This window comes from Clavibacter michiganensis, assembly GCF_002151125.1.
Lineage (GTDB): Bacteria > Actinomycetota > Actinomycetes > Actinomycetales > Microbacteriaceae > Clavibacter > Clavibacter michiganensis_C.
Genome location: NZ_MDJZ01000011.1, coordinates 110374 through 165042, shown reverse-complemented (window position 1 = coordinate 165042; position 54669 = coordinate 110374). Strand labels below are relative to the sequence as shown.

Sequence of the window (54669 nt, the reverse complement as noted above, 5' to 3'; positions counted from 1 at the left end):
CGACGTCTGCCCGATCTTCCCCGGCAAGAGGTACGAGGACTGGGAGCTCACCGACCCCAAGGGCAAGGGCCTCGACGAGGTCCGCCCCATCCGCGACGACATCAAGGGCCGTGTGCAGCAGCTCCTCGCCGAGCTCCTGCCCGCGACCCGCTGACCCGCAGGCCACCCACGAAGGAGCAGCGGATGTCGATGACCCTCACCGTCCCGCCCCGCATGGACGAGCGGCGGCTCGCCGGGCTGCCCGTCGCGATCATCGGCGCGGGCCCCGTCGGGCTCGCGGCGGCCGCGCAGCTGCTCGAGCGGGGAATCGAGGTCCGCGTCTACGAAGCGGGCCGCACCGCCGGCGCCGCGGTCCGGGGGTGGGGCCACACCCGCCTGTTCTCCCCGTGGGAGCACCTCGTCGACGATGCCGCCGGACGACTCCTCGACGCCGCCGGCTGGGACGCACCCGCGGCGAAGCGCCTGCCGACCGGGCACGACCTCGTCGACGCCTACCTCGGCCCGCTCGCGGCGACGCCCGAGCTCGCCCCGCGGATCCGGTACGGGACGCGCGTGCGAGCGGTCAGCCGGCAGGGCATGGACCGCACCCGCTCCGCCCGGCGCGCATCCGCCCCGTTCCTCCTCCGCCTCGACACCGGCGCGGGGACCGAGGACGTCCTCGCCCGGGCCGTCATCGACACCTCCGGCACCTACGACTCCCCCAACCCCCTCACCTCCGACGGCCTCGCACCCGCGGTCCCGGCCGAGGTCGCGGACCGCATCAGCCACGCCCTGCCCGACGTCCAGGGCGCGGACTGGAACCGGTTCGCCGGCCGGCACGTGGTCGTGGTCGGCGCCGGCCACTCGGCCGCGAACACGCTCATCGAGCTCGCCGCCCTCGCCCGCGAGGAACGCGGCACCACCATCACCTGGGCGATCCGCTCCACCAGCCCCGTCCGCGTCTCCGGATCCGCAGGGGATGAGCTGCCCGAGCGCGGCGCGCTCGGCGGGATCGTCCACGACCTCGTCCGCCAGGGCGCCATCACCCTCGTCGACCGGTTCGAGATCGACCGGGTCGACGCCGCCGACGATGACCGGGTCGCGCTCATCGGGCGGCGGAGGAACGCCCCGCACCGGGTCGAGGCCGACGTCGTCGTCGCCGCGACCGGGTTCCGCCCGGACCTGGAGATGCTGCGCGAGATCCGGCTGTCGCTGGACGAGGTCGTCGAGGCGCCGCGCCTGCTCGCGCCGCTGATCGACCCGGCCCTGCACTCCTGCGGCACGGTGCCCGCCCACGGCGTCACGGAGCTCGCCCACCCGGAGCCCGGGTTCTTCATCGCCGGCATGAAGAGCTACGGCCGCGCACCCACGTTCCTGCTCGCCACCGGCTACGAGCAGGTGCGCTCCATCGCCGACGAGCTCGCCGGCGACCACGACGCCGCTCGGCGCGTGCACCTCGTCCTCCCCGAGACCGGGGTGTGCTCGACCGGCATCGGCACGGGATCCGACGGGTCGAGCTGCTGCGCGTGATCCGCGCGATGGCGCAGGGCGAGTACGGGTCAGTCGGCCCGTCGCTCCACCTTGATGCGCTTCTTCGCCGCGCGGACGGTGAGCACGGAGAGGTAGTCCTGCACGGTCGCATCCCGGAGGGTCGCCAGCTCCTCCTCCACGACCGCCCGCAGCTCCGCCTCCGGGCGGTCCGGGTACTTCGTGCGCAGCTGCTCGGTGGAGTCCCGGATGATCTGGTCGTAGTCGACGTCGGTTGCCATGGGAGCATCATCCCCCAGCGAGATGGCTGCGGCCGCGGTCAGGCGGATCAGGCGCCGAGGTCGAGCGCCGCCACGACCCGCGCGACCTGCGCGCGCCCGGCCGCATTGAGGCCCCGGACCGGCCGCGGCAGGCAGTCCGGCGCGACGAGGCCGAGGTGCTCGGCGATCGCGGCGACCACCCGGTAGCTGCCGCCGTGCTCGGCGAACAGGTCCCAGAGCGGCTGCAGCCGCGCCGACTCCGCCATCGCGGCGGCGGGATCCCCCGCCCGGGCCGCGCGGGTGATGGCCAGCGCGGCCTTCGGGAGGGTGCCGCCGATGACGGAGTACCAGGCATCGCAGCCGGCGACGAGTCCCGCCGCGGCCGAGCCGTCGCCGGACACCCCGACGGTCACCGACGCGGGGACGCGATCGCGGATTGCCCGAACGCGGGCGGCGGCCTCGGCCGGATCCGCGGGGACCCCGGGGATCTTGATCGACGCGACACGGGGCAGCCGGGCGATGCTCTCGTAGAGGTCGTCGGTGAAGGCCACGTGCGTGGTGCCGGGATTGTCGTAGACGACCAGCGGCACGGACAGCTCCGCGGTGACGTCCTCGAACAGGCCGTGCACCTCGTCGTCCGTGAGCGCCTGGTACGTCACCGGCGCCAGCAGGACCGCGCTCGCGCCCGCCTGCTGCGCGTCCTCCGCGAGGGCGAGGACCTGCGACGTGCGCAGCGCCCCGATGCCGACGATCACCGGGGTCTCCCCCGCGTGATCCACCGCGGCGGTCGCGACCCGGCGGCGCTCCTCGCGGTCGAGGTACATGTACGAGCCCGTCGACCCGAGCGCGGTGATCGAGTCGACGCCGGCGGCGGCGGCCCGCTCGACGAGGCCGGCGTACGCGGCCTCGTCGACGGTGCCGTCGCGCAGCGGCGTCAGGGGGAAGGCGCTGAGACCGGTGAGCAGGGGATCCTCCGATCCGGACAGGGGGACGACGCCGGGATCGCGCCGTCGCGGATCACTGTGCCAGACCCCCGGCGGACGCCCTGGCCGGCGCGCGGCCGCCTCAGGCGGGGCAGCGCACCTGCGTGCGCGCGCCGGACCGATCGATGTCGTGGTCCGGCATCGGCTTGCCGCACATCGGGCAGAGCCGCGACTGCGGCGCGGGCACCGGGTCGTCCGTGTACGGGCCCAGCGGCGGCGCGCCGAGGTACGGGCGCAGCCGCTCGTTGAACCGCTCGATGGCCGCCCCGAATCCGCGCTCGCGCGGCTGTCCGCCCTTGTCCCCAGTACCGCGTGTCATAGTATTTAGTGTACGCGGTAGATGCTCCCGGGTCCACGGCCGGGCGCCCGCACGGGAAGAAGGACATGAGATGAGCACGGATCCCCTCACCCTCGACGACCAGGTGTGCTTCGCCGCCGTCCTGGCAGCTCGGACCGTCGTGTCCCTGTACCGGCCGATCCTCGAGCCGCTGGGTCTCACGCATCCGCAGTACCTCGTGATGCTCGCGCTCTGGGAGCGCGACGGCAGGTCGATCTCCGACCTCGGCGGCTCCCTCCAGCTCGAGCCCGCGACGCTGACGCCCCTCCTCAAGCGCCTCGAGGCGGCCGGGCTGGTGCGACGGGCGCGCAGCGACGAGGACGAGCGCGTCGTGCGCGTGACCCTCACCGACACCGGGCGCGCGCTGCGGGAGCAGGCCGAGCACGTGCCCGGCCGGATCGCCGCCCGCACCGGGATGTCGATCGCCGAGCTCACGGGGCTCCGCGACACCCTGCGCGGCTTCGTCGACCGCGTCGGCGCCGCGCCCACCGGAGGCGTCGGGATCTAGCAGGGAGGTCCTCGCCTCCGCGCTCCACGTCGGGAACGCGCACGCGGACCCTCGAGATCGCCCCGGCCGCGCCCGCGCGAGCCGAGCACGCCGCACACTGATCGCATGCAGAAACCCGAGGCGACCGTGCGGGACCGACGCCCCGCCGCGCGCCCGCCCCTGCATCACCGGTCGCGGCCCCTCCGCTTCCTGTCCGCGACCGCGGCGCTCCTGGCGTGCGCGTCTCTGCTCGTCGCCTGCACCGCCGGCAGCCCCACCGTGATCGGCGAGCCCTACGCGGGCGCCGGCCCCGGGACCCTCGGCCCGGACGGCACGCATGACACGACCCCGACGCTGGGGTGGATCGAGCCCGGGGTGCGCTTCTTCGTCACGACCTACGGCTCCTCGACCTGCCCCTACGCCCCGACCGCCCTGGACGAGGACGGCGGCGCGCTCGAGATCGAGATGACGGCCACCGGCGGCGGGGCGTGCACGGCGGACTCCGGCCCCACGAGCTACGCCCTGGCCTTGCCCCCGGCGCTGCGCGCCACCGATCCGATCAGCGTCACCCTCCGGTTCGAGTCGGCACCGACGCAGGAGCTCACGCTGGAGCGCGAACGGTAGGCGACCCCGTCCCAGAGGACCCGGCGGCCGGCGATCCCTCCCCCTCCGGTCGCGTCTTCCCACCGCCGAGATGCTCCTCGCGGCCGACGACGGGGACGACGGCCGCTGCGATGCTGAGGTCATGGGACGTTCCGTTGCACATGCGCTCGGCTGGTGGCTCCTCGGAGCGGCCCTCGGACTCCTGCTCGGCGGTGCCACGTCGTTCGCGCAGCAGTACCTGCCGGATGCCCTGCGTTCGTTCGCCAACTCCAACAGCGGCTGGACGCTGCTGGCCTTCGCGGTGGTCGCCGCGTCGACCCGGCGGCGGAGCGCGCGCCGATGGTGGATCGCCGCGGGGTTGGGACTGGTGGTCTTCCACGCGCTGCTGCAGGGATACGCGCTCGTCTCGACGCTGCGCGGGTTCCCGGACTCGTACGGACCGGGCGACTTCTACTTCCTCGTGGCGACGCCCGCCGGCCCGGTCCTCGGAGTCGCCGGGCTGGCCTGGCACTCCGCGTCGGGCATCCGCCGGGCGGCGGGCGTCGCGGTCCTGGCGGCGGTCATGGTCGGCGACGGGATCTGGGGCTTGTCCCGCGTGGTCGAGACGACGGGGTGGCTCTACTGGGCCCTCAGCATCCTGATCGGCGTCGCCGTGCTCGCGTGTGTCGCCCTCCGGCGACTCGATCGGCTGCGGGACCGCGTGGTCGCGGTCGTGCTGAGCGCGCTGGGCGCCGCCGTCTACGCGCTGCTGTTCGCCGCGGTCCTGTGACGCCGCACGCCAGGACACCGCTCGGGACCGTCGTCGAGGTGGGTTCGGATCGAGTCCGGCACGAGCGAGGGCGGGCTCGACGCCGAGCGGCTGAGGCCCTCGACGACTGACGGCGAGGGCACGCACCGTGGGCCGACTCCCGTCGGCCCGCGGCGCCGAGCTCGCGTCAGGCGGCCACGCGTGCGGCGAGGTTCCGGCCGTGGTCCATGGCGCGCGTCTCCGCGAGGGACTTGAGCTCGCCGGCGATGTCCGTGAACTGGTCCAACGCGGGGTTCACCCCGACGAGGGTGAACTCGCGGGTGACGACCTCCACGTCGAGCTGCCAGACGTCCTCGAGGATGCGGCGCATCCAGGCGGTCGCGTGGTCCCAGCCCTCCCGCGGGGTCCCGGCGGCGTAGTTGCCGCCCTGGACGGTCACGAGGACGGCGGGCTTCCTTGCGATGGCGGAGGGCTGGCCGGGAGCCATGCGCGGATCGGTGACCACGAGGTCGACGTACGTCTTGAAGTGCTGGGAGACGCCGAAGTTGTAGAGCGGCACGGCGAAGAGCAGGGCATCCGCCGCCACGAGCTCGTCGGTCAGCGTCGCCGCCAGAGCTGCGGCCGCCTGCTGGTCGGGGGTGCGCGCGTCGGCGGGCGTCATGGATCCGGCGACCGCGTCGGACCAGGAGGTCGACGGGATCGGATCCGTGCCCAGGTGCCGGCGGGTGATCTCCGCATCCGGGTGGGCGGTCAGCCACTCGCGTTCGACGATGTCGCCGAGGGCGCGGCTCGTCGAGCCGTCGATGCGGATGCTGGCGTCGAGACGGAACAGGGTCATGCTTCTCCTTCAGGGTGCGATGGTTACGGTTGGTAACTCTGTACGCTGAGCTCCTGTTACCTCAAGCGAGCCCCCGTTACCCCGCAGTGACCCAAGGAGCACCGATGTCCCCCGACGCACGCGGCCAGGCACTGCAGGATCGGCTCGCGGAGTCCATGCCGCAGATGCGCGCGCTCTGCTCGGGCGAGAGCCCGGAGCTGTTCCGGTCGCTGATGTCGCGCATCGGGGACAAGTGGACGATGCTCGTCATCGGCGTCCTCGGGGCCGACCGCCAGCGCTTCACCGAGATCGCCGAGATGATCCCGGGCATCTCGCGCCGCATGCTGACCGTCACCCTGCGCGCCCTCGAACGCGACGGGCTCGTGACGCGCACCGTGTACGCCGAGGTCCCCCCTCGCGTCGAGTACCAGGTCACCGAGCTCGGGCACTCCCTGCAGAGCGTGGCCTTCACCGTCGGCGAATGGGTGGGCGAGCACCAGCACGTGATCGCCGACAACCGCCGCCGCTTCGACGCCGAGGCCCCGTCCGAGACCGGCTGAGCCCGGGACGTGGCGTCGCGTTCGAGGCGGGGCGATGCCCGATCGTCCCGTCCTCGGCCCAGTGCGATCCGCCTCAGTCGCCCCCTCCCCGGACCTTCCCGGCCGGGCCGCTCGTCGTGCTCACTCCCGTGACAGGCGTCAGGACTCGTCGCGGAAGTCGGTGATCGTGCGCTCCACGAGGCGTGCTTCGTCGAAGGTGACATCGCAGCCGTCGCTCTGGGGCGACTGGGCCTCGAACCCGACCTCGAGCGGCGTGTGGCCGTTCGGGAGCGAGAACGCTCGGATCAGCCTCCATCGCTTACCGTCCTCGGATGCGTGGAAGGCGAAGACCCTCCCCTTCCGAGACACGCGCAGGTGCACGTGATCGCCGTCGACCGTGAAGGCGTTGGCGTCGTCGGAGACGCGATCGTTGACGACGCTGACGATCATCCCCTGCCCCTGCGGGGAGCACTCGAAGCACAGCTTCGCCCACGTCTCACGGTCGTGGCGCAGGAACAGCACGCCGGCATCGAACGTGCCCGCGAAGCGCACGCGGACGCGCGCGCTGAGCTGGAAGTCGCCGGCGGGAGCGTCGGTCAGCAGCGTCGCGGCGTTGTGCAGCGTCGATGACGTGACCTGGCCGCCGTCATCGCCGCCCGGGTCGGTGAAGATGTCCGTGCCGGGGATGCTCGTGACGGTGATGCGTCCCGTGGTGGGGTCTACCTCCCAGCGGGCCTCGGGGAAGGGGCGGAAGGGCGTGCTGATGCCGGGATCTCGAGGGTCATGTGCTTCGTCCGTTCAGGTCGGCGGGGATGGGTAGAGGTGATCGGCGTGGGGCGATGCGGGGTGCGAGGAACACAGCCGCGGCGACGAGGACCAGCGGGACGATGAGCGCGCTGCGGAGCCCGTGCTCCTCGCCGAGGAACCCGAGCACGGGTGGGCCGACGAGGAACGCGACGTAGCCGAGCGTCGCCACGAACGACACGCGTGCGGCACTGTCGGCACCGGAGGCGCCTGCTGCGCTGAGCGCGACGGGGAAGCCGAGTGACGCGCCCAGTCCCCAGAGGACGACGGCGACTCCCGCAGCGATCTGGTCGTCGACGAAGATCACGACCGCGATCCCCAGGGCGCCGGCGATGGCGCTGGCGCAGAGGACGGCGGCGCGCCCGTAGCGCGCGATGAACCAGCCGCCGCAGAAGCGCCCGATGGTCATGGACGCCGCGAACACGGCGTAGACCGCGGATCCGAGGGCGGCGTCGAAGCCGTGGCCGTCGACCATGACCAGAGGCAGCCAGTCGTTGGCGGTGCCCTCCGCCATCGCCATCGCCAGGACCACAGCGCCGATGATCAGCAGTCGCCGGTCCTGCAGGAGCGATCGCAGCCCGGTCCCCGGCCCGGTGGCGTCGTCGGAGCCGACACGGCCGGCCTTGCCGACGCCGGGTGGGATGCGACGGATCGCGATCAGCAGGACGACGAGGGCGACCGTGCCGATGATGAGCAGATGGATCGCCACCGGGAAGTCCGTCGCGGTGAAGACGATGCCCGCGCTGGCGCCGATGACGGTGCCGAGGCTGAAGAATCCGTGGAGTGCCGGGAGGACGGGCTTGTCGAGGATCCGTTCGACGTCGGCGCCCTCGATGTTGAGGGCGACCTCGCTGCCGCCCATGCCGGCGCCGAAGAGGAAGAGCCCCGCGGTGACGACCACGCCGTCGCCGGTGGAGGCTCCGAGACCGATGGTGGGCATGCTCAGCATGGTCAGCGTGGTGCCCACCATCGCGATCGTCCGCGTGCCGAAGCGGGCGACGAGAGGACCGGAGCTCAGGATCCCGACCATCGAACCCACCGAGAGACCCAGCAGCACCAAGCCCACCTCCGCGGTCGAGGCTCCGAGGAGGTCGCGGATCGCGGGCGTCCTCGTCACCCACGACGAGATGCTCAGACCCGGGACGAAGAACAGGGCGAACAGGGCCGAGCGACGACGGAGAGCACTTCCAGCCACGACGCTTGTGCTCATCCGCAGAAATGTACACGCGCGATGGCGTGCGGCCTTGAGCACGACCGGGGTGACCCATGACGAGCAGACGGATGGTGAACGAGCCGGAACGACGGACCCCGTCGCTGAGGCTGCTCTCGCCGTCCCGCGCATCCCACGTGAGTCACGCGTCGATCGCCTTGCCGGATCCGATTCCGGTCGACATGACCACCCGTCGCGCCCTGTCGGGTGGATGTCGGGTCGTCGTCGGGTCGATGTCGTGGCCCGCGCGGATGCCCGTCCCTACCGTGGAGACATGAACGAGACACGGATCGTCGACCTCCGCACGCGACGCGGTTGGACCCAGGAACGACTCGCCGAGGCCAGCGGCATCACCGTCCGGACGGTGCAGCGCCTCGAAGCCGGCAACGACGCCAGCCTCGACACGCTCACCCGCGTCGCCGGCGCGCTCGAGGTCCCGGTGCGCGACCTGTTCGCCACCGTCGACGGGAGCGACTACGGACGCGCCGTCACCGCCCTCGACGCCCGCGCCGCACGACAGCAGGAACGCCGCGACACGATCACCGACGGACTCGAAGCGCTCTACTACGGCATCGGCGCCCTCTTCACGATCGCCGTCGTCGTCGGTGTCGCGTCGAACGCGTTCGCGAACCTCGCCATCTTCCTCATCCCGGCCTACTGGATCGCCGGATGGCTGCTCTCGCTCTTCCTGTTCCTCGTGGTCGTCAGCCCGCGCCTGGACCGCCGGTACCCGCTGTCGCGCGACCGGAAGGAGCGGACACGCGACGCTCGGACCTGATCCGGCGAGGACGGAGCTGGGAGCCGCAGCTGAGGTCGACGAGCCTCGGCGGGGTGGGGACGGTGGCCATCGTCCACCGCGCCCTGGGCCGCCTCGCCCGTCGACCGCGGCAGGGGTCGCGTCCGACTCGGTCCGTGCCCGATCATGACCACATGGATCGGAAGGACCTCTGGGGCGAGATCGACGCAGAGCGGCGAGCGCTCGTCGAGCAGCTGGAGCGCATCGAGGACACCGCATGGGAGACGCCCTCGCTCTGTGCCGGGCTGACGGTGCGGGAGGTCGTCGCGCACATGACCGTCAGCGGCGCCGTCTCCGGACCGCGCTGGTTCCTCGGGGTCCTCCGCGCGCGCTTCGACTTCGATCGACAGGTCGACGACCGCCTGCGGGAGCAACTCGGCGCGAGCGCCCGCGAGACGCTCGCACGGTTCCGCCGGACCATCGGCAGCAGGACCTCGCCTCCGTTGCCCCGGCTCGCGCTCCTCGGCGAGATGGTCGTCCACGGTGAGGATGTGCGCCGTCCCCTCGGGCTGACGCGGGCGCATCCACCGGCGACCCTCGACGCGGTGCTCCGCTACTACGCGGGCACGGATCAGATCGTCGTCGCGAAGAAGCGCGTCGCGGGCCTCAGGCTCGAGGCCACGGACACCGGCACGGCGCTCGGGGAGGGGCAGGTCGTGCGCGGCCCGAGCCTGGCTCTCATCATGGCGATGACCGGCCGCCTCGCATGCTGCGACGAGCTCACCGGGCCCGGTGCGCCCGCCCTGCGGGCCCGCTGCTCCTAGGAGGGGGATCCGCGGCGTCTCGGGTCACGCGTTCGAGGACGTGCACCCCTCCCTCACCGCCGACGTCCTTCCCGAGCTCCCTCGGAGCCCCGCGCCCATCGCGGGCATGCACCCCCGCCCGACCCGCCGTCATCACGTGCCTCCAGCGCCCCGACGGCAGCCCGTCCAGCGACGACATGGTGATCGAGGCGACGCGCGCCTGATGCCGCGGGAGCGCGCGACGGCCATGGCGGTCGCGCGCTCGCCGCGTCGGTAGCCTCAGGGCATGCGGATGGACAGGGTACGGCTCGAGGTCGCTCGCGCCTGGCAGGCGACCGTCTCCCCCGACCGCCTCCTCCTCGCCGCGAAGACCGCGCTCGCGGTCGGCATCGCCTGGGCCGTCGCGCCCTTCGTCCCGGGCGTCGCGAACGACTACCCCTACTACGCGCCGCTCGGCGCGCTCGTGAGCATGTACCCGACCCTCATGGGATCCGCTCGCACCGGCGTGCAGACGCTCCTCGGCCTCGCGGCGGGCATCGCGCTCGCGACCGCCGTGCTCCTGACCACCGGCCCCTCGTGGTGGTCCATCCCGGTGATCGTCGGGATCGGCGTGATCCTCTCCGGCTCCGGCTGGTTCGGCGCGGGACGCGAGTACGTGCCCATGGCGGCGCTGTTCGTGCTCATCATCGGCGGGCAGGACGCCGACCGGTACTCGCTCGGCTACCTCGTGCAGATGGCGGTCGGCGTGGTGACGGGTCTCGTCATCAACGTGCTCGTCGCGCCGCAGCTGTCGAGCGGCGCCGCGGGTGCGCGGATCAGCGCGTTCCAGCACGAGGTCGCGGAGCGGCTGCGCGATGTCGGCGACGCGGTCGAGGCCGACTCGCCGCCCGCGCACGTCGACTGGATCCGCTCCAGCGAGGACCTCGCGGGCACCGCGCGCGCCGTCCGGGCCGAGCTCACGCAGGCCGACGAGAGCCGCAAGGGCAACCCGCGCGCGCTCGTCAACAAGCGCGACGTGCGCATCGACCACGCCCGGCTCGAGGCGATGGACCAGATCGTGTTCCACGTGCGCGACGTGTCCGCCTCTCTCGCGGACACCATCTGGCACGAGCGCGGCGCACTCGGCCTCGACCACGAGGTCACCGGCCCCATCCGCGACGCGTGCCACGCCGTCGCGGGCGTGCTCGACCTGGACGACCCCGACTCCCCCGAGCGCCATCGCGCGATGGGCGAGGCCGCGCGGCGGGTGCGCCTGCTCGTGCAGGCGGTCGACCGGCGGTCGCAGGAGCTCGGCCAGGCGATGGGCCCGGGCGTGCTCACCGCCATGCACCTCAAGCGCGTGCTGCACCACCTCGAGCCGATCGACGCGGCCGAGTCACCGGCCCCGTAGCGCGGACCCGGGCTCCGCGCGCGGCGTCGCGGGCGGCCCGGCGGCGGGCTCCGCCCCGACCGGCAGCGCATCCGGCAGCGCCTCTGGCAGCGCGTCCGCCCGCGCGTCGAAGCGCACCGCGACGATGCCCGCGACGATCAGCACCCCGCCGACCAGCTGCAGCGCCGTCAGCTCCTCGCCGAGCAGGAGCCACGCCCAGGCGCCGGCCGCCGCCACCTCGAGCAGGCCCGTGAACGACGCGAGGCGGGATCCGAGCATGCCGCCCGCCGTGATCCCCGCGCCGTACGCGAGCGCCGTCGCGACGACGCCGACCACGAGCATCGGCACCCACCACGGCACGACGCTCCCCAGCATCACGACGTCGGCGACGGATCCGGTGAACGGCAGGATCCCGGTCGCGCCCACGAGCGCCAGCAGCACCGCCGCGACGAGCAGGCCCGCGGCCGCGAGCGCCACCGGCGGCAGGCCGTCCGCGCCGCGCGCCGCGATGGCGAAGTAGCCGGCGCAGCCGACCATCGCGCCGAGCGCGAAGAGGAGGCCGATCGGATCCAGCGCCCCGCCGCCCGACGGCGACACCACGAGCGCGAGCCCGCCCGCCGCCGCGACGGATCCGAGGAGCACGGGCACCGCGGGCCGCCGCCTGGTCATCGCCCACGCCACCGCCACGAGCAGCAGCGGCGCCATGAACTCGATGAGGATGGCCGTACCGACGGGGATCCGCTCGATGGCCGCGAAGTACATGACCTGCGCGCCCGCGACGCCGACGAGCGCCATGCCGAGCACTCGGCGCCACGCCCGCAGCACGGGCCGCAGGTCGCCGCGCAGCTGCACGCGCGCGATCGGCGCCAGCAGCAGCCCGCCGACGAGCGCGCGCAGCGCGACGGCCGCGACCGGGCTCCACCCGCCCTCGAGCAGCGGCTTCACGAACGCGCCCGACAGCCCGAAGGAGGCGGCGGCCACCACGGCGAGGACGAGTCCGGTGGTCAGGTGGCGTCGTTCCATGGTGCGCTCGTCTCGTCAGGGGCCATGCGGCCTACGGTCCTGACGTTAGACTAGTCGTGGATAAGGAGTCAACTTGCTTTTCACCCCTGACACGGAGGACGTGCTCACGTTCGACGCCGTGATCCTCAACACGGCCCCGCGCGCCACCCGCACGGGCGACGACCTGCTGGCGACCCCGGAGCAGCTCACCGACCTGATGACCCGCAGCGGCTTCTCCGGCCGCTTCGACCGCGACGAGCGCGAGCTCCGCGAGGTGCACCGCGCCCGCGCGCGCCTGCGAGAGCTCTGGGGCCTCGACCGCGACGCCATGGTGGATCCGGTCAACGAGCTGCTCGCGCGCCACCACGCGGCGCCCCGGCTCGTGCGGCACGACGCCCTCGACTGGCACCTGCACGCGACGCCCGAGGACGCGCCGCTCGCCGACCGGATCCTCGTGGAGGCCGCGATGGCCCTCGTCGACGTCGTGCGCTCCGACGCCACCGACCGCCTGCGCGCGTGCGCCGCCGACGACTGCGACGGCGTGCTCGTCGACCTCTCCCGCAACGGGTCGAAGCGGTTCTGCAGCGTGCGCTGCGGCAACCGGATGAACATGGTGGCGTTCCGCGAGCGCCGCGCGCAGGATCCGACGGGCTGAGCCCCCGGCCGGACTACCTCGCCTGCAGCGCCGCCTGGTACAGGTCGCGCTTGCCGAGGCCGGTCGCCTCCGCGATGGTGCCCGCGGCGTCCTTGAGGCGCGCGCCGTCGGCCACCAGCTCGAGCACCTGCGTCACGCCGGTCGCGAGGTCGACCTCGAGCGCCGCGGCGCCCTCCGCGACCACGACGATCTCGCCGCGCACGCCCTCGGCGGCCCAGGCGGCGAGCTCGGCCGCGGATCCGCGGCGCACCTCCTCGTAGAGCTTCGTGAGCTCGCGGCACACGACGAGCCGGCGATCCGGTCCCCACTCGACGACGACGTCCTCGAGCGACGCCTGCAGCCGGTTCGGCGACTCGAAGAACACCATCGTGCGGCGTTCGCGCACCAGCTCGCGGAGCACACGGCGCCGGTCGCCGCCCTTGCGCGGCAGGAAGCCCTCGAACGTGAAGCGGTCGGTGGGGAGGCCCGAGACGGCGAGCGCGCTGAGCACGGCGCTCGGTCCGGGGATCACCGTGACGCGCACGCCCGCCGCGGCCGCCGCCTCCACCAGGTGGAAGCCGGGGTCGGAGATCGCGGGCATGCCGGCGTCGGAGAGCACGAGCACGTCGGTCTCGCGCGCCAGCTCGACGAGGTCGGCGGAGCGCTCCTGCTCGTTGTGGTCGTGCAGCGCGATGAGGCGCGGCCGGTTCTCGACGCCGAGCGCCGTCAGCAACCGGATGGTCGTGCGGGTGTCCTCGGCGGCGATGACCGTGGCGGAGGTGAGCGCCTCCACGAGCCGCCGCGACGCGTCGCCCAGGTTGCCGATGGGGGTCGCGCCGAGGATGATCACCGGTCGATCATCCCATCCGGTCGGTGCACGGACGGGCCGGGTCGCTCCTGGTCGGCGCCATCCGTGTCGGCGCTGTCCGGGTCGGGCTCCGCTGCGTCGGGCAGGCCGGCGCGATCGCCGACGTGCTCGGGATCGTCGACCTCCTCCTCGCCCGGGTCGCTCCAGCCGCGGATCGCGTTCGCGACGCCCAGGCCGATCGCGAAGAGGCCCAGCGGCACGCCGAACAGGATGATGCTGGTGCCGCGCCCGGTCCGGAGCTCGCCGAAGACCCCCGTGAGACCGAGCACCGAGACCAGGCACAGGCCGAGCCCGAGGATCCAGAGACCCCAGGTCTCGCGGCCCCGCGACCGGCTCCGCAGGAACACGGTCAGCGTGCCTCGGGCGCCGCAGCGGGCGCGCCCGCGCCCACCGCCGCGAGCACCACGGGATCCACGCACCCGCGCGCGAACCCGTCGATGCGCCGGCCCATGTCGCGCTGCAGTACCCACGCGCCGATGCGCTCGGCGACGGGCGCCAGCCACGCGGGCCGGCACGCGAAGTTGTAGCGCCAGGTCGCGAGCGTCTGCCCGGGCTCGCCCTCGACGGGCGCGAACCGCCACCCGCCGCCCATGCGCGCGAAGAACCACGACCCCTGCGTCATCTTCATCCCCACGTTCGACGGCGGCTGGTGCGAGACGTACTCGCTCACCATGCTGAGGCCAAGGCGCGAGACGGTGAACGTGCGGACGCCCTTGGCCGGCTCGGTCGCGCCGCCCATCAGGTGCTGGTGCGCGATGAAGGGATCCCACCGCTTCCGGATCGCCCCCTGCGTCTGCGAGATCGCGAACGCGACCTCCGGCGAGACGGGGACGATGCGGCGGGACTCGACGACGGGCACGGATCCATGCTGGCACGCCGGGCGCGGGCGGTGGCCCGCACGCGCCCCCCGCCGGACCCCGCGGGATTTGACTCCCCGGGACGCCTCGCCCTACGTTGTTTGAGCGTTCAACGAACGAGCGCGGAGCGCCGCAGGGCATGACGCGGCCCGCTGATCGCACGGCGGTCCGGCCCGGGCCTCGGCCTCGTGCCGGCGGCGTCTCGAGCCCCGCCACCCCGTCCCGGGCGCTCTCGAGACCGCGCGCTCGCGACGCCCTGCGCGACATGGCCGATCGCGCCTCGCCGGGATCCGCGTCCCGATCTCGGCGGCCACCGCGCGCTCTCGCCCCGCAGCCCGAAGGTCCCCGCTCCCGCACATCCACCGGACACCACCGAACACGAGGAGAACCCCGCATGCGCACGCTGCTCCACCCCGCCCGCACGACGCCCGCCCTCCAGGACGCCGCCCTGCTCGTCGCCCGCGTCGCGATCGGCTTCATCCTGATCGCGCACGGGCTGCAGAAGTTCCTCGACTACACGCTCGACGGCACCGCCGCCTCCTTCACGCAGATGGGCATCCCGGTGCCGGCCGCGGCGGCGGTCTTCGCCGCGACGGTCGAGACAGTAGGCGGGGCCGCGCTGATCCTCGGCCTCCTGACGCCCGTGGTCGCGGCGCTGAACATCGTCAACCTGCTCGGAGCCCTCGTCATCGTGCACGCCGACAAGGGCGTCTTCGTCGACGGCGGCGGCTACGAGCTCGTGCTCGCCCTGATCGCCGGTCTGGTCGTGGTCGCGCTGCTCGGAGCGGGTCGCGTGAGCGTCGACGGGCTGCTCAGCCGGCGCGGGCGATCCGCCTGATCCGACGGCCGGCTACAGCCCCCGCCGCGCCATCCACCGGTACACGAAGATGCCGACGATGCCGAGCGCCATGAGGGCGGGCCCGGTGATGAGGAAGATCGAGCCCAGGTCCCCGGTCGCACCGCGGAACGTCGCGATCGCGCCGCCGATCACCGCGGCCCAGGCCGCCACGCGCCGCGGGAGGTCGAAGGGCTTCGGGCGTCGCGGAGCGCGCTCGCTCGCTCGCGTCGTCGCTCACGATCCGTCCGCGATCCGGGGCATCAGCTCGGCGAGGGCCGGGTGCGGCCGGGCGCCGTCCGGCGTCAGCGCCGCGAGCGGCTCGTAGGTCGTGAGGTAGGCCTGGAAGTTCGCGATCCCCAGCACCGCGAGGTCGTGGTCGTCCAGCGCCTCGCCGCGGTGGAGCCGGGCCAGGGCCGGGAGCGCGCGCGTCGCGTCCACGATGACGGCCAGGTCCACCGCCCCGTCCTCGTCGCCCGCGACCCAGGGGCGCAGCGGGTGGTCCGCCGGCCCCGGGTTCACGATCGTCCGTCCCGTCATCCCCATGCCGTCTCCCCTCGTCGGGACCGACGACCCCGCGATCCAGCATGCCGCTCCGGGGTCCTCCGCGACAGCCGCGGCCCGGCTGCCCGCGGCGCGCCCGGGCGCCCGGCGACCCCGCACGGCGCCGCCGCATCCTGCGTACGCTCGACACAGCGGCCCCGCGGGCCGACGCTGCCCGGATCGGGCACGAAGCACCACCCCACCACCCCGAGGAGCACCAGTGGACGACGCCATCGAGCAGAACGCGATCCCCGAGCCTGAGCCCACGGAGATCACGTACGACGAGGAGCGCTTCCCGGCCCGCCCCGCCCGTCTCCGCGCGCGTCCCCAGCTGCGCGCCAGCGGGATCCGCCGCTCGTCGAACGACCCGCGCGCCGCCGACGCGTCGAACCCCTCCTACGTGGAGTGGCTCCGCCGCCAGTCGATGCTCGGCGACGCCGACGTGCTGAGCCGCGGCCTCTCGGGATCGCCCAGCATGTGGTCGAACCCGTACGCGCGGCCGGACGCCCGCCGCGCCATCGACACCGCGTCGGTCTGGTTCACGGCCTACCCGATCTCGCTCATCACGAAGGACGGCGAGTCCTACCTCGGCGCGCTCGGCGACCCGCAGCTGTGGGAGATCTTCCAGTCCATCGGCATCGAGGCCGTGCACACCGGGCCCGTGAAGCTCGCCGGCGGCATCACCGAGTGGTCGCAGACCGCGAGCGTCGACGGCCACTTCGACCGCATCAGCACCCAGATCGACTCCGCGTTCGGCACGGAGGACGAGTTCCGCCGCCTCACCGAGGTCGCCGACCAGCACGGCGGCAGCGTCATCGACGACATCGTGCCCGGCCACACCGGCAAGGGCGCCGACTTCCGCCTCGCGGAGATGGGCTACAAGGACTTCCCCGGGATCTACCACATGGTCGAGATCCCCGAGGAGGACTGGGGCCTCCTCCCCGACGTGCTGCCGGGCCGCGACGCCGTGAACCTCGACGTGGCCGCCGAGCAGGCGCTCGCCGACCAGGGCTACATCATCGGCCGCCTGCAGCGCGTGATCTTCTACGCGCCCGGCGTCAAGGAGACCAACTGGAGCGCCACCGCGCCCGTGCTCGGCGTCGACGGCCGCACGCGCCGCTGGGTGTACCTGCACTACTTCAAGCAGGGCCAGCCTTCCATCAACTGGCTCGACCCCACGTTCGCCGGCATGCGCATGGTCATCGGCGACGCGCTGCACTCGCTCGGCGACCTCGGCGCGAGCGCGCTGCGGCTCGACGCGAACGGGTTCCTCGGTGTAGAGAAGAGCGTCGAGGGTCCCGCGTGGTCCGAGGGCCACCCGCTCTCGGAGGCGGCGAACCACCTCATCGCGAGCATGGTGCGCAAGGTCGGCGGGTTCTCCTTCCAGGAGCTGAACCTCACGATGGAGGACATCCGCGACACCGGCCGCGTCGGCGCCGACCTCTCCTACGACTTCATCAACCGGCCCGCGTACCAGCACGCGCTCGCGACCGGCGACACCGAGTTCCTGCGCCTCACGCTCCGCACCTCGCTCGAGGTCGGCGTCGAGCCCGTCACCCTCGTCCACGCGCTGCAGAACCACGACGAGCTCACCTACGAGCTCGTGCACTGGGCCACCGAGCACTGCGCCGACGTGTTCCCGTTCCGCGGCGACGAGATGACGGGGGCGGATCTCGCCGAGACGATCCGCGGCGACCTCCTCGAGGAGCTCACGGGCGAGAGCGCCGACTACAACCACGTCTTCACCACGAACGGCATCGCCTGCACCACGGCGTCCGTCATCGCGGCCGCGCAGGGCTTCACGACGCTCGACGCGATCGGCGAGGACGACATCGACGGGATCCGCGCCGCGCACCTCCTGCTCGCCAAGTTCAACGCGTGGCAGCCCGGCGTCTTCGCGCTCTCCGCGTGGGACCTGCTGGGCGTCCTGCCGCTGCAGGCGTCGCAGGTGGCCGACCTCATCGAGGGCGGCGACACCCGCTGGGTGCACCGCGGCGGGCACGACCTGCTCGACGCCGCGCCCGAGGCGACCGGCTCCGGATCCGGCATGCCGCGCGGCCGCTCGCTCTACGGGTCCCTGCCGGCCCAGGTCGACGACCCGGCGTCGTTCGTCTCCGGGCTCCGCAGCGTGCTCGAGGTGCGCGAGCGCTTCGACGTCGCGCTCGGCACGCAGGTCGACGTCCCGGACGTCGGCCACCCCGGCATGCTCGTCATGGTGCACCGCCTCGACAACGGCGACGCCGCGGCCGACGCGCGCCTCCAGCTCACGGTGCTCAACTTCACGGGCGAGGCGATCCTCGCCACCGTCCGCTCCGAGGAGCTCCCCGCCCGCCGGGTCGTCCGCGACGCCACCACCGGCGAGGAGGTCGGCACGGTCGACGACCTGTCCAGCTTCCCCGTGCAGCTCGAGCCCTACGCGGGCCTGTTCCTCATGCTCGACGAGGAGCCGGAGGCCGAGGAGGAGTAGGCGGCGCGGCCTCCGGGCCGCGGGCGCCCGTCCGGCGGATCAGCACCACGCCTCGAGGGCGACGTCGCGGATCCGCCGGTCGCGGATGTCCGCCCACTCCACGGCGATCCGCGGCGCGGCGATCGGGTGCCGCACGAGGTCGACGACGCGGTTCGTCAGCAGCCGCGGCGTCACGTATCCGGACGCGAGGATCCCCGTCACGGCGACGTCCGCGCCCCGCGTGCGCTCGAGGCCCGCGTGCGTGCGCACCACCCAGGCGTCGAGCGCGCGGAGGTCCGGCCGGATCGCGCCGATCCGCCCGCCGACCACGACCACCAGGTGGCGCAGCTGCGGCAGGTGGTCAGGGACGGTGACGGAGCGGAGGCATCGTGATGCGGCGTGCACCCCGCGGATCCCGCCCGCCTGCGCGTCGACGCCCACGACGAGCGCGCGCACGGGACGCGGATCCGCGTCGCCCCGGCCGTCGAGGGCGGCGCGCAGGTCCGCGAGCGCGGGGATGGCGTCGCCCGCGAACACCATGCGCGGCGTCCTCGGACGGATGCCGCCGGCGGACGCGTCGACGATGGGAGCGCGCACCTCAGTGCCTCCGCCGACGACGCGGAGGAACGCGGCGTTCCCCTGCGCCGCGTCCGACGCGCTCCGTCCCCACGGGCTGCGCGCCGAGCCGCACGTCGTGGAGTGCGGGCGATCCCCCGCACGGCACGACGACGAGGTCCCCGACCGCGAGGTCGCCGGGGAGCGCGACCGCTGCGGGATCGGCGCCGCCCGCGACGACGTGCGCCGGCCGCCCGGCGGAGCCCCGGCCGAGCACGCGCGCCGACGCCCAGCGCGCGTCCACGTCGTCGAGGCGGCCGTCGACGCACACGACGCGCTCCCCGTCCGGCCCGACGAGGACGGCCGTCACCGCCACCACGACGAGCGCGTCGGACGCGTGCGCGCGGATCCCCCCGCCCTCGCCCGAGTGGATGCACGGGGTACCGCACACCTCCACGAGCCGCCGCATCGAGACCCCGGCGACCACGACGTCGTCGAGCACGGCGCGCGCCGCCGTCGCCGCGGCCCCGGCCGACGCTCCCGCCCGCGACGGCACCACGGCCGCGAGGACGCTCATCGCCGCGCCTCGGCCGGGCGCACGGGGACGGGACGGACGGGGACGGGAGGCACACGGCACGGGAAGGGCATGCACCCAGTCCACCTCCGCGCGGATCCCGCCCGCGAGCGCGCTCACGACACCCCTACGACCGCCGCCGGGAACCTCACGGGGTCCCGACGCGCGCCCCGCGTCGCGGAGCGTCCGCGCCTCGGGCGCCCGCGCACGTGCGTGCGATGATGAGCCGTGCCCGACATGCCCCATCGCCCCGCCGAGCACGGCGATCACGACGCCCGTCCGGCCGAGGTCGCGGGGTCCGACGCCGGCGGCACCACCCGCATGTCGCAGCGCGCCGACGAGCGCGCGGTCACGGCCCGCGGATCCCGCCTCGACGACCTCTGGGCCCGCCTCGTCTCCACCCCCGCGCGCCGCCGCGCGTGGCACTGGGGCGGGCCGATCGCCATCACGCTGCTCGCCGCCGTGCTGCGGATCCAGAGCCTCGGCCATCCCGCCACGCTCGTGTTCGACGAGACCTTCTACGTGAAGGACGCGTGGACCCTCCTCCACCTCGGCTACGAGGGCTCGTGGCCCACGGATCCGAACCCCGACTTCATCGCCGGCCAGACCGACGGCTACCTGCAGGCGCCCGCGTTCGTGGCGCACCCGCCGCTCGGCAAGTGGATCATCGCGCTCGGCCTCGCCGTCTTCGGCGCGGCGGATCCGGTGGGCTGGCGCATCGCGACGGCCGTCGTCGGCACGCTCGCGGTCGCCCTCCTCATGCTCATCGCCCGCCGCCTCACCGGCTCCGCGGTCGTCGCCACGATGGCCGGGTTCCTCTTCGCGATCGACGGCCACGCCATCGTGATGAGCCGCGTCGCGCTGCTCGACACCCACGTCATGTTCTTCGGCCTGCTCGGCTTCGGCGCGATCCTCCTCGACCGCACCTGGCACGAGCGCCGGTTCGAGCGGCTGCTCGCGCTCCGGCGCGACTCCCGGCCGGAGAGCGCGCCGCCGCTGGAGTTCGGGCCGGTCATCCTGTGGCGCCCGTGGCTGATCGCGGCCGGCCTCGCGTTCGGCGCGACCTCCTCGGTCAAGTGGTCGGGCATCTTCTTCGTCGCGGGCTTCGGCCTCTACGTGGTGCTCACCGACATGCTGCTGCGCCGTCGCCACGGGCTCGCCGCATGGTTCACGGCGGGCGCGGTCGTGCAGGGGCCGGTCTCGTTCCTCCTCCTCGTCCCGTCCGCCATCGCGGCGTTCCTCGCCTCCTACGCAGGCTGGTTCGCGACCTCGAACGGGTACTTCCGGAACTGGGCGGCCGAGGGCGCGAACGCGTGGCAGGGATCTCTCGCGTGGGTGCCGCTGCCCCTACAGAGCCTGTGGCACTACCTCGCACAGCAGTACGCGTTCAACGTGGGGCTCGACGTCACGCACCCGTACCGCGCGGATCCGCGTCTCTGGCTGCTCCTCTACCGGCCGACGCAGTTCTACTACGAGGGCTACGGATACGGGGAGGCGGGCTGCACGATCGACGCGTGCTCGGCGTCCATCACGTCGATCGCGAACCCGATCATCTGGTGGCTCTCCGTCGCGGCGATGCTGTACCTCGTGTACCGGCTGGCCGCCCGCCGCGAGTGGCGCGTGGGCCTCGTGCTGATGGGGATGGTCGTCGGGTACCTGCCGTGGCTGCTCTACGTGAACCGCACGGTGTTCCAGTTCTACTCGATCGCCTTCGAGCCGTACCTCATCCTCAGCCTCGCGATGGTGCTGGGGCTCATCCTCGGCGACCGCCGCGACCGCCGGCCGCGCCGCACGCGCGGCATCGTGATCGTGGGGGTCGTCCTCGTGGTGTGCGCGCTCGTCAGCGCGTTCTTCTACCCGCTCTGGACGGGGCAGCTCGTGCCGACGTGGTTCTGGCGGCTGCACGCGTGGATCCCCTCGGGCTGGATCTGATGCCCGCCACCGCCACCCGCCTCCACCCCGCGCTCCCCGGCCTCGGCGCCGCCGCCGTCGCGGCGCTCGTCGCGTGGGCCGTGCACGCGCTCGTCCCGGCGATCCCGCTGCTCACCGTCGCGGTCGCGCTCGGCATCGTCGCCGCCCAGATCCCCGCGGCCCGGCCCGCGCTCACCGGCACGCTCAAGCCCGGCCTCACGCTCGCGTCGAAGCGGCTGATGCGGATCGGCGTCGTGCTCCTCGGCCTGCAGCTGGGCCTCTCCGACATCGTCGGCCTCGGCTGGCGCGCCGTGCTGCTGGTCGTCGCGGTCGTGGTCCTGTCGTTCGCGGGCACGTACGCCATCGCCCGCGCGCTCCGGATGCCCGGCCAGCAGCCCCTGCTCCTCGCCACCGGCTTCTCCATCTGCGGCGCGAGCGCGATCGGCGCGATGGCCGGCGTCACGCGCGCGAAGCCCGCCGACCAGGGTGCGCCCGTCGCGCTCGTCACCCTCTGCGGCACCCTCGCGATCGCCGTGCTGCCGCCGCTCGCCGGCCCGCTCGGCCTCGACGACGTCGCGTTCGGCCACTGGGTGGGCGCGGGCGTGCACGACGTGGGGCAGGTCGTCGCGACCGCGCAGATCGCGGGATCCGCCGCCCTCACCATCGCCATCGCCGTGAAGCTCACGCGCGTGCTGCTGCTCGCGCCCGTGGTCGCCGTCGCGGGCGTCGTGATGCGCCGCCGCGACGGCCGGGTCGAGGGCGCCGCCCGTCCGCCGATCGTGCCGCTGTTCGTGCTCGGCTTCCTCGCCGCCGTGCTCGTGCGCACGTTCGTGCCGCTGCCGGACGGCGTGCTCGACGCCGCGCAGGTCGTGCAGACGGCGCTGCTCGCGATCGCGCTCGTGGCGCTCGGATCCGCGGTGCGCCTCCGCGAGCTCGTCGGCCAGGGCGGATCCGCGCTCGCGGCCGGCCTCCTCTCCTGGGCGCTCATCGCCGGCCTGGCGATGGCAGCCGTCCGCCTCTCCTGATCCGCCGCCCCCGCCGCCGCTCCGCCGACCCGCGCGCATGTCGCCGCATTACGCCCCGGCCGGGGAACCGTCGGGAGCGCGGGTTACCGTCGACCATGGTCGATCGCGAGTACGGGTTCAAGACGAGGGCGATCCACGCGGGCAACATCCCCGACGCCACCACGGGTGCGCGCGCCCTCCCCATCTACCAGTCGAGCGCGTTCGTCTTCGACGACACCGCCGACGCCGCCGCGCGCTTCGCGCTGCAGAAGTACGGCAACGTCTACTCGCGCCTGTCGAACCCCACGGTCGCGTCGTTCGAGGAGCGGGTCGCGAGCCTCGAGGGCGGCCTCGGCGCGGTCGCGACGGCGAGCGGGCTGAGCGCGCAGTACATCACCTTCGCGTCGCTCGCGGGCGCCGGCGACCACATCGTCGCCTCCGCGAACCTCTACGGCGGATCCATCACCCAGCTCGACGTCACGCTCCGCCGCTTCGGCGTGGAGACCACGTTCGTGCAGTCGAGCGACCCGGCCGACTACGCCGCCGCCATCACCGACCGCACCAAGCTCGTCTTCGCGGAGACCGTCGCCAACCCCTCCGGCGAGATCGCCGACATCGAGGGCCTCGCTGCCGTCGCGCACGCGGCCGGCGTCCCGCTCGTCATCGACTCCACCATCGCGACCCCGTACCTCAACCGGCCCATCGAGTGGGGCGCCGACATCGTCATCCACTCGGCCACCAAGTTCCTCGGTGGGCACGGCACCACGCTCGGCGGCGTGGTCGTCGAGTCGGGCCTCTTCGACTGGGAGAGCACGCGGTTCCCGCTGCTGGATCAGCCCGTGCCGAGCTACGGCGGCCTCAACTGGACCGGCAACTTCGGCGAGTACGCGTTCCTCACCCGGCTCCGCGCGGAGCAGCTCCGCGACATCGGGCCCGCGCTCGCGCCGCACTCCGCGTTCCTCCTCGCGCAGGGCGTCGAGACGCTGCCGTACCGGATGCAGGCGCACATCGACAACGCGCGGGCCGTCGCCGAGTGGCTCGACCAGGATCCGCGCATCACCGCGGTCAACTGGGCCGGCCTCCCCGCGCACCCGCACCACGAGCGGGCGCGCAAGTACCTGCCGACGGGTCCCGGATCCGTGTTCACGTTCGAGGTCGCGGGCGGCCGCGAGGTGGGCCAGCGCTTCATCGAGTCGGTGGAGCTCGCGAGCCACCTCGCCAACATCGGCGACGCGAAGACGCTCGTCATCCACCCGGCCTCCACGACCCACGCGCAGCTGAACGAGTCGCAGCTGGTGGACGCGGGCGTGCTGCCCGGGATCGTCCGCATCAGCGTCGGCATCGAGGACGTCGCCGACATCATCCACGACCTGGACCAGGCGCTGACCGCCGCCCTGGAGGGAGCGAAGTGAGCTTCGACACCGGCGGCGTGCCGCCCGAGCAGACCGGATCCACGCCCCACCCCGCCGCCGACGCCGCGGACCTCGAGCCGCTGGACCCGGAAGAGGAGGCCGCCGACCGCGCGGCCGCCGACCGCGCGGCCGGCGACGCGGCCGAGGCGCAGGACACGGACGCCACCGCGCCCGTCGAACCGGTCTCGGATCCTGACGCCGACGGCACCCAGACCACGCAGCTGCAGAACGGCCTCACCTGCGCGATCCCCCGCTCCAGCCCGCTCGCCGCGCTGCTCCGCTCGGAGCGCACCTGGAGCGGCCCGAGCGCGAAGGAGCGCCAGGCGATCCTCCGCCGCGCGAAGTCCGTCGCCATCGTGGGCGCCTCCCCGAACCCGGCCCGGTCCAGCTACTTCGTCGGCACGTACCTGCAGCAGTCGAGCGACTACCGCGTGTACTTCGTGAACCCGAACGCCACCGAGATCCTCGGCCAGACGGCGTACCCGGATCTGGCCTCGCTGCCCGAGGTGCCCGACATCGTCGACGTGTTCCGGAAGGCCAGCGACATCCCGTCCGTCGTGGACGACGTGGTCGCGGTCGGCGCGCCCGTCATCTGGGTGCAGCTCGGCATCTGGAACCAGGAGGCGGCCGAGGACGCGGAGGCCCGCGGGCTCACGGTCGTGATGGACCGCTGCGTCAAGGTCGAGCACGCGCGCTTCCATGGCGGGCTGCACCTGCTCGGCTTCGACACGGGCGTCATCAGCTCGCGGAAGGCGACCGCCTAGTCCACCCGCGCGACGGCGCCGGCGAAGGTGCGCGCGCGGCTCACCAGCCGAGCGTGCCCGGCGCGCCCTTGAACGGGCCGACCACGCGCGGCGTGATCCAGCCGCCGTAGAAGTCGCCCTCCTGGGCCTCCACCTGGACGCCGTCGACCGTGATCCGGTCCATCCGCGACGGGTACACCGCGATCATGTCGGCCAGCACCTCGAAGCCGCGCGTCGGCGACGGGTACCACCACGCCGCGCGGTCGGCCGTGACATCGCCGGCCGTGAGCGTGAGGTACGAGGCCTCCCCCTTGTACTCGCACCACGACCGGCCGGCGGCGGAGGTGAGCACGCCCGCGGCGAAGTCGGCGGAGGGGAGGTAGTAGACGGGCGGATGGCTCGTCTCGAGCACCCGCACCGCGGATCGGCTATCGGCGACGACGCGGCCGCCGAGCTCGATCACGACGTGCTCGGACGTCGGATCCACGCGCGGCGGACGCGGGTAGTCCCACACCGACTCCTGCCCCTCGCCGGGGATCTCGCGGGGACGTCGGGCCGGGGGGATGCGCATGCGCCGACGGTACCGCGGGTGCCTGAACGCCCGGATCCCGCGCCGACATGAGCCGATCGCCCCCGTCCGGTAAAGGCGTATCCACTAAACGTTTTTGCACGAATGGTCCTCTGGGTGCTTGACTGGGGCACGTCCACCCGCATTCGGGTGTCACACAGCACGTCATCTTGAGGAGTAACGCACATGGGCATCATCGGTTTTCTGGTTCTGGGTCTGATCGCCGGAGCGCTCGCCAAGCTGATCCTCCCGGGCAAGCAGGGTGGCGGAATCATCGTCACGCTGATCCTGGGCGTCGTCGGGGCCTTCCTCGGCGGCTTCATCGGCAGCGCGCTGTTCAACAAGCCGGTCGACGGCTTCGACCTCGGCTCGCTCGCGCTCGCCATCGTCGGCGCGATCATCGTCCTGCTGGTCTACGGCGCGATCGTCGGCCGCAAGAAGGCCTAGTCCTTCCTGCATCCCGGAGCCCCCGTCGCCCGACCCACGTGGTCCGGCGGCGGGGGCTCTCCGCATGTCGGCTCCCTGAGCCGGGCGGGTCGCGCCATGGGGTCTGCCTACGATGACCGCATGCCCGACGCCGTCGACCCCACCTCCTCCCGCTCCCGCACCGCCGCCGTCCTCGTCGCGGTCGCGCTGCCACCGCTGGCCCTCGCGGCCGCCGGCCTCTCGCACCCGAGCTCGCTGACCGACGACACCGCCATGCACTGGCGCGACATGCACATCGCCCTGCTCCCCGTCTTCCCGCTGCTCGCCATCGCGCCGATCCTCCTCACGCACCGCCACGATCGCCGCCTCGGGATCCTCGCCATCGTCCTCGGCTTCGCCTACGCCGTCTGCTACCAGGCCCTCGACATCCTCGCGGGCATCGCGGCGGGCGCCCTGAAGATGGAGGGCGGCCAGGGCGTGACCACCATGTACGCGCTCGCGGACCAGATCGTCGTCACGGGCGTGTGGGCGTACGTCGCCGTGACCGTGCTGGCGAGCGCGCTCGTGATCCGGCACGCCGGCCTCCGCGCGCTGCCGGGCGCCGTCATCGCGGTGATCGCGGCCGTCTCGTTCGTCGACAGCCACATCTTCTTCCCGCGCGGCGTGATCACCATGCTCGGCCTCGCGGTCGGCTGGACCTGGCTCGCGCTCGCGTCCTCCGGACCCGCCCGCCGCGGCCTCGCCCGCCCGGGCGTCCCCGCGGCCGACCGCGCGGAGGCGGCGGCATAGTCTGACGGGATGACAGCGTACGTCTCGGCACTCGACCTCTTCTCCATCGGGATCGGGCCGTCGAGCTCGCACACCGTCGGCCCCATGCGCGCCGCCCTGCTCTTCGCGGAGGAGTGCCGGGCGTCGCCCCGGCTCACGGAGATCACGCGCGTCACCGTCCGGCTCTTCGGCTCGCTCGGTGCGACCGGCCTCGGGCACGGCACGCCCGACGCGGTCGTCGCCGGGCTCGCGGGGCTCGCGCCCGAGACGTGCGATCCCGACGAGGTGCGCGGCCGCTGGTCCGGGCTCGGCGAGGGCGTCGACGTGCCGCTCGCGGGGATCCACCCGGTGCGCATGGTGGGCCGCGACCTCACGTTCGAGCCGTTCACCCGGCTCCCCCGCCACCCCAACGCGATGCACCTCGCGGCGCTCGACGCCGACGGCGGTACGGTGCTCGAGAGCACGTGGTTCTCGGTCGGCGGCGGGTTCGTGCTGCGCGAGGACCAGGCGCCGTCGGCCGTGCTGCCGACCGGGCTCCCGCACTCCTTCTCCAACGCCGACGAGCTCATCGAGCTGGCCGAGTCGACCGGGCGCTCCATCGCCGACGTCGCGCGCGACACCGAGGAGTCGATCCACGGATCCCGCCGCGCGGTCGCCGGGCTCGACGCGATCTGGGACGCCATGGCCGCGTGCGTGACCGCGGGGCTGGGCGGCCAGGGCACGCTGCCGGGAGGGCTCAACGTGCGGCGGCGGGCGGCGCGGGTCGCGTCGCAGCTCGCGACCATCGACGCCGAGGGTGCGCGCGACACGTCGCACGAGTGGCTGCACGCGTTCGCGCTCGCGGTCAACGAGGAGAACGCGTCCGGCGGGCGCGTGGTCACGGCGCCGACGAACGGCGCCGCCGGCATCATCCCCGCGGTCGGCTCCTACTACCTGCGCTTCGTGCCCGGCGCCGACCGCGACGGGATCCGCGACTTCCTGCTCACCGCCACCGCGATCGGCTCGCTCGTGAAGGCGAACGCCTCGATCTCCGGAGCGGAGGCCGGCTGCCAGGGCGAGGTCGGCACGGCGTGCGCGATGGCGGCCGGTGCCCTGTGCGCGGTGCTCGGCGGATCCCCGCGGCAGGTCGAGAACGCCGCCGAGATCGCGATGGAGCACCACCTCGGCCTGACGTGCGATCCCGTGGGCGGGCTCGTGCAGATCCCCTGCATCGAGCGGAACGCCATCGCCGCGTCCACCGCCGTGAACGCCGCGCGCATGGCGCTGCACGGCGACGGCACGCACCTCGTCTCGCTCGACACCGTGATCGAGACCATGCGGCAGACGGGCCTCGACATGTCCACCAAGTACAAGGAGACGTCCACGGGCGGCCTCGCGGTCAACGTCATCGAGTGCTGAGCGCCCCGGGCGCCCCCGGTCGTGTCAGGCTGGGCGCATGGGTGTCCCCGCGCTGCTGCTCGCCGTCGCGGCGCTGCTGATCCTCGGCACCACGCAGCTCGCGGCCTGGGGCGCCCTCAAGCGCAACGGGTGGATCGGGATCCGCACGCGGCCGCTCCTGGCGAGCGACGAGGCGTGGCGCGCCGGGCACGTGGCCGCCCTCCCCGCGCTCCGCAGCACGTGCCTGCCCGTCGCGATCGGCGGCGTCATCGGCGGGATCGCGGCCGGCGCCGGCATGAACAGCGTCGCCAGCTGGGGCGGGCTGCTGCTCCTGGGCGGCATCGTCTGGAGCACGTTCCGGGCGGGACAGGCGGCGAAGCGGGTCGCGCGGCGACGCGAGGCCGAGCGGCAGGACGCCCTGCGGTACGGGCCGCCGCGCATCCGGCGCGACCAGCCCGGCGCGACCAGACCGCGCGACTAGTCGGGTGCGGCGGCCGCGCGGAGGGCGTCCCCCACGGCCTCGAGGCGCTCCCGGCCGATGAGGCCGAGGTGGTACACATACGTGTCGTCGAGCCCGCGCACCGCGTCGGGCCAGCCCGCGCGGATGCTCGCCGGGGTCGCCGGCGGCAGCGCCCAGAGGTAACCGCCGACGCGCGTGCCGGGCACCCGGTCGCGGAGCGCGCGCATCGCCTCCGGGTCGTGCGCCACGGCGTCGAGCACCACCACTCCGTCCACCTCGTCGAGGTCGTCGAGGAGCGCGGCGAACGGCCCGGTCGCCCACGGATCCGCCTGCGCGTGCACCACGACGCGCCCCACCCCGGCGGTGCGCGCGGCGCCGACGCACGCGTCGAGGAGCCGCCGCCGGGCCCGGGCGCGCACGCGGAGGACGGCGTCGAGGCCGTCGAGCCCGCCGGCCGCGTCGACTCGGGCGCGCACCTCGGTCTGGAGCGCGTCGGGATCCTCCCCCTCCGCCGCCAGCAGCGCGACGCAGACCGTGCAGAAGCAGATGGAGAGCAGCGCCTCCTGATCGGCCGACCAGTCGGCGCCCGCGGTCTTCTCGTGGTGCCCGAGGTGGCCGACGCCCATCGGGCCGCACGCCTCGAGCATCACGCCGTCGAGGTCCGCCGCCGCGGCCGTCTCGGCCACCAGCGCGGTCGCGTACTCCCGCACCTCGTCGCGCGCGGGGCAGAGCGCGTACGGGTACGCCTCGCCGAACGCGTTGACGACGCGGCTGTCCGGGTTCCGCGTGCCGACCGACGTGGAGTGCGTGAGCACGATCCACGCCTCGACGCCGAGGCCCGCCGCGCGCGCGACGGCGGCGGCGCGCGCGAAGGCGTCCGGCCCGACCCAGGGCGTGTCGTCGTCGGGCCGGAGATCGCCCCACGCCCCCTCGCGCACGGGCAGGTACAGCGCGGCCGAGCGGGCGTCGACGATGCGGTGCCGCGGATGCAGCGGCGTCGCGGCGCGCACCGAGTGGTACGCCGCCGCGATGGCCACGCCGTCGGCGCCCGCGGCCCGCACGCGCCGGGCAGCATCGGGATCGTCGATCAGGTCCCACGGGTAGGCGCAGAAGGCGACGCTCACCGCACGCCCGCCGAGCGCAGCGTCTGGGCGAGCGCGTGGGCGTGCGTGCCGATGACCCGGGCGACCCGCTCGACCTCCTTCGGCGTCGCGCGGTCGATCGGCATGGAGCAGCTGATCGCGTCGGTCGCGGGGATCCGGTAGTCCACGGCCACCGCCACGCAGCTGACGCCGGCCAGGTTCTCCTCGCGCTCGTGCGCGTAGCCGCGCTCGTGCGCCTGGTCGAGCTGGGCGTCGAGGGCCGCGCGATCGGTGACGGTGTCGGGCGTGAGGGCGGCGAGGCGCCCGGGCCCGAGCGCCGCCGCGCGCTCGGCGGGGCTGAGCTCGGCGAGCAGCGCCTTGCCGAGCGAGGTCGCGTGCGCGGGCAGCTGGCGGCCGACGCGCGAGGTGGCCCGTCGGGACTCGGTCGTCTCGCGCGTGGCGAGGTAGAGCACGAGGTCGCCCTCGCGGCGCGCGTAGTGCGCGGTGTAGCCGGTCTCGTCACGGATCCGCTCGAGGGCGGCGAGCGCGTGCGGCAGCGCCCGGTCGCGGTCGAGGTAGGCGGTGCCGACGACGAGCGCGCGGGATCCGATGGAGACGTGCGTGCCGTCCTGCAGCATCTCGATCCAGCCGCTCGCGGCCATGGTGTGCAGCAGCTGGTGCAGGCTCGAGCGCGGGTAGCCGGACGCGCGATGGAGGTCCACGACGGAGACGGGCTCGGACGCCGCCGCGAGCCGCTCCAGGAGGGCGAGGGTGCGCTCCGCGGACTTCACCGGGGCGTCGCCCCGACGCACCGCGGGTGGTCCCGCGGTCACCACGGCTCCCCCAGCGGGTGCGCATCGGCGGCGAACTCGCCGCCGATGAGCCCGTTCGCGTCCGGGTCCCGGCCCGCGAGCGCCCCCGCGAGGACCTCGGCCGCGAACGCCTCCGAGTCGTCCTCGGGGTGGTAGCCGATGCGCGCGCCGGCGTCGGGCGCGAACCAGGCGCGCGTGTTGCGCGAGACGCCCCAGACGACGTGCGCCCCGGGCAGGTCGAGCACGGCGACGGCCTCGACCAGCCGGGCCAGGTCGGGCAGGGACAGCCAGGTGGAGAGCGTGCGCCGGCTCACGGGCCGGTCGAGCACGCTCCCGATCCGCACCGCGACGACCGACAGCCCGTGCCGATCGGCGAAGAGGGAGCCGAGCGCCTCCATCGCCGCCTTGCTCGCCCCGTAGTAGCCGTCGGGCCGCGGCTCGAGCCGGTCGACGGGCTCGGCGGGGACGGGGTGGAAGCCCACGGCGTGCGTGGAGCTCGCGAGCAGCACGCGACGGACGCCGGTGTCGCGCGCCGCCTCGAGCACGATGCGGGTGCCCTCCACGTTCGCGTCGGCGAGAGCCGCCCACGGGCGCTCGCGGCTGAGGCCGCCGAGGTGCACCACCGCGTCGGCGCCCCGGATGGCGTCGCGGACCGCCGCGGCGTCCGTGACGGAGGCGATCACGGCCGTCTCGCCGTCGACCGGATCCGGGTCGACGAGGTCGAGGAGCACCAGCCGGTGCCTGGCGGCCCGCAGGAGCGGCCTCACCCCGCGGGCGGCGACCCCGGCGGCCCCCGTGATCACGATGCGTCGCGCGTCCATGCGCCGTCTCCCTCCCGACCCCGCGCCGTTGACAGCGGGTCCGATGCCGCCTACGTTAGCAGCGCATTCACACTGACGTCAGTCATTCGCATATGCGGACGGAGCGCGCTCGATGATCATCCGCGACCTCGTCGTCACCCCCATCGCCTTCCGCGACCCGCCCCTCCTCAACGCCGACGGCGTGCACGAGCCGCTCGCGCTCCGCACGATCGTCGAGCTCGTCGTCGAGGGCGGGGTGGTCGGCCTGGGCGAGGGACAGGGCGGCGCGACCGTGGCGGCGCGCGTCGCCTCCGTGCGGGACGCCGTGGTCGGCCTCCGGGTCACCGACCTGCACGGCATCGAGCGCGCGGTGGACGCCGCGCTCGGCGGCGACGCCGGCCCGCTGAGCCGCCAGGAGCGCCGCGTCGTCTTCTCCATGCTCGACGTCGCCGCCCACGACGCGCTCGGCCGCATCACCGGCCTGCCCGTCAGCGAGCTGCTCGGCGGCCGCGTGCGCGACGCCGTGCCGTACAGCGCGTACCTCTTCTACAAGTGGGCCGCGCACCCGGGCCAGGCGCCCGACGCGTTCGGCGAGGCGCTGGATCCGGCCGGGATCGTCGCGCAGGCCCGGCACCTCATCGACCGCTACGGCTTCGGCTCCATCAAGCTCAAGGCCGGTGTCTTCCCGCCGGACGAGGAGGTCGCCGCGATCCGCGCGCTGGCGGCGGCGTTCCCGACGCACCCGCTGCGCATCGACCCTAACGGCGCGTGGACGCACGAGACGGCGCTGCGCGTGGCCGCCGAGCTCGACGGCGTGCTCGAGTACCTCGAGGATCCGGTGCTCGGCATCGACGGCATGGCCCGCGTCGCCGCCCACGTGCCGCAGCCGCTCGCCACGAACATGTGCGTCGTGACCTTCGAGCAGATCCGGGAGGCGTTCGCGAAGGACGCCGTGCAGATCGTGCTCTCCGACCACCACTACTGGGGCGGCCTCGCGCACACCCGGGAGCTCGCGGCCATCTGCCGCACCTTCGGGGTCGGGCTCTCCATGCACTCCAACTCGCACCTGGGGATCTCGCTCGCGGCCATGACGCACGTCGCCGCCGCCAGCCCCGAGCTCGCGTACGCCTGCGACACGCACTACCCGTGGAATCGCGGCGACGACGTGATCGTGCCGGGCGCGCTCGAGATCGTGGGCGGATCCGTCGCGGTGCCGACCGGCCCCGGCCTCGGCGTCGAGCTCGACCGCGACGCCCTCGCCCGCCAGCACCGCGTGCTCGTGGAGTCGGGGCGCACCGCGCGCGACGACTCCGGCTACATGCGGAGCATCCAGCCTGCTTACGACCCCACCCTCCCGAGGTACTGATGACGACGAACGACACCGCCGCCCTTCCCGCAGCCGCCGCCGCACCCGCGTCCGCCGGCCTCCTGCCGCCCTTCGAGGGGGTCCTCTTCTTCCCCGTCACGCCGTTCGACGCCGCCGACCGCGTCGACGTCGACGTGCTCGGCGCGCACGTGGCCCACGGGCTCGACCAGGGCGCGGGCGCCGCCTTCGTCGCGTGCGGGACGGGCGAGTTCCACGCGCTCGACATCGACGAGTACGCGCAGGCCGTGCGCGCCGGGGTCGCCGCGGCAGGCGGCCGCCACCTCGTCATCGCCGGGGTCGGCGGGCCGCTCGGGCACGCGCGGCGCTGCGCGCGGATCGCCACGGAGCAGGGCGCCGACGGGATCCTCGTGCTGCCGCCGTACCTCGTCGCCGGCCCGCAGGAGGGCCTCGCCGCCTACGTCGAGGCTGTCGCCCGTGCCACGCCGCTCCCGCTCATCGCGTACCACCGCGGATCCGCGCAGTTCACGGAGGCCACCGTCGAGCGGCTCCTCGCGCTGCCGACGCTCGCCGGGATCAAAGACGGCGCGGGCGACGTGGCGCTCTTCCAGCGCTTCGTGCTCGCCGCCCGCCGCGCCGGGCGCCACGACGTGCAGTTCTTCAACGGGCTCCTCACGGCCGAGTCGAGCCAGGCCGCGTACCGGGCCATCGGCGTGCCGCTCTACTCGTCGGCCGTGTTCGCGATGGCGCCGCGCATCGCCAGCGCGTTCCACGCGGCGTACCGCGCGAACGACCACGAGCGGCAGCGGTTCCTCCTCGACGAGTTCTTCACGCCGCTCGTGCGCCTGCGCGACGAGACGCCCGGGTTCGCGGTGTCGCTCATCAAGGCGGGTCTGCGGCTCGCCGGGGTGCCCGTGGGATCCGTGCGGGCGCCGCTCGTGGACCCGTCGCCCCGGCAGCTGGCCGAGCTCGAGCGGATCCTCGCCCACGGGGAGGACGTGGTCGCCTGATGCCTCAGGCCGGGGCGTCGAGCTGCTCGCGAAGCGCGGCGGGCGTCGTCACCGGGAGGCGGCAGACGAAGTCGGCGCAGAGGTAGGCGGTGGCGGTGGATCCGGCCGCCCGGTCCGCGAGCAGCTCGAAGCCCGCGTCGGCCCAGGCGCGCGCCGCCTGCTCCGTGACGACGAGCGCCACGTCCGGCGGGCGGATGCGGCCGCGCGCGAGACCCGCGAGCGGATCGGCCGTCGCGTCGGCGCCGTCGGGCAGCACCACCACGAGCTGCCGCGCCGCCTGCTCGATCGCGGCCGCCTGCTCGAGCGCGCCGCCGAAGGCGATCGGCCGGGTGGCGCCGCCCGCCGCGACCGTCGCGAGCGCGGCGCGGGCTGCCCGCTCGTAGCGCGGATCCGCCGTCAGCTGCCCGAGCACGCGCGCGGCCGACGCCGCAGCGGTGAGGCCGGACGGGTAGGCGCCCTCGGACGGGTCGGACGCGAGGTCGAGGCCGAAGCCGGAGAGCACCGGATCCGCGCCCGTCGGCACCCGGAAGCCCGCGGCGCCCGGCTGCGGGTCGGCGTCGCCCGCGCCGATGAGCGCGTCCACGATCCCGCGGGCGCGCACCGCGTACGCGACCTCGCCCGTCGCGAGCGCCAGCGCGAGCAGCCCGTCGGCGAGCATCCCGTGGTCCTCGAGCGTCGCGACCGCGGGCGAGATCCGGCCGTCGATGGACGCGCGCACGAGCGAGCCGTCCGCGCGCACGTGCTCCCGGAGCAGCATGTCGGCGGCGGCGCGGGCCGCCTCGATCCACGCCCCGCGCCCGAACGCGCTGCCCGCCCGGGCGAGCGCGCCGATCGCGAGCCCGTTCCATCCGGTGAGCACCTTGCCGTCGACGGTCGGCGGGTCCTCGGCCGCGCGCCCGGCGGCGTCGAGCGCGTAGTACCCGCCCTCCACGCGGCGGCCGTCGACCGTGCTCTCCGAGTCCTGCGCGGACGCGAACCCGCCCGACTCCCGACGCAGCGTGCCGGTGAGGAACACCCCGATGCCGTCCGCGACCTCCTCGTCGCCGGCGCGCGCGTAGGCGTCGAGGAGCAGCGCGTTGTCGTAGAGCATCCGCTCGTAGTGCGGCTCGGTCCAGTCGCGGCGGGTGGAGTAGCGGAAGAAGCCGCCCTCGACCCGGTCGCGCAGGTCGGATCCGGCCATCGCGTCGAGCGTGCGCCGCACGAGCGCGCGCGTCGCCTCGGCGCGCGACGGCGCGAGCGCCCCGGAGGTCCCGAGCGTGTCGAGCAGCAGGACGACGGGCGCGACGGGGAACTTGGGCGCGGATCCGAACCCGCCGTGCTCCGGGTCCTCGAACGCGGCGAGCTCGGCGGCGACCCGGTCGAGGGCGGCGGCGTCGGGGAGCGGAGAGGCGGCGGATCCGCGTGCCGAGGCCTCCCGGATCGCGGCGCTCAGCTGCCCGGCGCCCTGCTCGACCTGGTCGCGCCGCGTGGTCCAGGCGTCGGCGACGGCGTCGAGCACCTGCCGGAACGACGGGTGCCCGGCGCGCGGCTCGGGCGGCGAGTAGGTGCCCGCGTGGAAGGTGCGGCCCTCGGGCGTCGTGAACACGTTGAGCGGCCAGCCGAGCTGGTCCGTGAAGGCGCCGGCCGCGGTGATCAGCGCGGCGTCCACCTCGGGGTGCTCCTCGCGGTCGACCTTGATCGCGACGAACCGCTCGTTCAGCGCGGCGGCGAGCGCCGGATCCTGGAACGTCTCGCGCGCCATGACGTGGCACCAGTGGCAGGTCGAGTAGCCGACCGAGACGAGCACCGGCACGTCGCGCCGCGCGGCCTCGGCGAACGCCTCGGGACCCCACGGCCGCCAGTCGACGGGGTTGTCCGCGTGGCTGAGGAGGTACGGGCTGACGGCGTCGGCGAGGCGGTTGGGCATGCGTCCACGCTACGCGCGGGGCCCGGGACCGGTGCCGGGCGCCGGGTCAGATCCAGTCGCGCTTGCGGAAGATCGCGAACAGCACGCCGCTCACGCCGAGCATGAGCACGAGGGAGAAGGGATAGCCCCAGTCCCAGTGCAGCTCCGGCATGATGTCGAAGTTCATGCCGTAGACGCTCGAGACGAGCGTGGGCGCGAAGAGGATGGCCGCCCAGCCGGAGATCTTGCGGGTCTCCACGCTCTGCCGGTTGCTCGACTCGCTGAGCTCGCGCATCTCCTCGTTCTGGCGCTGGCCGACGAGCGTCGAGTTCACGGTGAGGATGTCGCGCAGCAGCACGCGGAACTCCTCCACGCGCTCGTTGACGACGATGACGTGGTCGGCCACGTCGCGGAGCGCCTGCTGGAGGTCCTCGCTCACCTCGTACTTGCCGGATCCCGCCTGCAGCTGCTGCAGCATGCCGCCGAGCGGGCGCACCGCGCGCTGGAAGTCGATGACCTCGCGGCTGAGCTCGTAGATGCGGCGGGACACGGCCGGATCCCCGTCGAACACCTGGTCCTCGATCTCGTCGATGTCGTTGGCGAGGCCCGTGACGACGGGCGCGTACCCGTCGACGACGGCGTCGAGGATCGCGTAGAGCACCGACTGCGGACCGTGCGAGAGGAGCTCGGGCCGCTCCTGCATGCGCGTGCGGATGGCGGAGAGGTCGGGCGACTCGGCGTGCCGGACGGTGATCACGAAGTTGCGCCCGAGGAACACGTGCAGCTCGCCGAACTCCACCTCCTCGCGGTCGTCCACGTAGCGCGCGGCCCGCAGCACGGTGAAGAGGGTGGAGCTGTAGCGCTCGGTCTTGGGGCGCTGGTGGGCCTGGACCGCGTCCTCCACCGCCAGCTCGTGCAGGTCGAACTCCTCGGCGAGCGCCTGCAGCTCCTCGACCGTGGGGCGGTAGAGGCCGATCCACGCCATGGCGTCGGGCCGCTCGTCGAGCTCGCGGAAGGTGTCGGCGAGGGTCGCCGGGCTCGCGACGCGGCAGCCGTCCACGTACACGCCGTTGTCGACGAGGCTCGGGCGGCGCGCGCCCGCCGGGTCGACGACGCCGTCGCGCTCCCGCTCGGCCCGCGCGCGCGACGCCCCGCCGCCGGCATGGCCGCCGAGGGGCGCGACGCCCCGGGCGACCACGGACTTGAGGCGCGTGCGGATGCGGTGCTGGGGCATGACGGACACGGTACCGGGCCGAGGTGACGCGTCCGCCCCGCTGGGGAGCGGGCCGCTCAGACCACCGCGTCCGGGTGGCTGCCGACGCGCCCGGCGGCCTCGAGCGCGGTGATCCCGACCATCTCCTCGTCGGTCAGCGCGAAGTCGAAGACGTCCGCGTTCTCGATCAGCCGCTCGCGCCGCGTCGTCTTCGGGAACACGATCGTGCCGCGCTGCACGTGCCAGCGCAGCACCACCTGCGCGTCCGTGCGGTCGTGCGCGCGGGCGGCGTCGCGCACCACGTCGGCGTCCGCGACGGCGCCGCGCGCGAGCGGGCTCCACGCCTGGACGGCGATCCCGTGCTCGGCGAGGTAGTCGGTCGTCGCCGGCTGCTGGTGCCGCGGGTGCAGCTCGATCTGGTCCACGGCGGGCACGGGCAGCCCGGCGGCCGCCAGCGCCTCGAGGTGCGGCACCAGGAAGTTGGAGACGCCGATCGAGCGGGTCAGCCCCTCCTCGCGGGCGGCGGCGAGCGCCTCCCACGTCTCGACGAAGAGGCCGCGCTCCGCCGACGGCCAGTGGATGAGGTGCAGGTCGACCGCGGGCAGGCCCAGCTCGTCGAGGCTGCGGCGGATCGCGTCGCGTGCGCGGTCGCGCCCGTGGTCGTCGTTCCAGACCTTGGTCGTGACGAACAGCTCGTCGCGCGGGACGCCGGATGCGCGGATCGCCCGCCCGACGCCCTCCTCGTTGCCGTACATGGCCGCGGTGTCGATGTGGCGGTAGCCGACCTCGAGCGCCTCGGCGACGATCCGCTCGGCGTCGGCGTCGGGCACCTTGTACGTGCCGACGCCGAACTGCGGGATCGGGACGCCGTCGCCCATCGGCACCGACGGGATCGGCGAGCGCAGCACGCCCGCGCCGCTCACGCGCCGAACCTCTCGACGAGCTCCCTCTTGAGGATCTTCCCGCTCGGCCCGAGCGGCAGCGCCTCGACCACCTCGACCCGCCGCGGGTACTTGTAGGAGGCGATGCGCTCGCGCATGTACGCCACCACCTCGTCGCGGTCCACGGTCGCGTCCGCCTTCGCGACGACGGCGGCGACGATCTCCTGCCCGTGCGCCTCGTGCGGCACGCCGAACACCGCGCACTGCGCGACGGCGTCGTGCCGGGCGAGCACTTCCTCGACCTCGCGCGGGTACACGTTGTAGCCGTTGCGCAGGATCATGTCCTTCGTCCGGTCGACGACGCGGATGTAGCCCTCCTCGTCGATGGTGCCGAGGTCGCCCGTGCGGAACCAGCCGTCGACGACCGCGCGCGCGGTGTCCTCGGGGCGGTGCAGGTAGCCGTTCATGAGGTTGTGGCCGCGGATCACGATCTCGCCCAGCACGCCGCGCTCGACGAGCTCCACGCGGTCCTCGTGCTCGGGGTCGGCGATCTCGATCTGCACGCCCCAGATCGGCTTCCCGACGGTGCCGGGCCGTGCCGGGAGCCCCACGTGGTTGAACGACGCGACGGGCGAGGTCTCGGTGAGGCCGTAGCCCTCGTGGATCTCCGCGGCGAACGCCTCCCGGAACGCCTCGATCACGGCGACCGGGAGCGCGGCGCCGCCCGAGACCGCGTAGCGCAGGGCCGGACGCGCGGGGTTCCGGGCCGCGGCCGCCAGCAGCGCGAAGTACATGGTCGGCACGCCCATGAACACCTGCGTGTCGTGCTCGACCATGAGCGCGAGCGCGGTGTCGCCGTCGAAGCGCGGCACCATCACGACGGTCGCGCCCGCCCGGAACGACGCGTTCATGGTGCAGGTCTGCCCGAAGGTGTGGAACAGGGGCAGGCAGCCGAGGATCCGGTCGCCCGCGCGCAGGTCGAAGGTGTCGAGCAGGAGCACGTCGACCTGCATCACGAGGGCCAGGTGGCAGCCCTCGGCGCCCTTCGGCTGGCCGGTGGTGCCGGACGTGTAGAGGATCGTCGCCGTGTCGGACGGGCGGCGCGGGACGTAGGTGCGGACGGGCGTCGCGGCCTGCGCGAGCTCCTCCAGCCGGTCGGGGCCGCCGTCGGAGCCGGCCGGCACGAGCACGCTGATCACGGGCACGTCGGCGAGCTCGGCGCCCGCGGCACCCTGGCCGAGCAGCGGGCCGGCGCAGACGAGGAGCGCGGATCCGGAGTCGCGCAGCACGTAGGCGATCTCCTCGGCCTTGAGCAGCGCGTGGACGGGCACGACCACGCCGCCGAGGGCGAGGATCGCGTAGTACACGCGCGGGAAGTCGGCCACGTTCGGGATGAGCATCGCGACGCGCGTGCCCTCCCCCACCCCGCGCTCGGCGAGGGCGCCCGCGTAGGCGCGCGTCTCGTCCCAGAGCTCGCGGTAGGTCGTGGACACGTCGCCCACGACCACGGCGACCCGGTCGGCGTGCCGCTCGGCGGACTCGGCGAGGATCGCGGCGACCGACACGGAGGCGAACCCGCCGTGGGGCTGCTCGTGCTCGGGCTGGAGGGGCGTGTCGGAGCTCATTCGGGTGTCCCGTCGGTCGTCGTCGACTCGGGCGGCGGATCGCGACCCGTGCGCCGACCGGACCGGCGCCTGTCCCGACGCTACCGCCGACCGTCCGCCCCCGGGGTGCCCGACGGCCCGCGGATAGACTCACCTCAGCATGGAAATCAGCATCGCGTACCCGCCCGAGCTACCCGTCAGCCGGATGCGCGACGAGATCGCCGACGCCATCCGCGACAACCAGGTCGTCATCGTCGCCGGCGCCACCGGCTCCGGCAAGACCACGCAGCTGCCGAAGATCTGCCTCGAGCTCGGCCGCGAGAGCATCGGCCACACGCAGCCCCGCCGCCTCGCCGCGCGCACCATCTCGGAGCGCATCGCGGAGGAGCTCGGCGGCGAGGTCGGACAGCTCGTCGGCTACCAGGTGCGCTTCACCGACAAGGTCTCGGCCGACACCCGCATCAAGCTGATGACCGACGGGATCCTGCTCAACGAGCTGCAGCGCGACCGGCTGCTGAGGAAGTACGACACGATCATCATCGACGAGGCCCACGAGCGCAGCCTCAACATCGACTTCCTGCTCGGCTACCTCAAGCAGCTGCTGCCGCGCCGGCCCGACCTCAAGCTCATCATCACGTCGGCCACCATCGACCCGCAGAGCTTCTCGCGGCACTTCGGCGACGCGCCCATCGTGGAGGTCTCCGGGCGCACGTACCCGGTGGAGATCCGGTACCGCCCGCTCGTCGCGGAGGCCGCCGTCGCGGGCGAGGACGACGACCTGGCCGACGCGCCGCTCGAGCGCCCGGCCGACGATCGCGACTTCCTGGAGGGGATCAACGCCGCGCTCGACGAGCTCGCGGCCGAGTCCTCGGGCGACGTGCTCGTGTTCCTCAGCGGCGAGAACGAGATCCGCGACGCCGAGGACGCGATCCGCAGCCGCAACCTCGCGCACACCGAGGTGCTGCCGCTCTACGGCCGGCTCTCCTCCGCCGACCAGCACCGCGTCTTCCAGCCGTCGACCCAGGCGGGCGTGCGCCGCCGCATCGTGCTCGCCACCAACGTCGCCGAGACGAGCCTCACGGTGCCCGGCATCAAGTACGTCATCGACGCCGGCACCGCGCGCATCTCCCGCTACTCCGTGCGCTCGAAGGTGCAGCGGCTCCCCATCGAGGCGATCTCGCAGGCCTCCGCCAACCAGCGCTCCGGCCGCTCCGGCCGCACGAGCGACGGCATCGCGATCCGCCTCTACTCCGAGGAGGACTTCGCCCGCCGTCCCGAGTTCACGGAGCCCGAGATCCTCCGCACGAACCTCGCTGCCGTGATCCTGCAGATGGTGTCGCTCGGCCTCGGCGACATCGCCGCGTTCCCCTTCCTGCAGCCGCCGGACTCGCGCGGCATCAAGGACGGCGTCGACCTCCTCACGGAGCTCGGCGCGGTCGTCCGCTCTCCCGACGGCACGCCCGCCCTCACCAAGGTGGGCCGCGACCTGTCGCGCCTGCCCATCGACCCGCGGTTCGCCCGCATGGTCGTCGAGTCGCGCAAGCACGGCGTGAGCCGCGAGGTCATGATCATCGTGGCCGGCCTCACCATCCAGGACGTCCGCGAGCGCCCGCTCGAGAAGCGCCCGCAGGCCGACCAGCAGCACGCGCGCTTCGTGGATCCGTCGAGCGACTTCATCACGCTGCTCAACCTCTGGAACCACCTGGAGGAGAAGGAGGCCGAGCTCTCCTCGAGCGCGTTCCGCCGGATGTGCAAGGCCGAGTTCCTCAACTACGTGCGCGTCCGCGAGTGGAAGGACGTGTTCCGCCAGCTGCGCCAGCTCGCCCGCCCGCTCGACCTGCAGATGAACGAGCCGAAGGCCGACCCGGACGGGATCCACAAGTCCCTGCTCGCGGGCCTCCTCTCCCACATCGGCCTCAAGGACGCGCAGAAGAAGGACTACGTGGGTGCCCGGCAGTCGCGCTTCGTGGTGTTCCCGGGATCCGCGCTCGCGAAGAAGCAGCCCGACGCGATCATGAGCGCGGAGCTCGTGGAGACCAGCCGCCTGTTCGCGCGCACCAACGCCGCCATCGACCCGGCCTGGGCCGAGCCCATCGCGGGCGGCCTCGTGAAGCGCACCCACAGCGAGCCGCACTGGGAGAAGAAGCAGGGCGCGACCGTGGCGTGGGAGCGGGTGACGCTGTACGGCGTCCCGATCATCCTCAAGCGGCGCGTGCAGTTCTCCCGCATCGACCCGGCGTACGCGCGCGAGCTCTTCATCCGGCACGCGCTCGTCGAGGGCGACTGGGAGTCGCAGCAGGCCTTCGACCGGGCCAACCGCAAGCTCCGCGAGGAGCTCGCCGAGGTGGAGGAGCGCACGCGGCGACGCGACATCCTCAACGACGACGAGGCCGTCTTCGAGTTCTACGACAAGCGGATCCCGCGCGACGTCGCTTCCACGCGCGCCTTCGAGGGCTGGTGGAAGAAGCAGCGGCAGGAGACGCCCGACCTCCTCACCATGACCGCCGAGGAGCTCCTCGCCGAGGACGCGGTGGACGTCGACGAGGCCGCCTTCCCGCCCACCTGGCAGCAGGGCGACCAGCGCCTCTCGCTCACCTACCGGTTCGAGCCGGGCGCGCCCGACGACGGCGTGACCGTGCAGGTGCCGCTCGCGCTCCTCGCGCGCCTCAGCCCCGCCGGCTTCGACTGGCAGGTGCCGGGCATGCGGCGCGATCTCGTCACCGCCATGATCAAGGCCCTCCCGAAGGCGCTGCGCAAGAACGTGGTGCCCGCCGCCGACTGGGCCGACCGGCTCCTCGAGGGGCTGCCCGAGCCGGATCCGCAGCACCCGGTGGCCTTCACCACCACCATCGCCGGCCTCATCATGCGGAAGGCGCACGTGCGCGTCGCGGACGACGACTTCGACCTCGACCGGATCCCCGCGCACCTGCGCATGGCGTTCCGCGTGGTCGACGAGCGCGGCCGCGAGGTCGCCGCCGGACGCGACCTCACCGAGCTGCAGGCCCGGCTCTCCAGCCGCGCCCGGGACAGCGTCGCCCGGGCCACCGCGCGGCCGGTCGAGCGCGTGGCCGGCGCTCCCGGAGGAGCGACCCGCGGCATGGAGCGCACGGGCCTCACCACATGGGACCTCGACGAGCTGCCCCGCTTCGTCGACACCGCGCAGGGCGGCACGGGCGACAGCCGCCACGTCATCCGCGCCTACCCCGCGCTCGTCGACGAGGGATCGACCGTCGCGATCCGCCTCATGGCCACCGCCGAGGACCAGGCCCGCGCCATGCCCGGCGGCGTCCGGCGCCTGCTCGTGCTCGCCATCGCGAACCCGAGCGCCTACGTGAAGCAGCACCTCACGAGCCAGGAGAAGCTCATGCTCGCGACGAGCCCGTACGCGAACGTGCAGGCGCTCTTCGACGACTGCCTGCTCGCCTGCATCGACCAGGTGCTCGAGCGCGTGGCCCCCGGCGGCGCGATCTACTCGAAGGAGCTGTTCGAGACCGCGCGCGACCGCGTCTCGGGCGTCGTCATGGACTCGATGTTCGACACCGTGGCGCTCGTCAACCGGATCCTCACGGGATACCGCGACGCCGAGCGCGCCATCAAGCAGGCCACGAGCATGCAGCTGATCGGCGCCCTCACCGATGCGCGCGAGCAGCTCGCCGGCCTCGTCCACCCCGGCTTCGTCTCCGCCACCGGCCTCGCCCGGCTGCAGCGCCTGCCCGCCTACCTCTCCGGCCTCACCCACCGCGTCCAGCGCCTGCCCGACCAGCCCGCGCGCGACCGCGCGTGGATGACCGAGGTGCAGAAGGCGACCGACCTCTACCGCGAGGCCGGCGGCGTCATCCCGTCGGCGCCGCACGCGCCCGAGTCGCTCGTGCACGCGCGGTGGATGCTCGAGGAGCTGCGCCTCAGCCTCTTCGCCCAGCACCTGCCGACGGCCGAGCCGGTGTCGCTGCAGCGGATCCGGAAGGTGCTCGCGGGCTGACGCGCCGGGGCGGGTCGGCGAGCCGTCGGGTCCGTGCGCCTCAGACGGTGGTCGGCGCCGGGGCGGGGACGGCAGCCAGCGCATGGCACACCCAGGCGAGCTCGCCCTCGTCCTGGCTGGCGCTCATCGCCGCGGCCGTCGCCACGATGTGGGCGAGCGCGTCGCGCATGCTCGCGAACCTGGTCCACACGAACTTCCGCCCGAGCTGCATCATCTCGATCTCGTCGCCGACGGTCTCCACGAAGCCGAGCAGGTGGCCGCTCTCGCCCGGAGCGCGGCGGCTGTCGCAGACCTGCCAGGCGGTGTCGGTCACCCGCTTGAGCGTGAGGGCGTCGGTCAAGGCCGCCTGCTCCGCCACGGCCCCCGAGAGGTCGAGCGCGGGGGCGGGATGCGCGATGTGGTCGGTCATGTCATCTCCGGGCGTCGGTTCGGGCGGGCACCGGGGTCCGGGGTGATCTCCACGACGCTACGCCGCCCCTGCCGTTCCCGAGGGGGCTGGTCCGCGGGGCCGTCGCGGGCTAGGGTCACCGGCCGCCCGGCTTCGCGCCCGTCGCCACGGGCCGCTCGGGCAGGTTCGACCACGCCGACCAGGATCCCGGGTACAGCGCCGCGTCGATCCCCGCGATCGCGAGCGCCGCGACCTCGTGGGCGGCGGTGACGCCCGAGCCGCAGTACACGCCGACGGCGTCGCCCGGCCGGATCCCGAGCGCCGCGAACCGCGCCCGCAGCGCGTCGGCGGGCAGGAACGCGCCGTCCGCGTCCAGGTTCCCGGCGGTCGGCGCGCTCGCGGCGCCGGGGATGTGGCCGGCGCGCGGATCCACCGGCTCGACCTCCCCGCGGTACCGCTCCCCCGCGCGCGCGTCGAGGAGCGTGCCGGTGCGCGCGAGGTCGGACGCGGCGTCCTCGTCGAGCGTCGGGAGCGCGCCCCGGGTGAGCGTCACGTCCCCGGGCTCGGGAGCCGTCGATCCCGTCTCCAGCGGCAGGCCCGCCGCCACCCACGCGGGCAGCGCGCCGTCGAGGATCCGCACGTCCGCGATCCCGGCGTCGCGCAGCAGCCACCACGCGCGCGCGGCCGCCGTGTTGCCGCCGCCGTCGTGGACGACCACGGTGTCGCCCTGCCGGATCCCCCAGCCGCGCGCCGCCCGCTCGAGGTCGGCCGTCGCGGGCAGCGGGTGCCGACCGTCCTCGGGCGCGCCGTGCCCGGCGAGCTCCGTGTCGAGGTCCGCGTACACGGCTCCCGGGATGTGCCCGGCCTCGTGCAGCGGTCGGCCGGGAGGGCCCGCGAGCGACCAGCGCACGTCGACCACGCGCACGTCGTCGCGGGTGCGGAGGGCGTGGTCGAGCTCCGCGGGGGTGATGAGGATCTCCATCACCCCATGCTCGCAGCGTGCGGCGGGATCAGCCCAGCGGCTTCTCGAAGCAGACCGAGTTCGTGACCGGGATGTACGGCGGGTACACGTCGATGGGCAGCCACCCCGCGGTCGCGTACAGCTGGATGGCGTCGGGCTGCCGGTCGCCCGTCTGCAGGATCAGCCGGCGCGCACCCCGCTCCTGCGCCACGCGCTCCAGCTCCGCCATGAGCACGCGCGCGAGGCCGGTGCCGCGGTGCGCCGGATCCACGACCACCTTCTTGAGCTCGAGCTCGTCTCCGAGGTGCCGGATGACGCCGTGCGCGGCCGCCTCCGACGCGTCACCCTCGAGCACGAGCAGCACCACGGCCTCCACGTCGGCCGGGTCGAACGCGAACGCCACCGCGGCCTTCGCGGGCCAGTCGGGATCGTCGGCGTGGCGCCCCTCGTACCGCACGTCCATCTCGGCCTCCATGGCCGCCCGGATCCGCGCCCCGCGCGGGTCGTCCCAGCCGACCACCTCGGTGCGGTAGACCCGTCCGTCGCGCGCGACGTGCCGCGCCTCGGCCTGCTGCTCGGTCATGCTCCCTCTCCCTGTCCGTCCGGGCCGGTGCCGGCGCGGGCATGACGACGCCCGCACCGGCATCCGGGTGGATGCGCGGCACGGGCGGCGTCGGTGGTGCGTTGCGGCGGTCTCCCGCTGCGGGTGGTGCGGTCCTACTTGGCGCCGACGGTGGCCGACGCGTTCGACTCGTACGACGTGTTGGTCGACTCGAAGAAGTTGACGAGCTGCAGCGTGTCGTTCGCCGTGGCCATCCACTTCGCCGGGTTCGAGACCTTGTACTCGGCCTCGAAGCCGAGCTCCTCGAGGCGGCGGTCGGCCAGGTACTTCACGTACTGGTTGATGTAGTTCGCGTTCAGCCCGAGGATGCCATTGGGCAGGAGGTCCTTGTTGTACTGCTCCTCCATCTCGACGGCGTCGAGGATCATCTGCTTGATCTCGGCGGCGAACTCCTCCGTCTGCAGATCGGGGTTCTCCTCGAGCACCGTGAGGATGAGGTTGATCCCGAACTTGAGGTGCAGCGACTCGTCGCGGACGATCCAGTCCATGAGCGAGCCGAAGTTGCGCAGCAGGTTCCGCTGGCGGAACGACAGCGACACCATGAAGCCCGAGTAGAACCAGATGCCCTCGAGGATCACGTTGTACGCGACGAGGTTCCGGACGAAGTCCTTCTTGCCCTCGGTGGTGGTGATGTCGAGGGTCTGCTCGGTCATGCGCTTGATGAACTTGACCTCGAACTCCTCCTTGCGCGCCATCGACGGGATGTCGACGTGGGAGTTGTACGCGGCCTCGCGGTCGATCGGGAACGTCTCGAGGACGTACTCGAACGACATGCAGTGGTTCGCCTCCTCCCACATCTGCTTCGCCAGGTAGAGGTGGCACTCCGGCGCGTTGATGTAGGGGTAGACGCCGAACGCGAGCGCCTTGTTCACGAGGAGCTCGTTCGGGTTGAAGTAGCTCATGAGGAACGTGATCGCGTGGCGCTCCTCGTCCGTCATCTTCTTGAAGTCCGCGATGTCCTCGCCGAGCTGGATCTCGTTGGGGAACCACGTGTTGGCGACGGCCTGGTCGTACAGGTCCATGGCCCACTGGTAGTTGACGGGCTTGAGGAGGAGGCCCTCCTGGATTCCCGTGCCGAGGATCTTCGACATCTGCTTCTTCTCTCCGAATGCGTCGTTCGTGGTCGTGCGATGGGGCGGCCGGTGAGGCCGGGAGGGCTCTAGGAGCGGCGCCTGCCTACTGGCAGGAGTCGCACTGGAGCTCGTCCATGGGGTCCATGGGGACGACGTAGTCGCCGAACGTGTCGTCGTTCATCAGCGTGCACCTCCCACTCCGCCGAAGCCGAAGCCCTTGCGGGGCGCGGGTGCGGCCTCGGGCGCCGGGGCGTCCGCGGTCGCGGTGGATGCGGGAGCGGCCGACGCCGGGACGGCCGCGGGAGCGCCGCCGCCGAATCCGCCGAAGCCCTTGCGCTTGGTGCCGTCGGCGTCCTGCGACTTGTCGACCTTGACGGTCGACTGCTCGGCGGTGTGACGCGGCTTCATGTGCAGGTAGTACGTGGTCTTGACCCCGCGCTCCCAGCCGGCGAAGTAGATGTCCATCATGTCGCCGAGGTCGCGCGTCTCGAGGTACATGTTGCGGCTGATGGCCTGGTCGATCCACTTCTGCGCGCGGGCCGCGACCTCGAGGAACGCGTACGGCGAGAGCTGGAAGCTCGTGCGGTACGTGGCCTTGACGTGGTCCGGGATGGCAGCGATGTTCTGGATGTCGCCCTGGCTGCGCAGGATGTTCTCGCGCACGGTCTCCCAGATGCCGAGCTCCTGCAGGTCCTTCACCAGGTTCCGGTTGACCTCGAGGAACTTGCCCGAGGAGGTGGAGCGGCTGAAGATCTGCGAGAACTGCGGGTCGAGGCCGGGCGTGGTGCCGGCGACGAGGCCGATGGACGCGGTGGGCGCGATCGCCATGAGCGTCGCGTTCCGCATGCCGCCCTTGACCTTCGTGCGCAGCGCGTCCCAGTCGAGTCGCGTGGTGCGGTTGACCTTGACGGGCACGCCGCGGTCGGCCTCCATGAGCGCGATCGAGTCGAGCGGCACGAGGCCCTCCGACCAGCGCGAGCCCTCGAAGTTCGGGTACGCGCCGCGCTCCTGGGCGAGGTCGGCCGACTCGTCGATGGCCGCGTAGGAGACGTGCTCCATGATCTCGTCGATCAGGTCGTACGACTCCTCGGACTCGTAGGAGTAGCCGAGCTTCTCCACGATGTCGGTGAAGCCCATGACGCCGAGGCCCACCGCGCGGTTCTGCTGGTTGGAGAAGTCCGCCTCCTTCACGCTGGAGCGCGTGATGTCGATGAGGTTGTCGAGCTGACGCACCGCGAGGCGCGCGCTCTGCTCGATCTTCGCGAAGTCGACCTTGCCGTCCGCGAAGTGCTGCGACAGGTTGATCGACGCCAGGTTGCAGACGGAGACGTTGTCCTCGTCCTGCGGCAGCGTGATCTCGGTGCAGAGGTTCGAGAGGTGGATCGTGCCCGTGTTGTTGTTCAGGGCGCGGTTGTTGATCGTGTCCTTCCAGGTCAGCCACGGGTGGCTGGTGGTCTGGAGCGAGATGAGGATCGACTTGAACTGCTCGCGCGCCTTGATGCGCTTGAACATCCGGATGCGACCGGCCTCGGCCTCGCCGACGTAGAACGCGTAGCGCTCCGAGAAGGCCTTGCCGTAGAGCTCGTTGAGGTCGGAGACCTCCAGCGGGTCGAAGAGGTACCAGTCCTCGTCGTTCTGGACGCGCTTCATGAACTCGTCGCTGATCCACACGGCCGTGTTGGCGGTGCGGGTACGGCGGTACGGGTCGCCAGAGTTCTGGCGCAGGTCGAGGAACTCGGGGAAGTCGAGGTGCCAGTTCTCCATGTAGAAGCACAGGGCGCCGAACTTCTTGCCGCCGCGGCTGACCGCGCGGAGGACCGAGTCGATGGTGTGCATGAACGGGATCGGGCCCGTGGAGGTGGTGTTGTTCGAGCGGATGGGCGAGCCCTGCGCGCGCAGCTTGGAGACGGAGAGGCCGATGCCGCCCGTGCCCTTGGTGAGCCACATGACGTCGCGCGTGGTCTTCGCGATGTGCTCGATGTCGTCCTGCATCTCCATGACGAAGCAGTTCGCGAGCTGCGGGTAGATGGTGCCCGCGTTGACGAGGGTGGAGCCGGCCGCGAGGTACTCGAGCTTCGACATCTTCTCGTAGAAGGCGATGGCGGTCGAGGTGGGGTCCTGCTCGTTGAGCGTGAGGCCCATCGCGATGCGCATCCAGAAGTACTGGGGCACCTCGAGGGCGTCGCCGTTGCGGCCCTTGATGCCGTAGCGGTTGTTCAGCGTGACGACGCCGATGTACTTGAGCAGCTCGTCGTGCGCGGGCTCCAGGGCCTGGGCGAGGCGCTCGAGGTCGAACAGCTGCACGAGGCGGGAGTCGAGGAGCATCTCGTCGACGCCGCGCTGGATGTTGCGGGCGAAGTGCTCCGCGTGGAGGCGCTTGAGCTCCTCGGGCGACGAGTAGTCGCCGAGGACGCGCTTGTAGATGGTCTTGAGGAGCAGGCGCGCGGCGACGGTGTCGAACGCCGGGTCGTCCTTCACGTTCTGGAGCGCGACCTGGATGACGGCCTCGTCGAGCTGCTGCGTGGTGATCCCGTCGAAGAGCGTGATCTCGAGCTCCGACGCGATCTGCGTGACCCAGCCGATGTTCTCGTCGAGGCCCTGCGTGGCGTCCTCGATGGCCAGGTTGATGCGGTTCGCGTCGTACGGCTCCCGCGTGCCGTCGCGCTTCACTACCGTGATGGACACTTCGCTCCTTGTCGTCGTGCGTCGTCCGCGCTGGTGAGCTGCGGCCGGTCCCGGTCGGCGGGGGCGCGGTGCGGGACGTGCCCGCCGCGCCCTGTGCCTCACCAGGGGAAATGCTCGGCCGGCCCCGGGATCCCCACTCCGTGAAGCGGGGGTGATCAGGGGCCGTCGCCGTCTCCATCACTATATACGGGGCCGCCCGGCCGGACCCAACCCCATATGTAGTGGGCGTGTCGTCCACAGGTGTGGACAACTCCGCGGACTTGTCCACAGGTTCCACAGGCTACGGACGCCCGCCGACATCGCTGTCCGGTGGGGCCCGGGGCGTCGGTGAGGCCCCGCCCGGCCGGTAGGATCTGACCCTCGTGAGCACGTACGGAAGCCTCCTCAAGACCCGCGGCGTGGGCCGGATCATCGCCGCCCAGCTCGTGGCGCGCTTCCCCGGCGGGATGCTCTCGCTGGCGTTCCTCATGCACGTCGAGCGGATCCACGAGTCGTACGGCGCGGCCGGCCTCGTGCTCGCCGCGACGAGCATCGGCCAGGCCGTCGCCGGTCCCCTCACGAGCCGGTGGATGGGCGTCTGGGGCATGCGCCCGGTCCTCATCCTCACCTCGATCGTCTGCGCGGTCGCCGTCGTCGCGGTGGCGCTCGGCGACGAGGGCACGTCCGTCCCCGTGTTCATGGTGCTCGGGCTCGTCGCGGGCCTCGCCAACCCGCCGGTGCAGCCGGCCGTCCGCACCATCTACCCGAAGATGGTCAACTCCAAGCAGCTCACGCCCCTGTTCTCCCTCGACGCGTCGGCGCAGGAGATCATCTGGGTGCTCGGTCCCGTCATCGCCACGTTCCTCGCGATCCAGGTGGACACGAGCGCGGGGATCCTCGTCGCCGCGGCCTTCCTCGTCGGCGGCGGCGCGTGGTTCATCTCCTCCCCCGAGCTCGGACGGGTGCGCATCCCGCGCAGCAAGCGCCGGTTCGGCGTGGTGCTCGGCCGTCCGCCCGTGCTCCTCAGCACGGTCGTCGGGTTCCTCCTCATCGCGGCGTGCGCGGCCATCGAGGCGGGCGTCGTCGCGGTCTACGGGCACGGCGGCCCGGAGGCCGGCTTCGTCCTCGCGATCTTCGCGGTCGGCTCGCTCATCGGCGGGCTCGCGCTCGGCCACATCCCCATCAGCCCGTGGGCCATGGCCCGGCGCATGTCGATCATCCTGGTCGGCACCGCGCTGGCCGCCGTCTGGATGCAGTTCGCCTGGCTCTCCGTGTTCCTGTTCCTCGCGGGCGTCGGCATCGCGCCGGCCCTGGCCGTGCTGTTCGCCGTCGTCTCCTCGTCGGTGCGCTTCAGCGACACCGCGGAGGCGTACGGCTGGGTCGGCACCGGCCAGCTCATCGGCGCCGCGCTCGGTTCGGCCGCCGCCGGCTTCGTCATCGACGCGCAGGGGGCCCAGGGCGCGTTCGTCGTCGCGGCGGCGCTGCTCGCGGTCGGCGCGGCCATAGCCGCGGTCTTCCACCGCCACAGCCCCGACCTCCGCGGCCGCGACGCCGGCCCCATCCCGGACACGGAGCCCGTCCCGGTCATGACCTGACGGCCGGCCCGTGCGCGCCTCGCCGATCGCCCGGATCCGCGCCCCGGAGTCTCCGCCCCTGGGGAAAGACGCGCCGCCGCCGTGGATAGTGTGAGGGCATGACCTCTCAGCAGACCCCTCTGACCACGCGCCGCCTGCGAGCCGGGATCGCGGGCCTCGGCCTCGTGCTCGGCCTCACCCTCGCCGGGTGCAGCTCCCCCGCCGCCGACGACGCCGCGACGCCGGCCCCGTCCGCCTCCGCGTCGGCCGAGGCCGCGACCCCCACGCCCGAGGCGACCACCGAGGGCGACGCCGGGTCGGGAGACGCCGCCGCATCCGGATCCCGCGAGGCGATCGCCACGAAGACGCGGGACATCGCCTGCGGCCTCAAGGACAAGGCCACGCTCGAGGAGTCGGACGTGCAGGCGTTCCGCGACCTCGGAACCGAGATCTCCGCCTCCACCGAGAGCGGGGCGGCCGCGGCCGGCCAGCAGATCACGGCCCTCGCCGACCAGCTCGCGCCGGGCGTGGGCCAGCCGATCAGCGACGAGCTGAAGACGCAGATGTCGAGCGCCTGCGACCAGCTGCAGTAGCGCATCCGCACGGACGATGGCCCCGGTCAGCATCGCTGACCGGGGCCGTCGCACGTCCGGGCAGGACTACCAGCGCGGGTGGACCGCGGCGCGGAAGTACCGGTCGTAGACGTCCTCCACCTGGCGCTCGAACACCTCGCTGAGGGCGGGGGCGTCGCCGGCGCGGGCGTTCGCCTGGGCCTGCTCCGCGTTGCGGGCCCCGGGGATCACGGTCGAGACGCCCGGGCGCTGGACGATCCAGGCGAGCGCGACCTGCGCGGGCGTGAGGTCGGGCGCGGCCTCGTGCGCGGCGGCCGCGAACTCGCGGGCCGCGGCGACGCCGTCGTCGTAGTCGACACCCGAGAAGGTCTCCCCCACGTCGAACGCGGCACCTCCGCGGTTGAAGCTGCGGTGGTCGGTCTCGGCGAAGGTGGTGTCCGCCGTGTAGCGGCCGCTGAGGAGGCCCGACGCGAGCGGCACGCGGGCGATGATCCCGACGCCCGCCTCCTGGGCGGCCGGCAGCACGCGGTCGAGCGGCTTGAGGCGGAACGCGTTGAGGATGATCTGCACGCTCGCGACGCCGGGGCGGGCGATCGCGAGGAGCGCCTCGTCCGTCGTCTCGACGCTCACGCCGTAGGACGCGATCGCGCCGTCGGCCACGAGCTCGTCGAGGGCGTCGTGGACGCGGTCGCTCGAGAAGACGGGCGTGGGCGGGCAGTGCAGCTGGACGAGGTCGAGCGTCTCGACGCCGAGGTTCCGGCGGGAGCGGTCGGTCCACTCGCGGAAGCGGTCGAGGGTGAAGTTCGCGGGGTCCTGCGCGTCGCGCCGGCCCATCTTGGTCGCGACCGTGACGCCCGAGTCGGGATGCGCGCGGAGCCAGGATCCGATGATCGTCTCGCTGCGGCCGTCGCCGTAGACGTCGGCCGTGTCGAAGAAGGTGATGCCCGCGTCGGCCGCGGCGTCGAGCACCGCGAGCGCGTCGTCCTCGGCCACATCACCCCAGCCCCCGCCGAGCTGCCAGGTCCCGAGTCCGATGACCGAGACGTTCCGATGGGTCCTGCCGAGGCTTCTCTGCTCCATGAGTCGAGCCTACGCGCGGCTGCCGTCGAGGCCGCGGTCGTCGGTCGCGGCTCCGGACGGCCGGCGGCGCAGGGCGTGCACGGCGAGCGCCGCGATCACGGCCATGGGTCCGCCCGCGACGACGCCGGGCGCCAGGGTCACGAGCAGGGGCACGAGCTCGAGGAGCCAGGGCTGCCCGAGCGGGTCGCCGAAGCTGGAGTACGGCATCGAGGTCGCGATCCCGGCGGCGAGCGCGCGCAGGCCGAGGCCCGCGGCGGGGAAGGCGACGGCGAGGATCCAGAGCACCGGGGCGAGCCAGGCGGCGACGACGGGGCGATCGGCCGCGCACGGCCCGGCCGGCGGCGCGTCCTCCTGCGGTCGCGGATCCCGGGCTGGCGAGGCCGGGCCCGGTGCATCGGCGGACGCGGACGGATCCTCCGGCGGAGGCGACCCCGACGCAGCTCCCCGCTGGAACGCCGGGTCGAACCGCGGATCCACGCCGGACGGCTCGCCATCCCCGTCCGACCTCCGCGTCATGCCGCTCAGGGTACGCCCGGGCGGGGCCCAGGATGCTTGGCGGACGCTCGTGCCCGTCATGGGCTGCTCATAGGGTCGCCCGCTGTGATCTCCTCAGGGCCCCCACCGGGCCACCCGAGACACGAAGGACCCGTCATGAACGAGACACCCCAGGAGCCGACCGGACGTCCGGACGAGGCCCCCATCGACACCACCCGCTCCGGCGACGCCGCGCCCCAGGCCGAGACCGAGACCACCCCGGCGGCTCCGGCCGCGCCCGCGGCTCCGGCCGCGCCCGCGGCTCCGGCCGCCCCTGCTGCTCCGATCGCGGCCGACGACTCGCCCGTCGCGGCGCAGCCCGCCTGGCCGGCCCCCTCCGGCCCCGCGACCGACGGCCCCGCAGCCCCGCGCGTGCCGGCCGCACCCGCCGGCTGGAACGCCCCGACCGACGCGCACGCGACCGCGGGCCCCGCGGTCGGCGCCGGCGCCCCCACCGCGCAGCAGCCCACGACGCAGCAGCCCACGGCCTCGTACGCCACCGCGATGCCCGCCGGCGGCCACCCTGCCGGATCGCCGTGGCCCGCCCCCGCGACCGATGCCTTCGGCCGACCCTTCGCCGTCGACGCGGCGGGGAACCCCGTGCCGCCCAAGCGCATGCGCCGCGGCCTCCGCACCGGCCTCATCGCCGGCGCGTCCGCCCTCGCGCTCCTCCTCTCCTTCGGCAGCGGCACCGCGGTGGGCTTCATGGCCGACCTCGGCCGCTCGAGCTCGCAGGCCTCCGACACGCAGATCCAGGATCCGGGCTCCTTCACGCCGGGCCAGGGATTCGGCCGCGGCACGACCACGCTGCCCGGGCAGGGATCCGGCAGCGGCTCCGGATCCGGAGCGGGCACGCAGTCCGGCACCGGCACGTCCGTCACCTCGCCCGAGGCGACGACCGTGCAGAAGGCCGGCGTCGTGACCATCGACTCGGCGCTCACCTACGAGAACGCGGCCGGGGCGGGCACGGGCATCATCCTGTCGTCCGACGGCACGATCCTCACCAACAACCACGTCGTGAGCGGCGCCACCAGCATCCGCGTCACGGTCGAGTCGACCGGGAAGGCGTACGTCGGCAAGGTCGTCGGCACCGACGCGACGAACGACGTCGCGGTCCTCAAGCTCGAGGGCGCGTCCGGCCTCACCCCCGCGAAGCTCGACACCGACGGGGTCCAGGTCGGGGAGGCCGTCACGGGCGTCGGCAACGCGGGCGGCACCGGCACGCTCACCGCGGCGAGCGGCAAGGTGACCGCGCTCGGCCAGACCATCACCACGCAGTCCGAGGGGACGGCGGCGGGCGAGACGCTCACCGACCTCATCCAGACGGACGCGCCCATCGTCTCCGGCGACTCGGGCGGGCCGCTCACGGACGCGGACAACGAGGTCGTCGGCATCGACACGGCCGCCTCCTCCGGCTCCGCGCAGATCGCCGGGTTCGCCATCCCGATCGACAAGGCCATGGGCATCGCGAAGCAGATCGAGAGCGGCGTCGAGTCCGGCACCGTGAAGATCGGCTACCCGGCCTTCCTCGGCGTGCTGCTCGCGAACGGCGCGGGCACCGTCGCGGGCGCTCCCGTGCAGGGAGTCGTCGACGGATCCGGCGCGGCGAAGGCGGGCCTCGCCCAGGGCGACGTCGTCACCTCGGTCGACGGGAAGGCCGTCGCGTCGGCGTCCGAGCTCAGCGCCGCGATCTCCGCGCACGAGCCGGGCGAGTCGGTGCAGCTCGGCTGGACCACCGCAGCGGGCGCCGCGAAGACCGGCACCGTGACCCTGACCGAGGGCCCCGTGAGCTGATCCGCTCCCCCTCCACGACGACGGCCCGCCCTGCATCGCGCAGGGCGGGCCGTCGTCGTGCGCGCGTCAGCTGCGGGTCACGTCCAGCACCACGACGGCCCAGGACAGCGCCGGGAGCGTGAGCGTCAGTCGCCCGCCCTCGGCATGCACGCCCTCGAGCGGCACGAGCCCGACCTGCTCGCCGGTCTCGAGCGTGTTGCTCGAGAAGCGGTCCCCGCCCTCGGGGACGCGCAGGACCTCGGCGCGGAGGATCCGGCCGGCGTCGAGCCCGCGCAGCGCGACCTCGGTCGCCGCCTCCTCCTCGAGCCCGCGGTTGGCGAGGAAGAGGGAGACGGTGCCCGCCTCGTCGTCCCAGGTGGCGCTCACGTCGACGACGTCGGCGGTGCCGAACCGGTCGTTGTCGTAGCGGTCGCTGTCCACGTCGACCCGGAGGATCCGCCCCGTCGCGAGCTGCGCCATCCGCGCGAACGGCCAGAAGATCGACTGGCGCCAGGCGGGCCCGGCCTCCTCGCTGCGGATCGGCGCGATCACGTTCACCAGCTGCGCCTGGTTGGCGATCTTCACCCGGTCGCCGTGCCGCAGCAGCGAGTTGAGGAGCGTCCCGACGACCACCGCGTCCGTCACGTTGTACTCGTCCTCGATGACCCGCGGGTGCTCGCGCCAGCCGGCCT

Annotated in this window: 56 protein-coding genes (2 of these 56 cut by a window edge); 26 read left to right on the top strand and 30 right to left on the bottom strand. The window is 73.5% G+C overall.

The window, feature by feature from the left end; translation table 11 throughout:
- Positions 1-154, top strand: partial view of an arsenate reductase ArsC gene (locus BFL37_RS06585; RefSeq protein WP_086514340.1) — the final stretch only. It extends 272 nt beyond the left edge of the window; the window shows 154 of its 426 coding nt (coding positions 273-426); the start codon falls outside the window, past its left edge; the stop codon is at positions 152-154.
- Positions 155-183: 29 nt separating this feature from the next.
- Entirely contained in the window at positions 184-1509 is a 1326-nt protein-coding gene (locus tag BFL37_RS06580; RefSeq protein WP_086514339.1) for an NAD(P)-binding domain-containing protein, read from the top strand.
- Between the two features lie 29 nt (positions 1510-1538).
- Here the strand turns inward: BFL37_RS06580 and BFL37_RS06575 are convergent, their stop codons facing one another.
- From BFL37_RS06575 to BFL37_RS06565, 3 genes are all read right to left on the bottom strand, one after another.
- Positions 1539-1748, bottom strand: a complete 210-nt coding sequence (locus tag BFL37_RS06575; protein ID WP_086514338.1) for a three-helix bundle dimerization domain-containing protein — start codon at positions 1746-1748, stop codon at positions 1539-1541.
- Positions 1749-1795: 47 nt separating this feature from the next.
- Positions 1796-2692, bottom strand: a complete 897-nt coding sequence (locus tag BFL37_RS06570) for a dihydrodipicolinate synthase family protein (RefSeq protein WP_086514337.1) — start codon at positions 2690-2692, stop codon at positions 1796-1798.
- 100 nt (positions 2693-2792) lie between these two features.
- Complete coding sequence (locus BFL37_RS06565) at positions 2793-3029, bottom strand: hypothetical protein (protein WP_086514336.1); 237 nt, start codon at positions 3027-3029, stop codon at positions 2793-2795.
- Between the two features lie 70 nt (positions 3030-3099).
- On the opposite strand from BFL37_RS06565, the gene BFL37_RS06560 reads away from it, so the two are divergent.
- The 3 genes from BFL37_RS06560 (at position 3100) to BFL37_RS06550 (ending at position 4906) form a co-directional block, all read left to right on the top strand.
- Complete coding sequence (locus tag BFL37_RS06560) at positions 3100-3555, top strand: MarR family winged helix-turn-helix transcriptional regulator (RefSeq protein WP_086514335.1); 456 nt, start codon at positions 3100-3102, stop codon at positions 3553-3555.
- Positions 3556-3660: 105 nt separating this feature from the next.
- Complete coding sequence (locus BFL37_RS06555; protein WP_086514334.1) at positions 3661-4158, top strand: hypothetical protein; 498 nt, start codon at positions 3661-3663, stop codon at positions 4156-4158.
- 121 nt (positions 4159-4279) lie between these two features.
- The gene (locus BFL37_RS06550; RefSeq protein ID WP_143331595.1) at positions 4280-4906 is read left to right on the top strand and encodes a DUF6518 family protein; all 627 of its coding nucleotides are present in this window, start codon (positions 4280-4282) and stop codon (positions 4904-4906) included.
- 166 nt (positions 4907-5072) lie between these two features.
- Here the strand turns inward: BFL37_RS06550 and BFL37_RS06545 are convergent, their stop codons facing one another.
- Positions 5073-5723 carry an FMN-dependent NADH-azoreductase gene (locus BFL37_RS06545; RefSeq protein WP_086514332.1) on the bottom strand — a complete coding sequence of 217 codons (651 nt, stop codon included), beginning with the start codon at positions 5721-5723 and terminating at the stop codon, positions 5073-5075.
- Positions 5724-5827: 104 nt separating this feature from the next.
- On the opposite strand from BFL37_RS06545, the gene BFL37_RS06540 reads away from it, so the two are divergent.
- On the top strand, positions 5828-6262 hold the full coding sequence (locus BFL37_RS06540) for a winged helix-turn-helix transcriptional regulator (protein WP_241533892.1): 435 nt from the start codon (positions 5828-5830) through the stop codon (positions 6260-6262).
- A 138-nt stretch (positions 6263-6400) separates the two neighbouring features.
- On the opposite strand, the gene BFL37_RS06535 is transcribed toward BFL37_RS06540, so the two are convergent.
- On the bottom strand, positions 6401-7006 hold the full coding sequence (locus BFL37_RS06535) for a DUF1349 domain-containing protein (protein WP_086514331.1): 606 nt from the start codon (positions 7004-7006) through the stop codon (positions 6401-6403).
- A gap of 16 nt (positions 7007-7022) precedes the next feature.
- On the bottom strand, positions 7023-8255 hold the full coding sequence (locus tag BFL37_RS06530; protein WP_086514330.1) for an MFS transporter: 1233 nt from the start codon (positions 8253-8255) through the stop codon (positions 7023-7025).
- A 274-nt stretch (positions 8256-8529) separates the two neighbouring features.
- Between BFL37_RS06530 and BFL37_RS06525 the strand changes: the two genes are divergently transcribed.
- The 3 genes from BFL37_RS06525 (at position 8530) to BFL37_RS06510 (ending at position 11184) form a co-directional block, all read left to right on the top strand.
- Positions 8530-9033, top strand: coding sequence for a helix-turn-helix domain-containing protein (locus BFL37_RS06525; RefSeq protein WP_086514329.1), 504 nt, complete (start codon positions 8530-8532; stop codon positions 9031-9033).
- Positions 9034-9185: 152 nt separating this feature from the next.
- Complete coding sequence (locus tag BFL37_RS06520; RefSeq protein WP_086514328.1) at positions 9186-9815, top strand: maleylpyruvate isomerase family mycothiol-dependent enzyme; 630 nt, start codon at positions 9186-9188, stop codon at positions 9813-9815.
- A gap of 265 nt (positions 9816-10080) precedes the next feature.
- On the top strand, positions 10081-11184 hold the full coding sequence (locus BFL37_RS06510; protein WP_086514326.1) for an FUSC family protein: 1104 nt from the start codon (positions 10081-10083) through the stop codon (positions 11182-11184).
- Here the strand turns inward: BFL37_RS06510 and BFL37_RS06505 are convergent.
- Complete coding sequence (locus tag BFL37_RS06505; protein ID WP_241533891.1) at positions 11170-12186, bottom strand: EamA family transporter; 1017 nt, start codon at positions 12184-12186, stop codon at positions 11170-11172. The genes BFL37_RS06510 and BFL37_RS06505 overlap by 15 nt on opposite strands.
- A gap of 73 nt (positions 12187-12259) precedes the next feature.
- Between BFL37_RS06505 and BFL37_RS06500 the strand changes: the two genes are divergently transcribed.
- Complete coding sequence (locus BFL37_RS06500; protein ID WP_172403755.1) at positions 12260-12820, top strand: CGNR zinc finger domain-containing protein; 561 nt, start codon at positions 12260-12262, stop codon at positions 12818-12820.
- A 13-nt stretch (positions 12821-12833) separates the two neighbouring features.
- Here BFL37_RS06500 and rsmI read toward each other — a convergent pair whose 3' ends face one another.
- From rsmI to BFL37_RS06485, 3 genes are read right to left on the bottom strand one after another with little or no spacing between them, the layout of a single operon-like run.
- Complete coding sequence (rsmI, locus tag BFL37_RS06495) at positions 12834-13649, bottom strand: 16S rRNA (cytidine(1402)-2'-O)-methyltransferase (RefSeq protein ID WP_086514324.1); 816 nt, start codon at positions 13647-13649, stop codon at positions 12834-12836.
- A complete protein-coding gene (locus BFL37_RS06490; RefSeq protein ID WP_241533890.1) occupies positions 13646-14014 on the bottom strand; it encodes a hypothetical protein in 369 nt (122 codons plus the stop codon). The genes rsmI and BFL37_RS06490 overlap by 4 nt, the downstream gene beginning before the upstream one ends.
- A gap of 2 nt (positions 14015-14016) precedes the next feature.
- A complete protein-coding gene (locus BFL37_RS06485; protein ID WP_086514323.1) occupies positions 14017-14526 on the bottom strand; it encodes an SRPBCC family protein in 510 nt (169 codons plus the stop codon).
- 392 nt (positions 14527-14918) lie between these two features.
- Between BFL37_RS06485 and BFL37_RS06480 the strand changes: the two genes are divergently transcribed.
- A complete protein-coding gene (locus BFL37_RS06480; RefSeq protein WP_086514322.1) occupies positions 14919-15362 on the top strand; it encodes a DoxX family protein in 444 nt (147 codons plus the stop codon).
- 12 nt (positions 15363-15374) lie between these two features.
- Here BFL37_RS06480 and BFL37_RS14570 read toward each other — a convergent pair whose 3' ends face one another.
- Both BFL37_RS14570 and BFL37_RS06475 read right to left on the bottom strand, forming a co-directional pair.
- Positions 15375-15533, bottom strand: a complete 159-nt coding sequence (locus BFL37_RS14570) for a hypothetical protein (RefSeq protein WP_172403754.1) — start codon at positions 15531-15533, stop codon at positions 15375-15377.
- 63 nt (positions 15534-15596) lie between these two features.
- A complete protein-coding gene (locus BFL37_RS06475; protein WP_143331594.1) occupies positions 15597-15899 on the bottom strand; it encodes a hypothetical protein in 303 nt (100 codons plus the stop codon).
- 223 nt (positions 15900-16122) lie between these two features.
- Between BFL37_RS06475 and treS the strand changes: the two genes are divergently transcribed.
- A complete protein-coding gene (gene treS, locus BFL37_RS06470) occupies positions 16123-18369 on the top strand; it encodes a maltose alpha-D-glucosyltransferase (RefSeq protein ID WP_086514320.1) in 2247 nt (748 codons plus the stop codon).
- 39 nt (positions 18370-18408) lie between these two features.
- Here the strand turns inward: treS and BFL37_RS06465 are convergent, their stop codons facing one another.
- Both BFL37_RS06465 and BFL37_RS06460 read right to left on the bottom strand, forming a co-directional pair.
- Positions 18409-18945, bottom strand: a complete 537-nt coding sequence (locus BFL37_RS06465; protein ID WP_086514319.1) for a hypothetical protein — start codon at positions 18943-18945, stop codon at positions 18409-18411.
- 1 nt (position 18946) lies between these two features.
- A complete protein-coding gene (locus BFL37_RS06460; protein WP_086514318.1) occupies positions 18947-19480 on the bottom strand; it encodes a hypothetical protein in 534 nt (177 codons plus the stop codon).
- Between the two features lie 234 nt (positions 19481-19714).
- Here BFL37_RS06460 and BFL37_RS06455 point away from each other — a divergent pair, with 234 nt between their 5' ends.
- From BFL37_RS06455 to BFL37_RS06440, 4 genes are all read left to right on the top strand, one after another.
- On the top strand, positions 19715-21409 hold the full coding sequence (locus BFL37_RS06455) for a dolichyl-phosphate-mannose--protein mannosyltransferase (protein WP_241533898.1): 1695 nt from the start codon (positions 19715-19717) through the stop codon (positions 21407-21409).
- On the top strand, positions 21409-22413 hold the full coding sequence (locus tag BFL37_RS06450; protein WP_086514316.1) for a YeiH family protein: 1005 nt from the start codon (positions 21409-21411) through the stop codon (positions 22411-22413). Before BFL37_RS06455 ends, BFL37_RS06450 begins: the two co-directional genes overlap by 1 nt.
- Positions 22414-22508: 95 nt before the next feature.
- A complete protein-coding gene (locus BFL37_RS06445) occupies positions 22509-23804 on the top strand; it encodes an O-acetylhomoserine aminocarboxypropyltransferase/cysteine synthase family protein (RefSeq protein WP_086514315.1) in 1296 nt (431 codons plus the stop codon).
- Positions 23805-24049: 245 nt separating this feature from the next.
- The gene (locus tag BFL37_RS06440) at positions 24050-24568 is read left to right on the top strand and encodes a CoA-binding protein (RefSeq protein WP_431305857.1); all 519 of its coding nucleotides are present in this window, start codon (positions 24050-24052) and stop codon (positions 24566-24568) included.
- Positions 24569-24608: 40 nt separating this feature from the next.
- On the opposite strand, the gene BFL37_RS06435 is transcribed toward BFL37_RS06440, so the two are convergent.
- On the bottom strand, positions 24609-25118 hold the full coding sequence (locus tag BFL37_RS06435) for a DUF427 domain-containing protein (protein WP_086514314.1): 510 nt from the start codon (positions 25116-25118) through the stop codon (positions 24609-24611).
- Between the two features lie 183 nt (positions 25119-25301).
- Here BFL37_RS06435 and BFL37_RS06430 point away from each other — a divergent pair, with 183 nt between their 5' ends.
- The 4 genes from BFL37_RS06430 to BFL37_RS06415 all read left to right on the top strand — a co-directional run bounded on the left by BFL37_RS06430 (position 25302) and on the right by BFL37_RS06415 (position 28167).
- Positions 25302-25562, top strand: coding sequence for a GlsB/YeaQ/YmgE family stress response membrane protein (locus BFL37_RS06430; RefSeq protein ID WP_043583378.1), 261 nt, complete (start codon positions 25302-25304; stop codon positions 25560-25562).
- Between the two features lie 120 nt (positions 25563-25682).
- Complete coding sequence (locus BFL37_RS06425; RefSeq protein WP_086514313.1) at positions 25683-26330, top strand: hypothetical protein; 648 nt, start codon at positions 25683-25685, stop codon at positions 26328-26330.
- A gap of 9 nt (positions 26331-26339) precedes the next feature.
- On the top strand, positions 26340-27707 hold the full coding sequence (locus BFL37_RS06420; protein ID WP_086514312.1) for an L-serine ammonia-lyase: 1368 nt from the start codon (positions 26340-26342) through the stop codon (positions 27705-27707).
- A 37-nt stretch (positions 27708-27744) separates the two neighbouring features.
- The gene (locus tag BFL37_RS06415) at positions 27745-28167 is read left to right on the top strand and encodes an SdpI family protein (RefSeq protein ID WP_086514311.1); all 423 of its coding nucleotides are present in this window, start codon (positions 27745-27747) and stop codon (positions 28165-28167) included.
- Here the strand turns inward: BFL37_RS06415 and BFL37_RS06410 are convergent.
- The 3 genes from BFL37_RS06410 to BFL37_RS06400 are packed head-to-tail and all read right to left on the bottom strand — an operon-like array spanning position 28164 to position 30861.
- The gene (locus BFL37_RS06410) at positions 28164-29270 is read right to left on the bottom strand and encodes a hypothetical protein (protein WP_086514310.1); all 1107 of its coding nucleotides are present in this window, start codon (positions 29268-29270) and stop codon (positions 28164-28166) included. The genes BFL37_RS06415 and BFL37_RS06410 overlap by 4 nt on opposite strands.
- Positions 29267-30061 carry an IclR family transcriptional regulator gene (locus tag BFL37_RS06405; protein ID WP_241533889.1) on the bottom strand — a complete coding sequence of 265 codons (795 nt, stop codon included), beginning with the start codon at positions 30059-30061 and terminating at the stop codon, positions 29267-29269. Before BFL37_RS06405 ends, BFL37_RS06410 begins: the two co-directional genes overlap by 4 nt.
- Positions 30058-30861, bottom strand: coding sequence for an NAD-dependent epimerase/dehydratase family protein (locus tag BFL37_RS06400; RefSeq protein ID WP_086514309.1), 804 nt, complete (start codon positions 30859-30861; stop codon positions 30058-30060). The genes BFL37_RS06405 and BFL37_RS06400 overlap by 4 nt, the downstream gene beginning before the upstream one ends.
- A gap of 112 nt (positions 30862-30973) precedes the next feature.
- Between BFL37_RS06400 and BFL37_RS06395 the strand changes: the two genes are divergently transcribed.
- Complete coding sequence (locus tag BFL37_RS06395; RefSeq protein WP_086514308.1) at positions 30974-32206, top strand: enolase C-terminal domain-like protein; 1233 nt, start codon at positions 30974-30976, stop codon at positions 32204-32206.
- Positions 32206-33174 carry a 5-dehydro-4-deoxyglucarate dehydratase gene (locus BFL37_RS06390; RefSeq protein WP_241533888.1) on the top strand — a complete coding sequence of 323 codons (969 nt, stop codon included), beginning with the start codon at positions 32206-32208 and terminating at the stop codon, positions 33172-33174. The genes BFL37_RS06395 and BFL37_RS06390 overlap by 1 nt, the downstream gene beginning before the upstream one ends.
- A gap of 4 nt (positions 33175-33178) precedes the next feature.
- Here the strand turns inward: BFL37_RS06390 and BFL37_RS06385 are convergent, their stop codons facing one another.
- From BFL37_RS06385 to BFL37_RS06370, 4 genes are read right to left on the bottom strand one after another with little or no spacing between them, the layout of a single operon-like run.
- Positions 33179-35080 carry a thioredoxin domain-containing protein gene (locus BFL37_RS06385; RefSeq protein ID WP_086514307.1) on the bottom strand — a complete coding sequence of 634 codons (1902 nt, stop codon included), beginning with the start codon at positions 35078-35080 and terminating at the stop codon, positions 33179-33181.
- Positions 35081-35126: 46 nt separating this feature from the next.
- On the bottom strand, positions 35127-36302 hold the full coding sequence (locus tag BFL37_RS06380) for a magnesium and cobalt transport protein CorA (RefSeq protein WP_086514306.1): 1176 nt from the start codon (positions 36300-36302) through the stop codon (positions 35127-35129).
- Between the two features lie 47 nt (positions 36303-36349).
- Complete coding sequence (locus tag BFL37_RS06375) at positions 36350-37195, bottom strand: aldo/keto reductase (protein WP_086514305.1); 846 nt, start codon at positions 37193-37195, stop codon at positions 36350-36352.
- Positions 37192-38778 carry a long-chain-fatty-acid--CoA ligase gene (locus BFL37_RS06370; RefSeq protein WP_086514304.1) on the bottom strand — a complete coding sequence of 529 codons (1587 nt, stop codon included), beginning with the start codon at positions 38776-38778 and terminating at the stop codon, positions 37192-37194. Before BFL37_RS06370 ends, BFL37_RS06375 begins: the two co-directional genes overlap by 4 nt.
- A 139-nt stretch (positions 38779-38917) precedes the next feature.
- Here BFL37_RS06370 and hrpA point away from each other — a divergent pair, with 139 nt between their 5' ends.
- Positions 38918-42736: an ATP-dependent RNA helicase HrpA gene (hrpA, locus tag BFL37_RS06365; RefSeq protein WP_086514303.1), complete on the top strand. Its 3819-nt coding sequence runs from the start codon at positions 38918-38920 to the stop codon at positions 42734-42736.
- A gap of 40 nt (positions 42737-42776) precedes the next feature.
- Here the strand turns inward: hrpA and BFL37_RS06360 are convergent, their stop codons facing one another.
- From BFL37_RS06360 to BFL37_RS06335, 5 genes are all read right to left on the bottom strand, one after another.
- On the bottom strand, positions 42777-43145 hold the full coding sequence (locus BFL37_RS06360; RefSeq protein ID WP_086514302.1) for a hypothetical protein: 369 nt from the start codon (positions 43143-43145) through the stop codon (positions 42777-42779).
- A gap of 115 nt (positions 43146-43260) precedes the next feature.
- Complete coding sequence (locus tag BFL37_RS06355) at positions 43261-44106, bottom strand: sulfurtransferase (protein WP_086514301.1); 846 nt, start codon at positions 44104-44106, stop codon at positions 43261-43263.
- Between the two features lie 28 nt (positions 44107-44134).
- Positions 44135-44668 (bottom strand): GNAT family N-acetyltransferase, encoded by a 534-nt coding sequence (locus BFL37_RS06350; RefSeq protein WP_086514300.1) that lies wholly within the window; start codon positions 44666-44668, stop codon positions 44135-44137.
- Between the two features lie 134 nt (positions 44669-44802).
- A complete protein-coding gene (locus BFL37_RS06345) occupies positions 44803-45798 on the bottom strand; it encodes a ribonucleotide-diphosphate reductase subunit beta (RefSeq protein WP_015491025.1) in 996 nt (331 codons plus the stop codon).
- A gap of 162 nt (positions 45799-45960) precedes the next feature.
- Complete coding sequence (locus BFL37_RS06335; protein WP_086514299.1) at positions 45961-48465, bottom strand: ribonucleoside-diphosphate reductase subunit alpha; 2505 nt, start codon at positions 48463-48465, stop codon at positions 45961-45963.
- 362 nt (positions 48466-48827) lie between these two features.
- Here BFL37_RS06335 and BFL37_RS06330 point away from each other — a divergent pair, with 362 nt between their 5' ends.
- The gene (locus BFL37_RS06330) at positions 48828-50039 is read left to right on the top strand and encodes an MFS transporter (RefSeq protein WP_086514298.1); all 1212 of its coding nucleotides are present in this window, start codon (positions 48828-48830) and stop codon (positions 50037-50039) included.
- 98 nt (positions 50040-50137) lie between these two features.
- Positions 50138-50611: a hypothetical protein gene (locus BFL37_RS06325; protein ID WP_086514297.1), complete on the top strand. Its 474-nt coding sequence runs from the start codon at positions 50138-50140 to the stop codon at positions 50609-50611.
- A gap of 66 nt (positions 50612-50677) precedes the next feature.
- On the opposite strand, the gene BFL37_RS06320 is transcribed toward BFL37_RS06325, so the two are convergent.
- Both BFL37_RS06320 and BFL37_RS14710 read right to left on the bottom strand, forming a co-directional pair.
- Entirely contained in the window at positions 50678-51670 is a 993-nt protein-coding gene (locus tag BFL37_RS06320) for an aldo/keto reductase (protein ID WP_086514296.1), read from the bottom strand.
- Between the two features lie 9 nt (positions 51671-51679).
- Positions 51680-51955: a hypothetical protein gene (locus BFL37_RS14710; protein ID WP_241533887.1), complete on the bottom strand. Its 276-nt coding sequence runs from the start codon at positions 51953-51955 to the stop codon at positions 51680-51682.
- A gap of 366 nt (positions 51956-52321) precedes the next feature.
- Between BFL37_RS14710 and BFL37_RS06310 the strand changes: the two genes are divergently transcribed.
- On the top strand, positions 52322-53998 hold the full coding sequence (locus BFL37_RS06310; RefSeq protein WP_241533886.1) for a S1C family serine protease: 1677 nt from the start codon (positions 52322-52324) through the stop codon (positions 53996-53998).
- A 66-nt stretch (positions 53999-54064) separates the two neighbouring features.
- Here BFL37_RS06310 and BFL37_RS06305 read toward each other — a convergent pair whose 3' ends face one another.
- Positions 54065-54669, bottom strand: partial view of an alpha-N-arabinofuranosidase gene (locus BFL37_RS06305; RefSeq protein ID WP_086514294.1) — the final stretch only. 934 nt of this gene lie beyond the right edge of the window; 605 of the gene's 1539 nt are visible here — the last part of the coding sequence; its start codon lies off the right edge, out of view; the stop codon is at positions 54065-54067.

What these genes read in the sequence shown, in the direction of transcription:
- BFL37_RS06360 (WP_086514302.1), bottom strand. Translation starts at nt 43,145, where the DNA reads ATGACCGACCACATCGCGCATCCCGCCCCCGCGCTCGACCTCTCGGGG.
- BFL37_RS06370 (WP_086514304.1), bottom strand. Translation starts at nt 38,778, where the DNA reads ATGAGCTCCGACACGCCCCTCCAGCCCGAGCACGAGCAGCCCCACGGC.
- BFL37_RS06455 (WP_241533898.1), top strand. Translation starts at nt 19,715, where the DNA reads ATGCCCCATCGCCCCGCCGAGCACGGCGATCACGACGCCCGTCCGGCC.
- BFL37_RS06395 (WP_086514308.1), top strand. Translation starts at nt 30,974, where the DNA reads ATGATCATCCGCGACCTCGTCGTCACCCCCATCGCCTTCCGCGACCCG.
- BFL37_RS06450 (WP_086514316.1), top strand. Translation starts at nt 21,409, where the DNA reads ATGCCCGCCACCGCCACCCGCCTCCACCCCGCGCTCCCCGGCCTCGGC.
- BFL37_RS06325 (WP_086514297.1), top strand. Translation starts at nt 50,138, where the DNA reads ATGACCTCTCAGCAGACCCCTCTGACCACGCGCCGCCTGCGAGCCGGG.
- BFL37_RS06530 (WP_086514330.1), bottom strand. Translation starts at nt 8,255, where the DNA reads ATGAGCACAAGCGTCGTGGCTGGAAGTGCTCTCCGTCGTCGCTCGGCC.
- BFL37_RS06555 (WP_086514334.1), top strand. Translation starts at nt 3,661, where the DNA reads ATGCAGAAACCCGAGGCGACCGTGCGGGACCGACGCCCCGCCGCGCGC.
- hrpA (WP_086514303.1), top strand. Translation starts at nt 38,918, where the DNA reads ATGGAAATCAGCATCGCGTACCCGCCCGAGCTACCCGTCAGCCGGATG.
- BFL37_RS06320 (WP_086514296.1), bottom strand. Translation starts at nt 51,670, where the DNA reads ATGGAGCAGAGAAGCCTCGGCAGGACCCATCGGAACGTCTCGGTCATC.
- BFL37_RS06580 (WP_086514339.1), top strand. Translation starts at nt 184, where the DNA reads ATGTCGATGACCCTCACCGTCCCGCCCCGCATGGACGAGCGGCGGCTC.
- BFL37_RS06385 (WP_086514307.1), bottom strand. Translation starts at nt 35,080, where the DNA reads ATGCCCAACCGCCTCGCCGACGCCGTCAGCCCGTACCTCCTCAGCCAC.
- BFL37_RS06430 (WP_043583378.1), top strand. Translation starts at nt 25,302, where the DNA reads ATGGGCATCATCGGTTTTCTGGTTCTGGGTCTGATCGCCGGAGCGCTC.
- BFL37_RS06565 (WP_086514336.1), bottom strand. Translation starts at nt 3,029, where the DNA reads ATGACACGCGGTACTGGGGACAAGGGCGGACAGCCGCGCGAGCGCGGA.
- BFL37_RS06460 (WP_086514318.1), bottom strand. Translation starts at nt 19,480, where the DNA reads ATGAGCGTCCTCGCGGCCGTGGTGCCGTCGCGGGCGGGAGCGTCGGCC.
- BFL37_RS06345 (WP_015491025.1), bottom strand. Translation starts at nt 45,798, where the DNA reads ATGTCGAAGATCCTCGGCACGGGAATCCAGGAGGGCCTCCTCCTCAAG.
- BFL37_RS06310 (WP_241533886.1), top strand. Translation starts at nt 52,322, where the DNA reads ATGAACGAGACACCCCAGGAGCCGACCGGACGTCCGGACGAGGCCCCC.
- BFL37_RS06480 (WP_086514322.1), top strand. Translation starts at nt 14,919, where the DNA reads ATGCGCACGCTGCTCCACCCCGCCCGCACGACGCCCGCCCTCCAGGAC.
- BFL37_RS06525 (WP_086514329.1), top strand. Translation starts at nt 8,530, where the DNA reads ATGAACGAGACACGGATCGTCGACCTCCGCACGCGACGCGGTTGGACC.
- BFL37_RS06540 (WP_241533892.1), top strand. Translation starts at nt 5,828, where the DNA reads ATGTCCCCCGACGCACGCGGCCAGGCACTGCAGGATCGGCTCGCGGAG.
- BFL37_RS06510 (WP_086514326.1), top strand. Translation starts at nt 10,081, where the DNA reads ATGCGGATGGACAGGGTACGGCTCGAGGTCGCTCGCGCCTGGCAGGCG.
- BFL37_RS06390 (WP_241533888.1), top strand. Translation starts at nt 32,206, where the DNA reads ATGACGACGAACGACACCGCCGCCCTTCCCGCAGCCGCCGCCGCACCC.
- BFL37_RS06575 (WP_086514338.1), bottom strand. Translation starts at nt 1,748, where the DNA reads ATGGCAACCGACGTCGACTACGACCAGATCATCCGGGACTCCACCGAG.
- BFL37_RS06400 (WP_086514309.1), bottom strand. Translation starts at nt 30,861, where the DNA reads ATGGACGCGCGACGCATCGTGATCACGGGGGCCGCCGGGGTCGCCGCC.
- BFL37_RS06445 (WP_086514315.1), top strand. Translation starts at nt 22,509, where the DNA reads ATGGTCGATCGCGAGTACGGGTTCAAGACGAGGGCGATCCACGCGGGC.
- BFL37_RS06475 (WP_143331594.1), bottom strand. Translation starts at nt 15,899, where the DNA reads ATGACGGGACGGACGATCGTGAACCCGGGGCCGGCGGACCACCCGCTG.
- BFL37_RS06425 (WP_086514313.1), top strand. Translation starts at nt 25,683, where the DNA reads ATGCCCGACGCCGTCGACCCCACCTCCTCCCGCTCCCGCACCGCCGCC.
- BFL37_RS06435 (WP_086514314.1), bottom strand. Translation starts at nt 25,118, where the DNA reads ATGCGCATCCCCCCGGCCCGACGTCCCCGCGAGATCCCCGGCGAGGGG.
- BFL37_RS06560 (WP_086514335.1), top strand. Translation starts at nt 3,100, where the DNA reads ATGAGCACGGATCCCCTCACCCTCGACGACCAGGTGTGCTTCGCCGCC.
- BFL37_RS06505 (WP_241533891.1), bottom strand. Translation starts at nt 12,186, where the DNA reads ATGGAACGACGCCACCTGACCACCGGACTCGTCCTCGCCGTGGTGGCC.
- BFL37_RS06545 (WP_086514332.1), bottom strand. Translation starts at nt 5,723, where the DNA reads ATGACCCTGTTCCGTCTCGACGCCAGCATCCGCATCGACGGCTCGACG.
- BFL37_RS06350 (WP_086514300.1), bottom strand. Translation starts at nt 44,668, where the DNA reads ATGACCGAGCAGCAGGCCGAGGCGCGGCACGTCGCGCGCGACGGACGG.
- BFL37_RS06520 (WP_086514328.1), top strand. Translation starts at nt 9,186, where the DNA reads ATGGATCGGAAGGACCTCTGGGGCGAGATCGACGCAGAGCGGCGAGCG.
- BFL37_RS06415 (WP_086514311.1), top strand. Translation starts at nt 27,745, where the DNA reads ATGGGTGTCCCCGCGCTGCTGCTCGCCGTCGCGGCGCTGCTGATCCTC.
- BFL37_RS06355 (WP_086514301.1), bottom strand. Translation starts at nt 44,106, where the DNA reads ATGGAGATCCTCATCACCCCCGCGGAGCTCGACCACGCCCTCCGCACC.
- BFL37_RS06550 (WP_143331595.1), top strand. Translation starts at nt 4,280, where the DNA reads ATGGGACGTTCCGTTGCACATGCGCTCGGCTGGTGGCTCCTCGGAGCG.
- BFL37_RS06420 (WP_086514312.1), top strand. Translation starts at nt 26,340, where the DNA reads ATGACAGCGTACGTCTCGGCACTCGACCTCTTCTCCATCGGGATCGGG.